The organism is Citrobacter sp. MNAZ 1397 (assembly GCF_023613995.1).
Classification (GTDB): domain Bacteria; phylum Pseudomonadota; class Gammaproteobacteria; order Enterobacterales; family Enterobacteriaceae; genus Phytobacter; species Phytobacter ursingii.
On the sequence record NZ_JAKIVH010000003.1, the window covers coordinates 1 to 57671 of the forward strand.

Here is a 57671-nt window from a genome sequence, read left to right on the forward strand (position 1 = left end):
GTGTCCCGGATGGCGGCGTAAACGCCTGATTCGGGCTACGTTCTGGTAGCCCCGGCAAGCGCCGCGCCGCCGGGGAGTGTCCCGGATGGCGGCGTAAACGCCTGATCCGGGATCTGGTCTGGTAGCCCCGGCAAGCGCCGCGCCGCCGGGGAGTGTCCCGGATGGCGGCGTAAACGCCTGATCCGGGCTACGTTCTGGTAGCCCCGGCAAGCGCCGCGCACGCAGTACGGTCCCCTCTCCCTTGAGGGAGAGGGTTAGGGTGAGGGGGAAATGCCGCAAACAGCACGCGTGCAGCATTTACCCTCAAATAAAGGTAAAAATCTCTTCACGCGGCAGACGGGATTTCGGCAGTGCGGCGTTGAAATCACCTTCGCTGCGGTAACCGAGCGACACCAGCACCACGCTGGTGAACCCTTTTTCACGCAGACCCAAAGAGAGGTCCAGCGCACGTTGATCAAACCCTTCCATCGGCGTTGCATCAATACCTAACATCGCCGCGCCCAGCAGCAGTCCGCCCAGCGCCAGATAAACTTGTTTCTCCATCCACTGCGGAATATCACGGGACTCATAGCGGTGCATATCGACATAAGAGCGACGGCTCTTATCCTGGCCTGCCTGCGCGCCTTCGGCGACGAAACGGCCATCTGCGTTCTCTTGTGCCAGCACTTTTTGCAGATGCTGATCATCCAGATCCGTACGCATGCAAAGTGCAATAACGTGCGAAGCGTTCAACACTTTAGGTTCGTTGTAAATGAACGCACCGGTGGTCGATTTTGCAATCGCGGCGCGGCCTTCGGCCGTCGATGCCACCACAAAATGCCACGGCTGGGAGTTCACCGAAGAGGGGCTGTTTTGTAGTACATTCAGCAGCGTTTCAATCTGCTCCTGCGGCAGCGTTTTACCCCCTTCAAAGGCTTTAACGGTATGGCGGGCAATCACGGCATCATCTAAAGTCATCGTCTCTCTCCGGGCAGGAAAATGAAATAAATTCGGGACTTGTCGCCCCGTCTGGTTGGTCGAGAATAAACACAAATGCTGACGAGATAAATCACCTCCGCTGTGCAGCACTTTCCCTCCGGAAGTGAAAATAATGCCCTGGCGCTTTGCGCCTGTGGGTTTTTCTGGCAAAAAGAGGGCAAACCGTAAGCCCGGCAGGAGAAATCATGATTCGCCTTGAAGATGTCACCTTATTTGTTCGCTCCGCCGCGCTGGGCAGTTTCTCCAGTGCAGCGCGGGAGGCAGGGCTATTGCCGGGGCAGGTCAGCGCCGCCGTACACCGCCTGGAGCGTGACCTCGACAAGCGCCTGTTTGCGCGCTCGACCCGCAGTCTGCGTTTGACCACAGAGGGAGAAAAATATCTCCCCTTCGCTCAGGAGATGCTGGCCGTGGTGCATGCGGGCGCGGAAAGCCTGCACAGCAGCGACAACGATATTCAGGGTGAACTGCGTGTGGCTGTACCGTCTGATATTGGCCGCAACGTGCTATTGCCGCTTATCACCCGCTTTTGCCAGCAGTACCCGAAAGTCTCGCTGCGCCTGTCGCTCTCTGATGAAGTCAGCGATGTCTTTCGCGACCCGGTGGACATTGCGATTCGCTATGGCGTGCTGGATAACAGTAGCTATGTCGCATTACCGCTGGCAGAAGATAACCGCCGCGTACTGGCCGCCTCCCCGGCTTACCTGCAACAACATGGCAGGCCGCAAGTTCTGGACGACATCGTCAATCACCACTGCCTGCTGTTTACCATGAACAGCCACGTCTATGACAAATGGAGCTTCCCGGAAGACGGCATGCGTCGCCAGTTGATCGTTAAAAGCCGAATGCTGTGCGACGATGCGGATGTTGCCCGCCGCTGGGCGCTGGAGGGGATGGGCATCGTCTACAAATCGTGGATTGATATCAGCGCGGATGTTCAGGCAGGCAGGCTGGAGGTGTTATTGCCACAGCACCCAGGCGAAGCGGCGCCCCTCAATCTGATTTGCCCACACCGCAAGCAATTTTCCCCGGCGATTCGCCAGTTGCACAGCGTGTTACGCGAGCCTCTGCGCGCTATCACTGCGTTGCTGCATACCCATCCGGCGTTTCATCCGCAGTCCTGATGCGCTCGTCTGAAAGCTAAGCGGGCCCTGTATATCGTCCGCCTGCGTCTATCGTCAGATAATATTCAGCTTTCAAAAAGCCACGTTTTGCTAACCCCTGAGGTGACGATAGGCGACTATTGTTGAAGCCATACAAGCAATCAGGGATCGCGTTCAGTGATGAAGGCGGCGAAAGGCGCAAATCAGCGCCCTATGTTGTCCGGGCTGGCGACGCAAGGAGTGCCGGGCTAGTCCGTCATCTAAAAGGTATGTGCGAATGGCTTTACGTTCATTAGGTACCACGGGTTTACAGATCCCCCGGCTGGTTTTTGGCGGTAACGTATTTGGCTGGACCGTGGATGAGAAGCAGAGTTTCAGTTTACTGGACGCGTTGCTGGAGCGTGGCTTTAGCGCTATCGACACCGCAGACGTTTACTCTGCGTGGGCGCCGGGAAACAAAGGCGGTGAATCGGAAACCATCATTGGCAAGTGGTTTGCCGCTCATCCTGGCGTGCGTGAAAAAGTCACCCTTTTTACCAAAGTCGGCGCCGATCTGGGGGAACCTGGCAAAAAAGGCCTTTCCGCGCGCTGGATTGAACACGCGGTCAACGACTCATTACGCCGTCTGCAAACCGACTATATCGACCTGTATTTCTCCCACTGGCCGGACAGCGAAACGCCGTATGACGAAACCCTGGGGGCATACCAGAAGCTGCTCAACGCCGGAAAAATCCGTGCTGTCGGGGCGTCAAATCTGAATGCAGAACAGTTACAGGCATCGCTGAGCGTGGCGGATGACAACGATTTGCCGCGCTACCAGGTGCTGCAACCGGAATATAACCTGTATGACCGTGACAGCTTTGAAGGAAAGCTGCAGGAGTTAACGGTTCGGGAAAATATCGGTGTAGTGACCTACTACAGCCTGGCCTCGGGTTTCCTGTCGGGCAAATACCGCAGCGAAAGCGATCTCAGCCAGAGCCAGCGCGGGCAGGGAATTAGCAAGTATCTGAATCCACGTGGCTTTGCCATTCTGGATGCGGTGGATAAAGTGGCGGCAAAACATAACGTCAAACCCGCTGAGATAGCGCTTGCCTGGCTTATCGCCCAGCCTGGCGTCACCGCGCCTATCGCCAGCGCCACAAAAATCGCCCATATAGAAAGCTTCGTGACCGCAGTGTCGCTGACCCTTTCCAGTGAGGATATCGCCGCACTGAACAACGCCGGTCAGTAAGGCGCAAACCGGATGGTCATGCGCCATCCGGTGCGCTTTTCCCACCTAAAAATTGTAGTTTTGCATGACCTGAGACAATTTTTCCCGTCGTTCGGTTGGAGTTTTTGTCGCCTCTGCCGTTAACCATGTTGATGAACGCCACGTATTACCGCACAAGTCTGGCAGGTGATTGCCGCCGCGTAAGCGCCTTCTGACTTGTCGTTCGGGACAGGGAACAATGAAGGAAAGTCACGCAAAGAAACACGATGTGCTGATTGAGCGACTGTGCGAAATTTTCTCGGTCCTTTATCAGGGAAATACCATCGATAAAGCATGGTTATGTACGAAATTCGGCATTACGGCGCGCACCGCGTATCGCGACCTGGCGCGGCTTGCCCACTTACTGGATCAGGTCTCGCCTGGTCGCTATCGCCTTAGCACGCATTTACTGCCGACGCTGCATACCGGGCACCTGGCGGAATTTGCCGATTTCGCGGGCGTTGCGCATCTGTTCCCTCGTCGGGATGGTCAGTCGCTACGTAACAGCATGAAAAACCGGGATAACATCGCCTTTCATGGTGCCAGTAGCCGGGAAAATTACACCATGGATGCCCTGATAGGCCAGCTCAACCAGGCCATTGCCGCCCGGCAGGAAGTCACGTACTGCTATCGGGAAAAAAACCGCTGTGTTCAGCCGTATCGCTTAATAAACCATTATGGTTTGTGGTATCTGGCGGCGGTGGATGCGGGCACGCTAAAGGCCTTCGAACTGGCGCTTATTTCCCGCTTTTCGCCGGGGACAAGCCGTTTCACGGCCGATCCGCAGGTGCTGGAGGAGCTTGAAGCAGGTTCGGGTATTCGCTTTGGCAAAAAGACAGAGGTGCAATTACGGATTTCGGCTCATGCGGCGAAGTTCGTCAGCCGACGCCCGCTTTTTCCTGCTCAGCGCGTGGTGGAACGGCACGACGACGGCGGCATGACGATTTCGTGTGATATTCGAGACCCGCACACGTTGTTCCGCTGGCTACGCTACTGGCTACCGGATGTCAGCATCCATTCGCCCGCTTCCCTGCGTGAGGCGTTTAAGCAAGATTTACAGCGGCGTTATGCCGAGGCTAGCGACGATATTGTTCATCCGATACCTGCTCAAGCCAGGTAACCGGGCTGCCGTTTTGTGATTCGGCGATAGCGATATGGGTCATCGCATTCTCTGGCGTTGCGCCGTGCCAGTGTTTCACATCCTGCGGGATCCAGATGATATCGCCCTGATTCATCTCCTGGATGGGTTCCCCTTCACACTGGATCCAGCCTTTACCGTGGGTGATGATCAGCGTCTGACCCAGCGGATGGGTGTGCCAGGCCGTGCGCGCCCCCGGTTCAAAGGTCACAATCGCTCCGCCGACGCGCGCCGGGGCATCGGTCTGGAACGGAGAGTCGAGGCGCACGCGGCCGGTAAAATAGGCCTCCGGGCCGGGTGCGGAAGGGACAGAACCACTACGGATAATTTTCATTTTCTTCTCCTGAAAAGGTAAAACCGCAGGATAAAGTTTACGCAGCATCGCCGGGATTGATTAGCCGTAGAAAGCGAAAAGGTGCTATGAGGCACATTCATGAGTGTCTGAGGCAAAGGCTTTCACCCCCTGTCCCGACAGCCCGCCACAGAGGAGCGGCGAGCCGGGATAATGTAACAGGGTGCGGGTGGGGATAACCCGGCAAAATCATAATGGGGCTATGAGGCTGGCTTACGTATGGCGTTCACTGACCGTCATGGTAAACCACACTTCCTCATCACCGTCGTTGGCATAGGCATGGGGTGCATCGGTTCGGGCGACGGCGGAGCTGCCCTGCGTGACGGCCATGACGGTTTCATTGACGGTGATAGTCAGTATGCCCTGCTCCACGTACAGAAGCTCAACGGTGCCAGTCGGATGGCCCGCAGAGGTAAAATGCTCGCCGGGAAACAGATGCCAGCGCCACATTTCCAGCATATCGGGCCCGCTGGTGCCAGCCAGTAAGCGGGCAGAACCGCCTTTATCACCGTTCCACAGTACCGGAATGTCCGCGGCGCCAATCAGGCGGATGGCGGGTTTACTCGCCACATCGACAATATCCGCCACGGAAACGCCCATCGCGGCGGCGATTTTACACAACATCGCGATGCTGGGGTTGGCCAGGCTCTTTTCGATCTCCACCAGCATGCCTTTGCTGACGCCTGCCCGGCGAGAGAGTTCGTCCAGCGACAATTTTTGCTGCTGGCGGAACGTTTTAATGCGTGCGGCCACTGCCTGGCTGACGGTTTCCAGGTCGGCGCCTGCATCGGTCGGTATATTGACTTTTTTGGTCATCGGTCGATAGTATGGGATAAATTGGTCACTAAAAGGATTATCCGATGCTTTCCGTTCAGCCGTCAATCGACGCCGGTCTTGCCCGTATTGCTCCCCAGTTTCGAGCCCTGAGTATGCTGGTGGAGGCCGCGCCGTTAGTGCATCCACAGGTGGGAGAAGCGGCGTTAACGCGCGCATGTGCTGAGGTGATGGCAGGCGGCCCGGTCTGGGCGCAGGCGCATCTGGATGCCTGGAGTGAGGTGTTTAAGCGCTTCGGCGCGAAGCCGAAACGCACGCCCTGTTCCGCCGACGCGCTGCGTAAACGGGTATTGCGCGACGGCGTAATGGCCGCGATTGATCCAGTGGTAGACCTCTATAACGCCATCAGTTTGCGCTATGCCATCCCGGTGGGGGGCGAGAACCTTGCTGCCTATGCAGGCGCGCCGAGGCTGGTCATTGCCGAGGGGACCGAGCGTTTTGACATGATGAAAGACGGACACGTGGCGGAAGAGTCGCCGGAACCGGGTGAAGTGGTGTGGCGTGACGATCTGGGGGTAACGTGTCGGCGCTGGAACTGGCGACAAGGGGTGCGGACCCGCCTGAGCGCCACGGATAGCCAGATGTGGTTTATCCTGGAAAGCCTGCCAGAGATGCCGCTTGATGCCCTGCATGCTGCAGGGGATGAACTGGCGGCCGGTTTGCAGGCAATGATGCCGGGCAGCATCATCCGTTCGTCGCTGTTGACGCTATGAAAGGGAATATCCCGGATGCGGCTTTACCTTATCCGGGATACGGGTTCAGTGCCCGATCGTAGAGGGGGAGGGATCCCCACAAAAAATGCGAGCACGACCAGGGCCCTCTCCCTTGAGGGAGAGGGCCCTGGTCAGCCGCCAACGCCTCATCGATTTTCAGCCGGACCCTGTCATCGCTGTCACTGTTTTATTCTTATTAAGCGGCGTTATCGCTGTAAATCGTAAGATTACTGGGGATTCCTCACCCCTGAGGGAGAGGGCCAGGGTGAGGGGGAAAATGCGGCTCGGAAGGTGGGTTCCGTTCACCGTATCTACAGTCCGTAGCCCCGGCAAGCGCAGCGCCGCCGGGGATGTCCCGGATGATCACTACAACCTCGTCAACGTCGCAAAATAGGCGGCGAGACTATCAATCAGGGCTCTGACCGCAGGCGGCAGCCCCTTACGCGTGGTAAATACCAGGTGAACAATCCCCGGCACGCTGCGCCACTGTGGGAACACTTGCACCAGCTCCCCTTTTTCTAATGCGCGATGGCAAAAATGTTCCGGTAAAAACGCCACGCCAAGTCCCTGGCTTGCCGCCGTACGCACCGCCGCAAAATCACTACAACTCATCATCGGTTCATGACGAAACATCATGCTTTGCTTGTCACGGTTTTCCAGCGGCCACTCCACTTCGGCGTCGCCATCATTGGTGCTGAGCGTGGGGAGGGTATTCAATATGGCTATATCCTCCCCCGTACGCCGCGCCAGTGCCGGGCTTGCCACCAGGATCCGATGCGAAATACCCAGCGTACGCATAATCAGTTCCGCGTCGCTATTAAGTTGCGTGCGCACGCGCAGGGCCACATCAATACGCTCATTAATCAAATCCACGGGCCTGTCGAGGGCCAGAATTTGCAGCCGGACCTTCGGATAGCGGTGCATATAGGCCATCAGCGTATCGGAAACCACTTCCACCATCCCGGTCGGGCAGCTAAAGCGCACCAGACCATGCGGCTCGGCATGGGCATTCACAATCAACGCTTCTGCCTGCTCTGCCTCTTGCAGAATGGCTCGACAACGCTGGTAAAACGCCTCGCCGACTTCCGTGACGCGAAAGCGGCGGCTGGTGCGCTCAATCAGCCGCACGCCGAGACGAGATTCCAGCTCGGCTATTCGGCGGCTGAGTTTTGATTTTGGTTCATGCAGTGCCCTGCCTGCGGCAGCAAATCCACCGTGGCGCACCACCTCGGCAAAATAGCGATAGTCATTCAGATCGGTACGCATTGTCGCCCCATCGTTCCTTTAATAGAACGATAGGTAGCATAATTGCTATCTTTTTGCACCATCGTTCCACTGGTATCTTCATCATCACTAACCCAACGGAATAAACCGGAGCTTAAAATGAACAGATACAGCAATAAAGTCGTGGTAGTGACTGGTGGTACCAGCGGTATTGGCCTGGCGACAGCAAAAGCGTTTGCCGCAGAAGGCGCGTATGTTTACATCACCGGGCGTCGCCAGGAAGCACTGGATAACGCGGTACAGGCCATCAGCGGCAGCGTGGTCGGCGTGCGTGGCGACATGGGGAAGCTGGCCGATATCGACCACCTCTATGATGTGATTCAGCAGCAGCACGGGCAGATTGATGTGCTGGTGGCGAATGCGGGCGGCGGGGATTTTGCCGCACTGGGTGAAATCACCGAACAGCATTACGAGCAGACCTTCAACACTAACGTTAAAGGCGTGCTGTTTACCGTACAGAAAGCCCTGCCGCTGCTGAAAGATGGCGCTTCCATCGTGATGACCGCCTCCACCACCAGCGTGAAAGGCACCCCGGCATTTAGCGTTTACTCGGCGACAAAAGCGGCGGTGCGTAACTTTGCCCGTAGCTGGATTCTGGATCTCAAACCGCGCCGCATTCGCGTTAATGCCGTCAGCCCTGGTCTGACGGACACCGCCGGTCTGAATGAACTCTTTGGCGGCGGCGACCAGGCGGAAGGCACTAAATCCTGGCTCTCCGAACAGGTACCGTCAGGCCGTATTGGTCAGCCTTCTGAGGTTGCCAGTGCCGTGCTGTTCCTGGCCTCGGACGACGCGAGCTATATCAACGGCGTCGAGCTGTTTGTCGACGGCGGCCTGGCACAGATTTAACGTATAAGCATTGCCCCGTGTCGTATCGACATATACGGCGCGGGGGAACGCACAATAAAATCCCTTCCTTTATGCATAATACGCAAAAGCATTTCCATAAATGGCAATTGTTAAAAGTAACTATCCATTCCTGGTTTATCTCGATACATCCGCAATTCCGCCGTGGTAGACTCGCCTTATAAAATATAGCTATGCCATTTAATTTATAACAACTGAAAATAATCATTTTCAGGGAAGGTGAAGTGTGCCTGATTGGTTATCATTAGCAGTCGATTCATTTTGGCCAATGCTGTATGCCGGGCTGACATTTACTATTCCATTAACATTGATTACCTTCGTCCTGGGATTAATTCTGGGATTTGTCGTGGCGTTAATTCGCTTATATGGTCCTGCACCGCTGAAAAGCGCGGTGCGCTTTTATGTCTGGATTATTCGCGGCACGCCGCTGCTGGTACAACTGTTTCTGATTTTCTATGCTCTGCCGAATGCGGGCATCACGCTGGATGCGTTTCCGTCGGCGGTGATTGGCTTTACGCTTAACATTGGCGCCTATACCTCGGAAGTGATCCGCGCGACATTGCTCTCGGTACCAAAAGGCCAGTGGGAGGCGGCGCACTCCATCAGCATGAGCTGGAGCCAGTCGCTGCGCCACATCATTCTGCCACAGGCGGCGCGCGTGGCGGTGCCGCCATTATCAAACACCTTTATTTCGCTGGTTAAGGATACTTCGCTGGCTTCGGTAATTACGGTTCCTGAGATGTTTCTCGCTGCGCAACGTATTGCCGCCGTCACCTATCAACCGCTTATCCTTTATACCGAAGCAGCACTTCTCTATCTGTTGATCAGTTCCGTCTTATCGTATTTACAGTCGCAGCTGGAAACCCGATTAGAAAGAAATACCGTGGCTAAGGAAAATAATAATGATAACGCTATCCGGACTTGAGAAAAGTTTTGGCTCGCAGAAAGTCCTGCACGATATTTCTCTAAACCTTCCGGAAGGGAGCGTCACGGCATTAATTGGCCCTTCCGGCAGTGGCAAAAGTACATTATTACGCTGTGTCAACCTTCTGGAAATTCCACAGGCTGGAACGCTGAAAATTGGCGGTGAAGATATTTCATTTAACGGACATACCAAACCGAAAAAAAAAGATATCCGGCGTATCTGCCAGCAGACCGGCATGGTCTTTCAGAACTTTCAGCTATTTCCGCACTTAACGGTGCTGGACAACATTATGCGCGGTTTGGTGGTGGTGCAGAAATGGCCTGTCGCCAAAGCCAAAGCGAGGGCGGAAGAGTTGCTCACCAAAGTTGGCATGCTGCACAAGCGCGACGCCTGGCCAGCCATGCTCTCCGGCGGCCAGCAGCAGCGCGTGGCAATTGCCCGTGCGCTGGCCCCGTCGCCCAAAGTCTTGCTCTGCGATGAACCCACCTCGGCGCTCGACCCTGAATTGTCCCTGGAGGTGGTGGCCGTGCTACGCCAGCTCGCCCAGGAGGGCACCACCATGCTGATGGCGACACACGATTTACGGCTGGCGGCCAATATTGCCAACCAGGTCGTCTTTCTGGAGTCAGGGCACATTGTGGAGAGCGGCACCTCGAAGGCCATCTTCACCCAGGCGAAGAAGACGCGAACCCAACTGTTTATTTCCACCCTGACCGACACCCTTCCCGATTCCTGGGAAATTTAAAACAACAACACGGCAACCCTTTAAGGAGCTAATGATGAAGGTATTAGTTACTGCACTGCTGGCCACCGCTATTCAACTGAGCGTTTCACATGCTGCTTTTGCGGCAAACGATCTGACCTCTATCAAATCTGCCGGGGTGTTGAAGATCGGCACCGAAGGCACCTATCCGCCATTCACTTACCATGACGCCTCCGGAAAACTGGTGGGGTTTGATGTGGAGATTGGGCGCGAAATCGCGAAACGTATTGGGGTAAAAGCTGAATTTGTTGAAGGCAAATGGGATGGCCTGATTGCCGGGCTGGACGCTAAACGCTACGACGCGGTAATTAACCAGGTTTCTATCACCCCTGAGCGTCAGGCGAAATTTGCTTTCTCCGAGCCGTACATCTCCTCCAAAGCGGTACTGATCGTGAACAGCAACAATACGGCGATCAAGAGCTTTGATGACCTCAAAGGCAAGAAATCCGCCCACACCCTGACCAGTAACTATGCCCAACTGGCGCGTAAATACGGTGCGGAAGTGGTGGGTACCGATGGCTTTGACCAGTCGGTGTCGCTGGTGGCTCAGGGACGTGCGGATGCCACCATCAACGACAACCTGTCGTTCCTCGACTTCAAAAAACACAAGCCGGACGCACCGGTGAAAATTGTGGCGGCGCAAAATGATGCCGAGCAGGTGGGTGTGCTGATTCGTAAGAATGATGCGGAACTGCAACAAGCGATCAATAAAGCCCTCGACGGGATTAAATCCGACGGAACATACCAGAAGATATCCACTACCTACTTCGGGACAGATGTGTCGAAATAATAAACGGGCCGCAGCGGTTATTACCGCTGTAGGTTTCGCTAAAAAGGGCAGCAGTTGCACGGGAGAGCCAGGGACAATCTGCTGCCAAAAGTACAACCGTTACTGCGTTTTTTCTTTTATTAACATGGCAAGGATAAAGAACACGGCGACGAAGGCGATGATGAAATTAAAGCCAGTCGAGATACCGTAGCTGTCGGAGACCTGACCAATGACCGACCCGGCCAGCGCACCGCCGAAGCCAGAAGCAACATAAATCAGCCCCATCACTGAGCCGCTTTTACTGGTCAAGCGCGTGGCAATGGCAGCCGCCGTCGGGAACAGTACGGACATGGCGAAACCGAACAGCATGAACAGGTAGACGAACTCCACCACCAGCATGCGGCTGACGATGATGGAAACCAGCGACAGTATCGAGAACCAAATCAGCGTCCGACGCTCGCCCAGTTTCAGAGTGATAAAACCGCCAATCACACGGCCAATAGTAAACAACCCGGCAAACGAGGAGATCACATAAGCGGCTTTGGCGGCTTTACCGGCGGCGTCGAGATCGGCGATATCGAGTGCAGCGTAGAAAATCGGGAAGAAGTTCAGGAACGCCGCTTCGGCCGCCACATAGAACAGCAGAAAGGCAATCACAATCATGATGTGCTTCTGGGTCAGCAGCTCGATAAAATCACTCAGCTTCATGCTTGACTGGGCGTTACTCTCTATCTTCAACGTACACAGAACCAACACCAGCACGGCGACGATAACGGCGATGCCGACATAGAAGGCGCGCCAGGAGACGCTGTTGGCAAACAACTGGTGCAGGATTAGCGGGGTGACAATCATCCCAACGCCAAACATGGCGTTGGAAATATTAAACATCATCCCGGCTTTGTCTTTATAGAAGGTCGGGATCACGGTCACGATGGAAACCATCATCGAGCCAATGCCCAGACCGATCACCAGATAGAAGCCAAAGAACAGCGCTACGGTGTAGGCCAGGCTGGTGCCCATCAGGCCGACAATCATCAGCAGCGAGCCGACCAGCATCATGATTTTCAGACCTTTTTTGTCGGTCAGATAGCCGGTCAACAGGCTGGAAACCAGAAAACCAATCTGAAACAGGGTAATCAACGTCCCCACCTGACCCATATTGAGGTCAATACTGTGCTGCACCTGTTCGAGAATCAGCCCTTTCGTGTTCTGAATCCCGCCCAGCAAAAACATCGTCATAAACAGCAGGAAAAAGACTTTCCATTTTTGCGCATTTGTCATTTTTCAGTTCCCTTGTGTTGTTCGTATTCTCCAATGGCGTCAAATAGCGCCTGGTCTGCCCATCCGTAGCAGTAATAGAGCAGGTCATCGCAGGCGCTGGCCTCTGCGGCGCGTACCGCTTCCAGCAGCTGCTCTGGCGGGAGGTTCCACATCTGTATGCCGCTGAAAATAAAGGTCCCTTCCTGGGAAAGCTGGCGTACCCGGTCATTTTGTTCCTTGACGAAATCGATCGGGAAGCCGGAGGCTTTAAAGTCCTCGTAGCTGAGCGAGTAAGGCAGGTTGAACAGTGCTTTAAACGCTTCAAAAGCGGATTCGTGTGCGGCTTCATCGCTGGCAAAAAAGTTCACCAGCCCCTGCACGTCCGCGCCGCCACCGAGTTTGTGGTAAGGGAAATGTTTCAGCGTGCCGGAAAGACGCGTCAGTTCGCGGTAATCCTGCCCGAGGATCCAGCTATAGGCGGGGGGCCAGAGATCGAGCCAGAAATGGATATCGCCAATGTTTTCCTTCGCACTTTTCAGGATACGTTCGACCAGCCCGGTAACGCTTTGCTGACGAAACGCAATCCAGCGGGCAATGACGGGGTTATCGCGAAAAGCCTCGACGGGATAAGCAAAATTCCCCTCGGCAAGCGCGGCGGCAATCTTATCCAGCTCGTCTTTGACCACCTCTGGCGCGAGCCCCTGCGCTTTCATGGCCTGCTGGCAGTGCGGGCAGAAACAGGTGAACAGCCCGGCGGGATTGACCTCTTTTCCGGCCCAGTCCGGAAAACGGATACGGTCAATCAGGAAGGTGTCATACCCGTAAAGGGTCTTAATGCGGCTGAACGTTTTTTGCCAGTAATCCGCTACATCCGGCGCGTTAGGGCACAGCCAGTACTTGATGACCCGGCCACGATAATCAATGACCTGGTTGTTGGCGATATCGCCACTGAAATCCCCGTTCAGGATGTTCACCCAGGGAATCACTTTATAGCGACTGCCTTCGGTCGCCTGTTGAACCCGGCGCAAAGGATCGTTGCCCGCCAGTACGCCGGGGTCTATTTTTTGTTGCAGACGCGTATCGGAATTATCAATATTGACGTGCAGCATGCCGTTGCCCATCACCGATTTATGCACCGGGTTATGCGGTAATACGCCAACCGGATACGGGTTACGTTCAAAAATAGTATTTAACTCAACAAATAAATGTTCAACGTTCTGCATGCCGTCTATCCGTTGCAGAATATCGTCCATTCCTTCGTCCAAAATATCATGCGGATGCAAATGGATTCCTGCCATTATGTTCTCCTTGTCGTCAGGTGACGGGCACTAATTAATTTGTGCGTCTGGCATAAATTGAATTGCGGGATATATAGAAGAAAGCGCCAGAATGGCGATGCCATAGAGGGGGGCTTTCTCGCGTAATTCTGATAATTCCACGGTGACGTGGGTATTGGTGAAAAGCTGCCTGTCGAGAATCGCCTGCACGCGGGGCAGGAAATATTCCGCAGCGTGGGTAACGCCACCGGTTAATATGACTTTTTGCAGGTTCGCCACCGCGACCAGATTAATAATCCCCATGGCTAAATAATCGGCCATCTCATCAAGCAGCGCGCAGGCCAGTGGATCGCCCTCACGCACATGCGTCATCATCTTTTCCAGCGAGAGCGTCTGGTTTGTCAGCTCTTTCAGGCGATCGCTGATGCCTGAGCCGGAGCAGTAGCTTTCAAAGCAGCCTTTATCACGCCAGTTTTTATAGAGCTGATCACGGTTAAAGATCATGTAGCCAATCTCGCCCGCCGCGTTCCTTGTGCCGCGAATGATCTTGCCGTCCATCAGCAGCGCTGACCCTAAACCTGTGCCAATGCCAATCAGCGCGGCGCTGTTGCTGTCCCGGCATTTGCCGCACCACATCTCGCCAACCAGCGCGGCGCGAATGTCATTTTCCAGGATGACCGGCAGAGAAAGCCGCTTTGTTAGCTCCGCTGCGAGGGGAAGGCTTGACCAGTCAGGTAGGTTTGGCGAGCCCTCCAGCACCACGCCATGACTGATATCGATAATGCCTGGCGTCGCAAGACCAATCACGCCGATACGGCGATATTCAATGCCACTTTCCACGATAAAGCTGGCGATGCTGTTGGATAAAAGGTCTATAAAGGCATGGCGGTCGTCGGTCTGGTAAGTCTCTTCGCGTTTTTCATACAAAATTGCGGCATCCAGATTAAACAGCGAAAAGGTAATTTTCGTTCCGCCCAGATCGATGCCAATGCCCAGCCTGGCGTGCGGATCAAAATTAATCAGAATGCCTTTTCTTCCCTGCCCGGTTTGCTCGCTTACGCCCCCTTCGAAAATAATTTTCTCCCGCAGTAAATCATTAATAATTTCCGAGACGGTCGCTTTGGTGAGTCCGCTGATTTTGGCGATTTGCGCGCGTGATAATGGCCCCTGCTCGCGAATAATATTGAGCACGAGCGTTGCGTTCATCTGGCGTAAGGTATTGGGAACCACAGGCGTCATAATGAATACCCTTTAGTTTGCTTTCCATACTTAATCGTCAGTATTAACTGACTTCGATGTCCTTTTTTGCGTATTTATTGCCGGGAAAGGGATTGGTGTAAAGCATTTTTACGTATTTAGTTTGTATTCCATACTAATTTGGTGAATTCCGTCACAGGTTTATTTTTGCTTTTATTTTGTTATTTCATTTGTGAATGATTGGCAGGTTTGGGTTTTATTTTTTAAATATTATCATGGATTATTTAAGATTGTGTCATATATGTATTATGAATATACTTGAGACTATTGATTTGCTATTTCATTCCTTTTTCTCTGCTTTTTTTGCAATCTACCGAGAGGTTTTTTCAGGCGCGTATTGTCATCCGTGGCAGGTTGCAAATCTATCCTGGTAGTGGCATAGCTATTTAAAAAAGGCGTGCAAAATGACGCCAGTCATAATAGTTTTCGGTGCCACGACGTCGGGTTGATTAAGGGTGGGGAGCGATCCTGATGAGTAAAGGTAAAATTATTGTTGCGTCAATGATGTTATTTTGTGTCCTGTGCTTTGCCGCAGTCGCTTTTTATTTCCTGGGCAACAATACGCAACCGTCAAACCAGCAACAAACCGCCGCCATACTCCAGGTTGCCGGACTGGCAACGCCAGGGAAAAGCGATGCGGTGGCGATGCAGACGCTTTTTGAACGTCGGGTTATTGCCCGTCAGGTGAATCTGGACACTGGTACGTTATTGACTGCATCGTCCAGTCAGGATGCACAACAATCCTGCGTAAACCTGGCGGCGGACCAGGATCCTGCGCAGGTGCGTCAGCGCTGTAACATCGCCGATGTTTACCTGGTGCAAAATAATGAGCATCAAATTCAACAGGTTATTATTCCTGTTTCCGGTAAAGGCGCAAAGTCGATGATGCATGCGTTCATCGCGCTGGAGACAGATGGCCGCACGGTGAAAAACCTGCTGTTTTACGAACAGAACGAAACGCCGATGCTCGGCGCGAAGGTTGAAGACCCGGACTGGCTGCGTCAGTGGCCGGGAAAAAAAGTGCTGAATGACAACGCCGAGCCCGCGCTGAAGGTGGTTCAGCAGCGTAGTGGCGATGCCGATGAATACACCGTGGACGGTATTAGCGGCGCGACCATGACGTCAGCAGGCGTAGAGAAAAGTATTAATTTCTGGCTGGGCTCCCGCGGTTACGGACATTTCCTGCAGCGGCTGGCGAAAGATAAGCAAATATTATTGAATTAACCCGATAATTTGAATCAGGCGACATTACGCCAGCAATATTGATATTGCTGGTTTTTTATTTGCCTTTATCACAATTATTTCCCCGCTACCGTTCAACAGCATCGATTAATGCCCTTGCCGTTGCCAGGCAATAAACCTGACTTACTCGTCAGGAATACAGGGTTATTTCCGGGCCATCTTCGTTATTAATTTACACAACTTGCGGCTGTTTGACAGTTTCATGATCCTGGTCATGTACAAACGACAAAAAAGACCCATGATAATCATTATCATTTGTATTTTAAACGGTATGCAAGGTGGCTATTTCCCGTTCCTTTCTGATGTTTCTGTTTGGTCTGCTCTTTAGCGCCTGCGTGTGGGCGGCAACCAACTATGCGCCGTTTATTGAAGATATTGAGCAACGCCTTGATAAAACGGCGGAACTTTATCAACAGCAAAAAGATAACGAAGCCCGGCGCGAAGTGCAGATGGCCTATTTCGAGGTATTCGAAAATCTGGAAGGCCCCATTCGTATCAACTTCTCTGCCAGCAAAAGCTATGAGATGGAAAGCACCTTCGGCGACATCCGCAAGATGATCGGTGACGGCAAACCCTTGAGCGACGTGCAGGCCAAAATCGACGGGCTGAAAAAAGCGCTGCGTGAGGTCGAGCCGGTGCTGGATGGTGGGCACAAGCTGGTTGCCGAAGAGCAGCACACGGCGCTCTCCCGTGATGATATCGCCGTCCACTGGCAGGATAGCTTCCGCACCATTGACGATTTACTGGCCCAGGCCGTTAGCGAATACCAGGCGGGCAATTTCACGGTCGCCAGTCAGCACGTCCAGCAGGCTCACTATCAGGGCTTCAAAAATTCAGAAATGGAGATGTCGGTACGGCAAAACCGCTCGGCAAAAGACGCGGCCTCCATCAACCAGCAGTTCACCGCGCTGATTGCGCTAACCGCAGAGCCTGACCATCTGAACGATGTCTCTTACCAGACCACCGCGCTGTTGCAGGACATTGAAGACCTGTTACCGGGCCTGCCGACGACCCGTGACGATCAGCCCGTTAGTGCGCCAAAACCGGCGGCCGATAATCTCCCGGCGGCAAGCGATGCGTCAGCCAATGCCGACTGGACAAGCATAGCGTCCGGCATTAATCAGAGCATCAGTGACGCCATTGTGCGCTACAAAGACGGCAATGCGCAGGATGCCATCATCGATGTCCAGGATACCTATTTCGACCGTTTTGAAGCGACCGGCATGGAGAACAAAATCGGTTCCCGTGATTCCGCGTTCAAAACCACGCTCGAAAACCATTTTACCCGCCTGGTCAGCCTGATGAAGGCCGGACAGCCGGTTGAGGCGCTAACCGCCGAAGCCACTGCGCTGCAAAACGATTTGCAAAGCGCCATCACCATGTTGGGCGAAGGGGAAGAGACCCAGTGGAGTCTGCTGATTTACAGCCTGATGATCATCGTGCGTGAGGGGCTGGAAGCGTTGCTGATTGTGGCGGCCATCGTCGCTTACATGGTGAAAAACAACCATCAGGACAAGATGCCGCTGATTCGTCAGTCGGTACTGGTGGCGCTGGCTGCCAGCGTCGTGACGGCGGTCATCTTCCAGATGCTGTTCACCAACTCCGGAGCCAGCCGCGAGCTGCTCGAAGGTTTCACCATGCTGATTGCCGTGGTGATGCTCTTCTCCATGAGCTACTGGCTGCTCTCAAAAGTGGAAGCGCGCCACTGGAAAGCCTGGCTGGAGGGCAAGTTATCTCATTCGTTAACGCGCGGTTCTCTGGTCGGCCTGTGGCTGACCTGCTTCCTGGCGGTGTATCGCGAGGGCGCGGAAACCGTGCTGTTCTACTTCGCCCTGATTGGCGATGCGAAGAATGTGGCGGGCCATATGGCCATTGGCGGCGGTTTCGTCATTGGCTGCGTGGTGCTGCTGGTGGCCTGGCTGGTGATGCGTTACACGGTCGTCAGGCTGCCGCTCAAACCCTTTTTCATGTTCACCGGCAGTTTTATGTACCTGATGGCATTCGTCTTTGCCGGGAAAGGGGTGCTGGAACTGGTGGAAGGCAAGTTGTTCCAGCCAACGTTAATTAATGGGATGCCGGAATTCGGCTGGCTGGGCATTTATCCCTATGTGGAAACGCTGTTGCCGCAGGCGGTGTTGTTGCTTGCTGCCGTGGTGGCGCTGTGGGTCATGCGCCGTCGCAACTACGTTTCGGGGGAGACAATTAAAAATAACCCGTAGCCAATTTTTAAGACGAGAGGATGAGTCATGACCATCAAGAAGACCTTGATTGCCGGTGCCGTAATGGCCGGAATTTTCACTGCACCAGCAGCGTTGGCGTTTCAGGAACACCCGGCGGGCGAGCCTGTCAAAATGAACGAAATGGAGCTGGCTGCCGTTTACCTGCAGCCTATCGACATGGAACCGCGTGGCATGGGTCTGCCGGCGGCGAAATCCGATATCCATCTGGAAGCGGACATTCACGCGACTGAGGGTAACAAAAACGGCTTCGGCGCGGGCGAATGGGTGCCGTACCTGACCATCAGCTACACCCTGGTGAATACCGATACCGGTGAAAAACAAGAAGGCACCTTCATGCCGATGGTGGCGAGCGATGGCCCGCACTACGGTGCGAACATCAAAATGATGGGCGTGGGTAACTACAAAGTGACCTACCACATTGAGCCGCCAGCAAAAGCCGGTATGCACCGTCACACCGACACCGAAACCGGAGTCGGCCGCTGGTGGAAACCGTTCGACGTTAGCTACGACTTCAAATACGTCGGCCTGAACTGATAAGGCGCAGGCGTTTGTGTCGTTTACGCGGGGTGGGCATGTGATCATCCCGCGATCTGTGTTTCCGGCGCGGCACCTTTTTGTTTCCGCCACACCCGAGTCGAAGCTATGAGTTACTTTTTCGTCACCACGCTACAGGTTTTTTTCTGCGTAGCCCTGCTATCAGGCCTGCTCTGGAGCCGTAGTCCGCTGCCCACCGTGCGTTCACTGGTGTGGACGACGCTGCCTGGGCTGATTGCCGGGCTGCTCTTCGGCCTGCTTTTTCGCGGTTCTCAGCAAATCCAACTGCTGCTGGTCTGCGGCGAAATCCTCGTGTCGTTCCTGTTTCTGCTCAGTTTCTGGTGGACACCGCATCGCCTGCGTTACCTGTGGCAGGCGGTTCTGGTACTGGGCGCGGCGCGTCACTGGGGGCTGGACCCGAACCTTGGCGGCCTCACCAGTACCCACGTGCTGAACACCGATCTGCTGCTGAACCTTACCTCGCTGGTGCTGGCGTTTGCGGTGCTGAGCCTGGTGGCGGTGCTGTGCGGCATGCTGGTCAGCCGGATGCGCTGGCTGTACTGGCCGCTGACGGTCATCGTGATGATCATGCTCTGGCTGCCGCTCAGCGGTAACCTGCTGTTGCTGCTGATGAAGCTGCAGGTGATGCCGCTGCTGAAACCGCTGTTGAGCTTCGTGGCGCGGGTGACGAACAACGCGCAAATGTATAACTGGGTCGGCGCGGGTTTACTCCTGCTGCTCGGCCTGTGCTGGTTGCCCCGCTTACGTCGCTATTTCCGCGATGTCTGGTCCACCCGCGACCCGATTGCACACCGTCTGGCCCGTGCTCAGCGTCGTAACGCGCTACGCCTGTTAATGACCACGGTCGGCTGTGCCGCCGTGGTTATGGGTAGCCAGCTGTGGTGGGACCTGGTGGCTTCGCAGCCGCCGCAACTCTCAGAAGCTCAGCCGGTGACGCTGGCCAGCGACGGCATGGTGCATCTGCCGGTTGAACAACTGCGTGACGGCAAACTGCACCGTTTCGTGTGGGTGGCGGATGACGGCAAAGCGGTGCGCTTTTTCATCATCAACCGTTATCCGGACAAATTGCGCTTCGGCGTGGTCTTCGACGCCTGCCTGCTGTGCGGCGATCAGGGCTATGTGATGGAAGGCAATCAGGTGATCTGCGTGGCCTGTGGGGTACACATTTTCATTCCCTCGATTGGCAAAGCGGGCGGCTGTAACCCGGTGCCGATCGACAACTGGCGCAACGATGAGAAAGAGCTGACCATCCCCGGCGACGCGCTGGCGGCAGGGGTGAACTACTTCTCTACGGTCATGACCATCAAGGTGACCGACCCGGTGGACAAAACGACGCTGACCAACACATCCGCCGAGTACAAATACAGCTGGGGCGGCAAAACCTGGTTCTTCGCGTCCGAAGCGAACTATAACCGCTTCCGCAATGCGCCCGAGCAGTACGCTCCCGGCGTGGCGAAGGAGGAATAGTCATGTTATGGCGAATGCTACGGCAATCCTGGGGACGTAATCTCCGGCGCAAGATGCTGGCGATCCTCACCGTTTTCCTGGCCTCCAGCCTGATTTCGGCGCTGCTGGCGGTGTCGATTGATATCGGCGACAAAATGTCGCGCGAGCTGAAATCCTACGGCGCGAACATTCTGATTGAGCCTGCCGGACAGGCGGCGCTGCCCGCGATGTTCAGCGAAAAGAGCAACCCGCTCTCCGGCCAGGATTTCCTCGACGAAGCCGAATTACCGAACATCAAAGATATCTTCTGGCGGAACAACATAGTCGGCTTTGCCCCGATGCTCGGCGGCGAGGTGACGGTCAACGGGCGTGATATTCAGGTGTCAGGAACCTTCTTTAGCCAGCCGGTGGATATCCCGGATGAAGAGGGGTACCAGACCGGGCAGCGTACGGTGAGTCCGTTCTGGCAGGTGAGCGGCGAGTGGCCGCAGGAGCCGACAGGCGACGTACCGCAAACCCTGGTGGGCCACGCGCTGGCGCGCAACAGCGGCTGGAAAGTGGGCGATACACTCACGCTGAGTGCCGGAAATCACACGCAAACCGTGGTGGTGAGCGGCATTTTATCCAGCGGCGGTGAAGAAGATAACCAACTGGTGATGCCGCTGAATGTCGTCCAGCAACTGCTGAATTTACAGGGCAAAGTGCAGGCGATTCGCGTCTCGGCCTTGACGGTGCCGGAAAACGAACTGTCGCGCCGCGCCCGTGAAAACCTCGATGCGCTGAATGCCGAAGAGTATGACCTTTGGTATTGCACCGCCTATGTCTCGTCCATCGCCCACCAACTGGAAGAGGCGATTTCCGGCGCGGAAGTGCGCCCGGTCTGGCAGGTTGCGGCCTCGGAAGGGGTGGTGATCGACAAAATCCAGCTGCTGATGGGGGTGGTGACCCTTGCCGCGCTGGCGGCTGCGGCGATGGGCATAGCCTCGCTGATGACCAGTACCATCATGGAACGCGCCAAAGAGATTGGCCTGATGAAAGCGCTGGGTGCGCGCCAGTGGCAAATCTTACTGCTGTTCTACCTGGAGGCGGCCTCCAGCGGCCTGGCGGGTGGCGCCGTGGGCTGTATTGCGGGGTGGGGGCTGGCGAAGGCCATCGGGCTGATGCTGTTTGATGCGCCGCTCAATTTCGCCTGGGTGGTGATCCCTTGCGTGCTGGTGATTGCGGTACTGATTTCACTGATTGGCACCTGGTTCCCGGCCCGGCGCATTGCCCGTCTTTATCCTGTGGAGGTGCTGTATGGCCGCTAAGCGCGACATGCTGTGGTTACTGGTGTGGCGAGCGTTGCGCCTGCGTTTGCAGCGTGTCAGCGTGGTGTTTGCCGCCCTCACCGTGGGGGCGACCATTGTCACCGCGCTCTCCGCCGTGTGGTTCGACATTAACACCAAAATGAGTGAAGAGCTGCGCACCTTCGGGGCGAACTTTTATATCGGCCCATCGCATGGCTCCAGCGTGCCGCAGCCGGAACTGCAGGCCATACTCGATAAGGCGCCGAAAGGGTTAATCCACGGCGCCAGCCCCTGGCTATACGGCATGGCGCGCACCGAGCTGGAAAAAGTGGTGATGGTCGGGGTGTGGTTTGAATCGATGCAGAAACTGGCGCCGTACTGGCAGGTTACCGGCAACTGGATTGGCGTGAGTTTTGATGACCGGAACGCGATGGTCGGCGTCAAACTGGCCGAACGCCTCAACGTGCGACCGGGCGACAGCATTACGCTGGTCGACCATAAAGAGCGCAAAAAACTGCTAGTGAAGGGCATTGTCGAGGCGGGTGACGCCACCGATAACATGCTGATTGTCAGCCTCGACGTAGCGCAAAGCTGGCTGCATCAGCCGGATAAAATCAGCCACGCGTTGTTGAGCGTCAGCAACGACGTTGGGCAGGTGGAGAGCTACGCGCAGACCTTACAGCAGCAATATCCGGATCTTGAGATTCGCCCGGTGCGTAAAGTCTCGGCCTCCGAAGGGCAGGTGCTCGATAAAATCAAAGGGCTGATGGGGCTGGTTTCCATCGTCATTCTGGCGCTTTCATCGCTGTGCGTGAACACCACGCTGATGGCGATTGTTGGCGAACGTTCCCGTGAGTTCGCGCTGCAAAAAGCCCTTGGCTCAAGCAATGGCGACATCATGCGCCAGATGGTGCTGGAAACCGGCATTATCGCGCTGGCGGCGGTGGTGACGGGCTGGATTCTGGGGTATCTGCTGGCGCAACTGCTCGGCATGACGGTATTTAATGCCGCCATTTCCCTGCGTCTGCCGGTACTACCGATCACCCTGGTGCTGTCTTTGCTGGTCGCGGTGCTCGCGGCCATTGTTCCGGTACGACGCGCAGTGAGCGTTGAACCTGCAAAAGTATTGAAAGGAGAGTAACGCCATGTCTGTCACGCATATTCCGCAGATGGCGATTGAAACCCGCCATTTATACAAGCGTTTCGGTGATATCACCGCGCTGGATGACATTAATCTGCGCATCGCCCGGGGTGAATTTGTGGCGATCATGGGCGCGTCCGGCTCCGGTAAAACCACGCTGATGAACATCCTGACCTGTCTGGATACCGCCACCGAAGGGCAGGTGATCCTTGACGGCACCGACGCCGCCGCACTGGATGAAGAGGGTCGTCGCCGTTTTCGCGCCGAGAAAATCGGCCTGGTGTTCCAGCAGTTCCACCTGATCCCGTTTCTGACGGCGCTGGAGAACGTCATGCTGGCCCAGCACTACCATAGCGTGGTGGATGAAGCCGCTGCCCGCGCCGTGCTGGCGCAGGTGGGGCTGGAGCACCGCGTGACCCACTTGCCGAGCCAGCTTTCCGGTGGTGAGCAGCAGAGGGTGTGTATTGCCCGCGCGCTGGTCAATGAGCCACCGGTGATTTTCGCCGATGAGCCGACCGGTAACCTCGATGAAGAGAACGAGCAGCGCGTGCTGGACCTGCTGACCGACCTGCACCGCCAGGGCCGCACCATCGTGATGGTGACGCACAACCCGGCGCTGGGGCAGTTTGCTGACCGCATTTTGCGTTTGCAGCACGGGAAATATCTGGGCGAGGAGAGGACACAACATGCGCTGGCTTAATGGGTTTGTTTTGCTACTGCTGGTGCTGTTGAGCGGCTGCAAAGAAGAAAAACTGGCACAGGGCGCACCCGCACCTGCGCTGGCGGCGTTTGATTTGCACGGTAAAGACGCCAGCCTCGACAGCTGGAAAGGCAAGGGGATTTACCTCAATTTCTGGTCAGCAAGCTGTGGCGGTTGTCTGGCTGAAATGGACACCCTGCAGGCGCTCAGCAAACAGTATGGCGACAACGTGGTGGTGGTGGCGGTGAACACCGACCCGGATTCCGTGGATATCCGAGCGCTGCTGGCAAAACACCAGATCACCTATCCGGTGCTGCGCGACCAGCTCAACATCACCCAGGAACGCTATCAGGTGATCGGCACGCCGACGTCGGTGATGATCGATCGCCAGGGCCGGGTACTCGACCTGCATCAGGGTGCGCGCAAGCCAGCAGCATTACAGGAAACATTTGTACAGCTGGCACGCCAGTAAGACAACGGAGATTTAGAGAACGGTTTATGGCATTTATCTGGACGGACAAAAAGTTAGGTTTTCTGCGAAAGAGCGCAGGCATCCTCACGACGAGACAAATAGCAGAGAAACTGGATACCAATATCACCGTCGTACGCAACATGGCCTATCGGCTGAACCTGCATCTGCGGGTGCCGAAATACAACGAGAAAGACCTTGAGCAAGTGCAGGCGCTGTACGACTCCCCGGAAAACCTCAGCCTGAAAGAGATCGCCAAAAAGACCGGGCTGACGCTCAGCACGCTGCACTACATTCTCTATGTCAAAAGCAACCACGCGCTCTACAACAAAACGGAGTATGTGCTGTTTGATACCGAGGACGCGGTACAGTACCGCGTACCAAAAGATGTGCTGGATCTGGAAAGCTCCAGCCTGGATAACATCGCCAGTGAGAACGATGTCCGTGAGATTTACCTTATGGACGGCACCTGTTTTTCCGCCCGCAATATCAAGCAAGAAGTGGTGATTAGCCGCACCAGGGCGTGACGGCTGGAAACAGACCCCTCTGGTTGAATACTTATTTTTCGTTTATTTTGATTATTGTTGGTTTCGATTATTTCGATTAAACTTCTTCCCATTGCAGAAGGAGGATAACTACATGACAAAATCGACCCCATTAAATCTTCCCGATACGCGTGAGAGTGAACTGGCACAACGCGGACAAAAAGAACTCGCAGCATGGCTGTCTACCCGGCTGGAAACACAGCGCATCTCAATTATTGGGGATGATGAAAAGACCCACACAATTGAATTGCCCACCAGTGCGATGACGTTGCTGATGGATATTCTTGGCGAGCTGGCATCCGGTAATGCCGTGCAGATTGTTCCCGTCCAGGCCGAGCTCACCACGCAGGAAGCGGCAAACATTCTTAATGTCTCTCGTCCCCATATGGTCAAACTGCTTGAAGAAGGGCAATTACCTTTTCACAAAACAGGTCGCCATCGCAGAGTTTTGTTTGCAGATTTAATGAACTATAAAAACAAACGGGAACATGAAAGCCTGGATGCCATGCAGGCGCTGGCCGATCAGGCGCAGGACTTAGGGATGTACTAATGAAACACTCACCTTACCCGGTGATGCTGGATGCATGTGTTTTATACCCTGCGAGGCTAAGGGATTTGCTGATGCATTTAGGGATTGCTGGTCTGTATCAACCAAAGTGGAGTCACCGTATCCATGAAGAGTGGTGCCGAAATCTATTGCAGAATCGCATCGATATCGCTCCCGCATCACTTGAACGAACGGTTGAGTTAATGAATATTGCGTTACCCGATGCCAATGTCACCGGGTACGAGTCATTGATTGCAGGTCTTGAATTGCCAGATGAAGATGACAGGCATGTTCTGGCTGCTGCGATTCGTGCCAAAGCTGAAATCATTGTCACGCTGAATCACAAAGATTTTCCTCAGGCGGTGCTCAATACCTTTGATATCGAAGCGCTCCATCCTGATGATTTCATCTCCGATCTATTCGATCTCAACCATGCTTTGGCACTCGAAGCAGTGAGACGACAACGTCAATCCCTCAGGCACCCGCCGCTCACAGTTGATGAATTTCTGGCAATGCTGCTTAAACAGGGCTTGCCCATGACGGTGAAAGCACTGGAAGGCTATCGCTACGCCATTTAAAGGCAGTGGCGGGATGCCCGCGTGATTTACTCCCTTTTCTGAGGGGGGAGGGATCCCCACAAAAAATGCGAGCACGATCGGTTCCCTCTCCCTGAGGGAGAGGGCCAGGGTGAGGGGGAGATGCCCGCGAGGCACGAAGCCTAACGGTGACGCCTCTCCCCGGATTACCGCGCGGCTTACATCACCACGCTGGCCAGCAAAATAAACAGCAGCCCGCAGATGGAGAGCAATGTCGACATTAACGTCCAGGACAATAACGTCTCCTTGGTGGTCAGGCCGAAGAAATCCTTAATCATCCAGAAGCTTGCATCATTCACGTGCGAACAGATGCAGGAACCCGCACCCGTCGCCAGGGTAATCAGCGCCAGATTGGTATGAGGATGCGCTGCCAGCAGGGGAATCACTAACCCGGCGGTGGAAATAGCGGCAACCGTGGCCGACCCCAGACAAATCCGCAGGAATGCCGCGACACCCCAGGCCATCAGAATCGGGTTAATGTCCATCCCTGACACTAGCGTGGAAATATACTGGCCCACCCCGGAATCAATCAGCACCTGCTTAAATGCACCGCCGCCGCCGATAATCAACAGCAGGCCGGCAATCCCGGCAATCGCTTTGCCACAGGAGTCCATCAGCTCCGAAATGGTTTTCCCACGACCCACACCCATGGTGTAAATCGCGAACAACAGCGAAATCAGCATGGCGATAGTGGAGTTCCCCAAAAACAGGAAGATGTTATACAGCATGCCAGGGTCACCCGCGTCTTTCGGGCGAGCCATCTGCATAATGGTCACCAGCGCCATCAAAATAACCGGTAGCATGGCGGTCAAAAAGCTAATGCCAAACCCTGGCATTTCGCTCTCGGTAAAACTCTTTGTGGCGCCGAGAGAGGCAATATTGCCCTCTTTTTTAAAGGCATCCGGAATCAATCGCTGACACACTTTATTCAGCAGCGGACCACAGAGAATAAAGGTTGGAATGCCCACGATAATGCCGTAAATCAACACAAGGCCGACATCTGCGCCATATTCACGGGCGATCACAGTCGGTCCCGGGTGCGGCGGCAGAAAACCGTGCGCAACCAGTAAACCGGACAGCATCGGCACGCACATATACATCGGCGATATTTTCGCTTCGCGGGCGATGGCGAAGATAATCGGCACCAGCAGAATCAGGCCGACTTCGAAAAAGAGCGCAATCCCGACGATAAACGCCGAACAGACTACCGCCCAGTCGAGTTTTTTCGCACCGAAATATTTCAGCATGGTCAGCGCGATACGCTGTGCGCCGCCGGCATCAGATAATAAACGCCCGAGCATCACGCCGAAGCCAAATATCAAACCTATATGGCCCAGCGTACCGCCAAGGCCGGATTCGACCGAGGTAACAACTTTATTCAGGTTCATTCCACTGGCGATGGCGACCCCGATTGAGACGATAATTAACGAAACAAAAGTATTTAATTTTATTCTTATAGTTAAAAGCAGGAGTACAGCAATACCTGCCACGACGATAAATAGTGGCATAACGTCCTCTCTTTCCAGGATACAGATGTGAGCTACCAGACTGCCTGAGCCAGGCAGTCGAATAATAAAAACTTAATAATGGGTATGACTTAACTCAGGGCTTATTAATATAGTCCTGTAGTGCTTCACTTATTTTATTAACGTCATAAATACAGCCGCGCCATGTACCGCCGCTCACGGCCTGCAACATTGCCCAGAGGCGGGTATCGTCCGGTAATTCCGGGTCAGGCATTAAATCCGGATGCGTATTCCGGGCATTTAATAAGGCAGCCGCTTCCTCACGCGATGGCAGAATACTCTCTATATCGGTTCCTAAGAAATTCACCTCCCCATGCAGTTGTTTGCAGTCAATTTTAATTTCAATAATATCTCCGGTACGTAACTTACCAATCGGCCCACCCGCCAGGGCTTCTGGCCCGACGTGACCAATACAGGCACCGGTTGAAACACCGGAGAAACGGGCATCGGTAATTAACGAGACATGTTTACCGTATGACAGATGTTTCAGCGCGCTGGTGACCTGATAGGTCTCTTCCATTCCCGTACCGGAGGGGCCCGCGCCAATAATCACCAGAATATCGCCCGCTTTAATTTTGTCGTGCTTAATATCGTAAATAGCGGCTTTTTCCGAGAGATAGACCTTCGCCGCGCCTTTATGGTAATAAACGCCCTCTTCATTAATCACCGATGCATCAATGGCCGTGGACTTAATGACCGATCCTTCCGGCGCGATATTGCCCACCGGGAAGGTAATGGTGGACGTCAGTCCGCGTTTAGCGGCCTGCTGCGGCGACATAATGACATCATCCGCTGCGACCTGTTCTTGCTTAAATAACAGCTCCTTGAAAATCTGCCGACGTTCGGACTGCTCCCACCAGTCGAGGTTTTCCTTGAGGGTATTACCGGTGACGGTCATGACATCTTCATGCAGTAAACCGAGGCTGCGCAGATGCAACATCACCTCCGGTACGCCGCCCGCCATAAAGGCATTGACCGTCGGGTGATAGACCGGGCCGTTCGGCAGTACGCTCACTAAGCGCGGCACTCGCTTGTTAATGCGGATCCAGTCTTCAACGGTGGGAATATGACAGCCCGCCTGATGGGCAATCGCCGGGATATGCAGCAGCAGGTTGGTGGAGCCGCCAAAGGCCGCGTGAACCATCATGGCATTCTCAAAGGCTTTATCGGTAAGGATATCCTTCGTGGTGATGCCCTTGTGGGTCAGTTGCAGCGCCGCGCGGGCAGAGGCTCGGGCGATTTCCTGCCACACCGGCTCGCCTGATGGCGCCAGCGCGGAGTGGGGGATAGCCAGCCCTAAGCCTTCGGCCACCACCTGAGAGGTGCCCGCCGTGCCCAGGAACTGACAGCCGCCGCCGGATGACGCGCAGGCCTGGCAACCGGCCCGGCGAGCGCCCTGTAACGACAATTCGCCATTGGCAAAACGCGCGCCGATGGTCTGCACTTTGCCGTTATCTTCGCCATGCAGCGCAGGCAGCGTCGCTCCGCCTGGGATCAGCACCGTGGCTTTATCGTGCTGAGAGGCGAGCGCCATCATGGTGGCGGGCAGTCCTTTGTCGCAGGTCGCCACGCCAATCACTGCTTTGGCATCCGGCAGGGAGCGAATCAGGCGGCGCATCACCATCGAGGCGTCGTTGCGGTAGGGTAATGAGTCGAACATGCCGGTTGTGCCCTGCGTGCGGCCATCGCACGGGTCGGAGACATAGACCGCGTAAGGCAGGGCGTTATTGTGTTTGATAACGTCAGCCGCCGCTTTCATCTGGATATCCAGCTCATAGTGGCCCTGGTGAAGCGCCAGCGCGACAGGTTTTCCGTCTGGCCCGCGAAGCCCGCCCAGCGTACTCAGTAGCAGAATGCCATCACGGTTAAGCTCGTCTGGCGACCAGCCCATCCCGGCATTCATCGTCATACCAAAAATATCGCCACTGGGTCGGTTAACAAGCATATCCGGGGTCAGAGGCAGCTCGCCTTGCGGGCCAGCGGCGTGCGTCCTGACGTGGTAAATCTCCCGGTTGTCGTTATCAAATATTTCGCGAACAGACATGGTGTTCCCCTTATTGTTTTAAAATTCCCTGAGAGGACAGGAGCGCTCTCACTTTTTCTTTTGCTTCCGTCGACGCTTCCAGGATCGGCGGCAGGCAATACGTGTTCACCGGGAGCCCCACGCACTGCATGGCATATTTGATGAGTGAGACAAACGGGGTTTCCAGCGCATAAATTGACGGCAACTGGAGCAATTTTTTGTTAAGTGTGGCGGCTGTGGCGAGGTCGTTTTCCTGCCAGGCGCGATAGATGCCGATGGATAATTCCGGCGCGAAGTTGGCGCTGGCGGTAATCGACCCGTCCCCGCCCAGCAGCAACGTGTTGAGTAAATGGTCGTCGTAGCCGCAGAAAACGGAGAAATCCGGGCGCACCGCTTTGACGGTGTTGATCATTGTGCGCAGGTGGCCGACGCTGTCGATGGTGTCTTTAATGCCAACGATGTTGTCGTTTTGCAGCACCAGGCGTTTGACGGTCTCAGGCGTTAAGTCCTGACCGGTCAGGTCGGGGAAGTTATAGATGATCACCGGCAGATTTACGCTGCGCGCGATACGGTGGTAATAATCGTCCAGGTTGCGCGGGGCGACTTTCCAGTAGTAAGGGTTAATAGCAACAATGCCATCAGCACCGCAAACTTCGGCATGCTGTGCCAGCTTCACCGCTTCGTCGGTGGAGGGAGAACCCACGCCAATCAATACCGGAACGCGCTTGTCGGCTGTGGCAACCGCCGCTTCGGCGAGCGCCATCCGCTGGCTGGTGTTCATCTGGCTGAATTCCCCGCCGGTCCCCAGATAAAACAGTCCGTCGACCCCTTTCTCAATCAGAAAATCAGCGACCGCTTTCATGGCCGTTTTATCGATATTTCCGTCGTTATCAAAGGTGCTGGAGACCGGCGGAATAATTCCCCTGAACTTTTTCATTACATCAGTTTCCTTTTCTTAGGTTTTCACTTTCACTTCGGTACCCCAGCCCATATGATATTTGCCCGGCGCACTGACGGAGCAATTCGAGATAACCATCGATCTTATTTCCTGAATACACCACCGGATCGCCCGACAGTGAGATCGCATAATTAACCCGGTTATACATATTGAATACCGGCATACTCAGACATACTGCGCCATAGGTTGATTCTTCATTGTCTATGGCCCATCCGCGTAGACGCGTTTTCTGCAATTCTTCCCAAAATAATTTTTTATCCGTAAAGGTATTTCGGGTATGGGGTGTCAGCGTGAGTGCATTTAAAAAATAATCCATCTCCTCACGGGGCTTCCAGGCGAGTAATGCCTTACCCAACGCCGTGATGTGTAATTCTAACTTCTTGCCAATCCAGCTTTTTTTCGTTGGTACGGTGTCTGGCCCTTCCACTTTATCGAGATAAATGGCGTAGCAGTCCTCGATAGCCCCTAAATGACAGACCAGCCCACTTTTTTGCGAGAGTTCCTGCATCGGGCGTTTAGTGACCTCAAAAATATTTTTTCGGTGTAACGCCTGGCAGCCAAGTTCATAGTTTTTAATGCCGAGTGAATATTGGTTGCGCTCGCTTTTGGTTAAAAAGCCGCAATCGACCATCACATTTAATAAATTCAGCAGGCTGCTCTTGGGATATTGAAATTCCCGCAGGAGCTCCATAAAACTCGCTGCACCGACATACGCTATATAGGTCAGTATTTTCTCAGCCCGAATAAGTGAATTACATCCTTTACCGCCCATAACGGCTCCTGTGTTGATGGAGAAAAGTTTATCTGTCCAGTAAAGCGGAAAATACGTCTGGTTCAACAGGCTGAACCGAGTTAGGGGCGGGAAACGTGATCTGTGACGAGGTTTTGAATAATGGATTTATTCCGCCATCCAGGGGCATTGTGCCGCTATTAAGGAGAAAACCATCACGCCACAACGGGCCATCCTCCTTTGCGAAAAATCGCGCATGGTTTTAAGTAAGAGCACCTATGCGCCTCAATGAAATGCTGAACAAAATAAGCTTGTCCTGCGGATAAACGGATGCGTTATCCGCACATAAACGCCATTTAGCTCGTTATCGTTTAGGTAAACCCTGGCACTATGACCTCCGGACCTGATGAGACTGCGGCAATCCATTGGGTAATACATCATATGCGAGGAAAAATGCGGAGCGAGGCGCGCAGGGAAAAGAAGCGCAGAACCAAATCCAGACATACGGTTTTGCCGTATCGGCATGATGTTCCGCAGATTATTGACGGTCTGGAGCAGCTCTCACAGCAGTTAAGCTATACCTTACCTGAAAGCATCATCAGTCAGATGCTTATTTCCACTGACAGCTTTCTGGCTTACGCATGGAGCCGACATCTCTTTATCGGCAAGCGGACCGCCGTATTCCCGTCGCTGGATGCTGCCCGTTATCGTCTGGGTGACAGCAGTCTCTCTTCATTGATTGTCGATATGGAAAGCCTCACCAGCAGCCGTTTTGCTGTGCTTGAGGCGCTGCGTGGGCATTGCCTGGCAAAAGACGGGCTGCGTACCTATCTGCTGGTCTCCCATCCGGACCCTCCCATGTGTGCGTTTTTCTGTGCTGCGGGGCCGTTTGAGCTACTCAAACGCAATCAGCCTGTACGTCAACTCAGAGAAGCCCTGTTAGCGCCACCTTTGCCGGAAACCCCGCCGCGTTTCTCACCCACAGAATGGCAACTCCTCACCCGGCTGGCCCAGGGGCACACATTAAAAGAAACGGCGCGTCAGCTTGGGATGCCTTATCATCGCGCGGTTTACCGAGTCACCACACTCTTACAGCGTCTTGGGCTATCCACCCGCCTGCATTTGACACAGTTGCTCCATCGATTAACGCTTGATGTAAATCATTAAGGCGGGTCAGGGGAGTTGTTACTCTCCGTGTCGACCTAAGAAACTACTTATTTCTGCGCATTTCTAGGAAATTGATTTACATTTGATTAACAATTGCAACTATTCCTGGACAGGATTTGTCTCTGAAGGTCATCCGTTTTTTTAATGTAAAAACAGGCTGTTGGTAAATAATACGTATAAAAAAAGAACGGATCCGATTAACGAACGCCAAACATTCGGGTTACAGCGTTGTTTTCCCTGTTAAAAACAAAACGGAAATCTTAAAAATGCATTTTCGTTAGGGTTTCGTTTCGAAATCAGACGGTATACTCCCCGATTTGCAGGATTTAATTTTTTTGAAAAAAGCTTTTATTTTTATAAGGCTTTTCGAATGAAGCGTCCCAGGTATAATCATCTCAACTTATTAACAAATAAGACTTATCTCAACTGCAGTACGACAAGACTATTTCCCATCTTCGCAGTCTGCGAGTGGAAATAAATCAGTCAGCATGGATGCTCACGGTTTTCCCCTGGAAGGCCCCGGCATTGAATTCTTGATTTTACATTAACCCATTCACCGCTAATGTGAATTATTGGCGTTTCGTTAAGAAAAAAGTCAGAGGCACAATATGAAACCGGCTTCCGTTATCATTCTGGATGAGCACCCTATTGTCAGAATGTCGATAGATGTGCTGCTCGCAAAAAACAAAGACGTACAGGTAGTGCTTAAAACCGACGATAGTCGTACCGCACTTGATTATATTCGTGCTAATCCCGTTGATTTGGTGATTCTGGATATTGAATTACCAAAGACAGACGGCTTTAGCCTGCTTCGCAGGATGAAAGCGATAAATGAGAAAATCAATGTTCTGTTTCTCTCTGCGAAGTCAGAATCATTTTATGCCGGGCGGGCAATCAGAGCCGGTGCGAATGGTTTTGTCAGTAAACGAAAAGATTTATGTGATATTTATAATGCTGTCGAAATGATCCTTGCGGGCTATTCTTTTTTCCCGTCCGACACCATCAACTTGATTAATCACCCGGCACGGCGAAAAGGCGAGCAGTGGGATATGCCATTGTCTAATCGGGAAGTCACGGTGTTGCGTTATCTGGCGAATGGTTTGTCGAATAAGGAAATAGCAGATCATTTGCTGCTGAGTAATAAAACGATCAGTGCACATAAATCCAATATATTTTCTAAGCTTGGCGTGCAAACGATTGTCGAGTTGATTGATTACGCGAAATCACACGAGCTTCTCTAGAAAACACGCCCGGGAGACAAGCTTCCGGGCGTGTTGTCATGCAACGGCGGTCAGTAATAATTGATCGTAAAGGTCGCCTCGGCGTTCGCCTGACCCGGCTGGGGGGTATCGGCAAGGGCGATGTAATTGGCATAAAAATGGAGCGTCGCATTCCCCTCGTCATCAATGGGCACCGGTGGGCTGGCGCTTTGCAAAGGGAGACGCTTGCGATCGCTGTCGCGCAATTCAATGGCTACTTTTTTCGCCATTTCGCTGTCGCTCAGCGCCAGGAGTGCGTTATCCGTTGCCGGCGCGCCGGAAAAAGTAATCGACGCGCTGCCCGGCGGGCAGTCGACTAGATGCAGCGTGAAAGGGACCGGCTGCGTGGTGCTCCCGGCGGTACGCAATTGCTTTGTTGGCCAGGTACCGAGCGCAACCGTTTTGTTACTGTCAGCTGCCTCGACAGCGCAGGTGAAATCCACCACATTGCCCCGAAGCTCAATATTGATTTCCCCCAGCGGCGTGATCGCCAGCGCGGCGGGGCTCAATACAAAAGGCAACAGCATCAGATAACGTTGCAGGTTTACCATCTTGCACCTCAGTCAAAATCCACGCGTAAATAGCCGCGTGCGCTGAATGGCCCTTCCGCAGGTTTGTTGCCCGTGACGCTCACCGGCCAGGCGCGAATCCCCACACTGGCCTGCGCGTTGTCATCCAGTTGAAACCTGATTTTACTGGCCAGCGTATTTGGCGTGAGTATGTTTCCACCTTCTTCAGCAATCATAAAGCCGACATCTTTGTTATCCGAAATCATCATATTATCCTGGTGATCTTCTGCCTCCAGACGCATGGAGAGGTAAGCCTGCGCGTCGATATTGGTGCACTTGATGGCCACACGCCGGGTTTGCGGTCTGGCCGTTTCCGGACGCCCGCCGGGGCCGGCGCGGCTAAACAGCGATGCGCCGATATTGCCGAAATCGAACTCCACCACCTGACCTGCGTTAATCTCACAATTTTGCGGCACTTCAATTTTACCGCTGTAACTGATGGTATAGACCGGCGTGGTCAGCGCATCGGCGGTGGTCGTTGTCACGTAAACCGTCAGCATGGTCTGGCGCGGAATCGGCACCATACTGATGAACGGTCGGGTCACTTTCAGCTTTAAAATCAGCTTCGAGTCATTCACCTGAAATGGCTTTTGGTTACTGACATTTCCATCCACCCCCATGCGGATATAATTCTGGGGAGGGTAAAAAACACCGGCGGCGGAATCGGTGATTTGCATCGCGCCCTGTAAATAGTCATTTATTCTTAGGTATTTATATCCTCCTTCGATACTTTCCGGGTCCCGTTCGCTCACGTAACTGCGGTAGGTGTAATTAACGGTGGTTCCCGCCGGACAGATGGCTTCAACGCCCACCCAGCCGGATTTGTCGGGGAGCGTAACGATTTGTCCTGGTTTATTGTTCGAACTGTTAAACGTATTCGACAAGTCATAATAAATATCGGTAGCGGCGCCTTGCCTGTTGTAGCAAATGGTGGCACTGGCGCTGCCTGATATCGCCAGCGCGGCGGCACCTATAGCCAGCATAGCGTTTCTGTTCATCGCATTATCCTTTTTGCTCACAGGTGAGGGTAGCCTGCGCCACGGCCTGCCTGAGGCTCTGTTCAGGCAATGTATAACGGGCCGTGCAGCGTGACCGGGCATCGTCGCCCCATTGCACCAGCAGTTCGCCTGCTAACGGCAAACCACTGAGGTAAATTTGCCCGTCCTCGCCCACCATACTGGTGAGGCCACTGCCTGTTTCACGCACGATGGCACCAAACGGCACCGGGCGGTCGCCCCGTTTGACGGTGAGCAGCGCGCGCACGCCAATTCGCGTATCGAAACTGGCGCGTACCAGCGCGCCCTGGGTCGGCACCACACGGCTGACGTTGTTTTCCACGTCGGTGTGGTTATCCATCGAGAGGGTATCCAGCGCGATACGGTTATAGCGATAAACGGTGGCATACGGTATTACCGCGTAGCCGCGCCAGTCGGTTTTGACGCCGGTCTGATTTTCAATGCGCACACCCCGGGCGCCGGGCGCTTTAATCAACACATTGGTCTCGCCAGGCGGTTGGCTAAAGGTCACGCCGTCCGCATGTCCGATGATGCCGCCCGCCAGTTGCCAGTTGTAATCGTGTTGATCCCGGTCGTAGTTGTAACCGAGCCCCAGCGTGCCATAAGCCGCCTGCCAGTTCGCGCTGGCACTGCCGCTGTAACCATTGATATTACTGCGCCCCTGGTTGACGCTGTAGCTGAGGTTGCGCTCTTCCAGTAACGTGCCGCCCACCCCTGTGCGCCAGTTGTTTTGCCCGTTGCTATTGCGGTTAGCACTCACGCTTGCCCAGGCGCGATCGAGCGCGCTGTCACGGTTAAAGCGCTGGCCGCTGAACACGCTAAAGGGCACGGTGAGGTTGAAGGCGACGATTTTGTCTTTGCCGCCCGTCGCCTGCGATTTATTCCAGGACCCGGTGAAGGAATAGCTCATCCCGCGCCAGCTACTGGCGTAGCCCAGTTGATACCACGTGTCGGCGTCGTGGGTGTTCCAGTAGGTTTGCTGACTGCCAGAGAGATATACCGAGCCGTAATTGCCCAGGTTTTGGGAAATGTTGGCCTGAAAGCGCCCCTTTTTGCTGTTGTAAAGGTTGTGCCAGCTCTTGAGGACCGGGGTCTTATGCCACTCGCCATCGCTGTCTTCTTCGTATTCATAACTTTCCATATTGCGATACGCGACATCGCTGAGGGTATAAAAGCCGCGTGTGGAGTAGCGATAGCCCAACAGCTGGAAGTTGGTGCCAAAACGGTTAAGGGATTTCGCATACAGAAAGCGCAAAGACTGCCCTTCGTGGGTGCTGCTGTCGGCCAGCGTGCTGCGCGCGTGGGTGACATCAAAGGAGACCGCGCCCCAGTCGCCGAGGTTTTTCCCGGCGCCCAGCACGAACGCGCTATAGCGTGATGCCAGCTGAGTGCCGGTATAGGCGGTGTAATTACCGGGCAGGCCAGCGACCAGCGTTGCCTGCCCAAAAGAAGGCTGAGATTGCTGAGTGTTGCCACTGCGGTATTTCCCTACCACTACGTCATATTTCATGCGCCCTTCACGTTGTAACAGCGGTACGGTGGAATAGGGCACGGTGTAGCGCTGCTGGCTGCCGTCTTTCTCTTCTATGGTAACGTCAAGGTCGCCGCTGGAAGAGGTGGGGCTCAGATCATTGATGGTGAAGGCCCCCGCAGAGATAAAGCTCTGATAAATAACGTATCCGTTCTGGCGAATCACCAGTTTGGCGGGGGTGCGGGCGATACCCCGTACGGTGGGGGCATAACCTTGCAGGCTATCCGGATACATGCTGTCTGATGAGGACAAGCGGGCGCCACGAAAGCCGAGGCTATCGAAGACGGTGTTATTGGTGTTGCTGTCACCCATCACCAGCTCGCTTTTCAGCGGGACGATGGCCCGTTGTACCCAGGTGCCAATGTTGCTCCAGCTTCGGGCAACGTCACCGTTGCTGTGGGAGTAACGCCATGCGCTGTCGTTGCGCAGCCGCCATGGGCCATAGTTGAGGCCACTTTGCAGGCTTAAAAAGTAGTTGTCGCTGTCGGTACCCCGGCTGCCGGTGAAGTTGTAATTGAGCAGCGCCGCGGTGATGCCCTCGTCCCACTCTTCGGGAGGAATGTAGCCGCGCGCACTGTTGTGCATCGCCGCCTGTGGGATGTTGACGTCGAGTCGCTGTGAGGCAAAGTGGTAAGTCAACGTTGCCCCCGGAATGGTCGCCGGGATATCAAGACAGTCATCCTTTGATGTCGCCAGTGCAGGGAAAGCCTGCAGGTTTACGCCTATGCGCGACAGCCATTCGCTGTTAAAGCACGGCGTGAGTCCACCGGATGCATCGGCACCGGTATGATCAGGCTTCACGACGAAACGCACATCCTGGCTGCTAAAGAACTCGTCATTACGCCAGACATCCACGCGATAAACGCCGGGGGGCTGATTGTTGCCTTTCTCAAAGCGAGACAGATCCGCGACGTTGGCGGCGTCGCTGGATAAGAAAGCCGGGTTGAAATAGCTTCCGGCGCTGCCAACTGTCGGGTACAGCGCGGCCAGTACAACCCATCGGGCACGGCATAATGAAAAGGACGCGAGCGTATTCATCATGATTCCTGTGAGGACTTAGTGCAGGCTGGCAGTGAGGTGGGGCGTGACTGCTCCATAGTCATTGACGGTCTGGAACGTGACGCCCCCCGAAAGGTTGGCGGGAAGGGCAACCTGGGCACGGTTTTTCGGCGCGACCATCACGTTGTCCAGCTTCTGGGTTCCCATTCGTACGTTGACCAGCGTGACGTAGTAAGGCGAGGGATTGGTAATAACCAGATTGTTTCCCGCGCGTGAGAACGCCAACTGTGCGGGTGCCGTTTCCGGTGACCCGGGTAATTTGGCCGGGCGCACGAACAGTTTGATGCGTGATAGCACCGCTAACTGGAGAACGTTTTTCCCCTCAAGACTGTCTTTATCTACCGACGGAATCGCTTTGACGTTCATCCAGAAAATAGATTCCCGATCGGCAGGCAGGGGCTGCCCGGCATAAATAATACGCAGGGTATGTTCGCTTTTCGGTTCGCTGACGAATAAAGGGGGCGTCACGATAAACGCTTTCTCTTTTTCGCCCTTATTATTTTCTACCCATGAGTTCACCAGGAAGCGTTCTTTTTCGCCACTGTTGGTAATTGCCAGTGATGTTTGTTGCGCGCTTGCAGGATAAATAATCCTGGTGGCTCCCAGTGAAATACCGCCGTCTGCGTAAACAGGCAATGACAGCATGGCGAAAAATAAAGCGCCAAAGGTGTTTTTTAAATAATGATTCATAGCACAAGGACTCGTTGTGGACATAAATTTGCCCCATCCCTGGGGCCGGTATTCTCCTTACGCCAACTGCCTTATTCGTATTTCATGATGAATGTGGCATCAGCATTTGCCTGACCTGGTGAAGTCGTTGCTGCAGTCGCTTTATAGCGCGCAGAAAAGTTCAGGGTGTTGGTGCCTTCGAACAGCGTGTGTGCTACGGAGGTGACAACGCCGTCAGGTTTGAGCGGGTTAGAGGCTTCGTCGAGGATCTCAATACCCACACCTTTTGCGGTAGAGGTATTCTCCGAAGAGGCAATGGCCAGCAACGAGTTGTTAACGGCATCGGCCTGGCCAGAGAAAGAAACGGCAGCGGTTTGCGCCACGCTCGGGTCACAGTCATTCAGCACGATGGTGAAGGGGATCAGTGCGGAGGTATCACCCACTTTGGTGAACATCGCGGTGCGATACTGTCCGAGTTGTACCGTCTGGTTAGCAGACTTGGTGCTGACGGAACAGGCCGCATTGATCAGCTTACCTTCAAAATGCACAGTACCACCGTTCACGGTAACCACATCGGCCTGTGCCGCACCTGCTAATAACATAAGACCTGTTGCAACGGACGCAGACATTAATTTCATATTCATCGCTTTTCCTTGAAAAAATATATAACGCCAGCACTAAGCCGGATCCATTTAAGTGATAACGACATTGCATGTATTAAAACCTTTGTCAGTAACCGGGGCTTTCTCTCTCTCCTGAGATAGTCGGTTAAGGACGGCTTATACATCGCGTTTGTGCCGTGGTTATAAATTAATCTGTCGAAAGGGCGAATAATATTCGAAATAGCTTTGAACGGACTAAGGTGTTTCTTAATTGGATATAAGAATGAACGTAGTTGATATGATTTGTGAGCGATTGTTTAGGCTGATCAAAATGACGAAGGTTAACAATTTTTAATGTTTATTATATTAGGTTGAATGAAACGATTTAATGATGGAGCCTTCGGCGCGGAGCCGCTTTTCTTCCTCATCCGGAGGGGGGCGGCGTGAGGGGGAGCATTCGGATCAACTCTCCCCGCTAAATCAGCCACCTTTCAGCAGCGACAGCACGATCTCTGGCGTCATATTTGCCTTTGCCAGCACCTGCATACTGGATTGTTGCAGGATTTGCGCCCTTGTCATCGCCGATACCTCAGCAGCGTAATCCGCATCTTCAATTCTGGAGCGGGTCGCTGCCGTGGTGGCTGCCGCATTGCCCTGCGCATTTTTTACGGACGTCAATCTGTTGGCGACGCCACCCAACTCGGTGCGGCGCGAATCAACCTGACTAATCGCGTTATCAATGGCGGCCAGCGGATTTTCCGGGTGGCGTAAGCGGATCTCTGCCCCTGTTTCCCACACGCTAAGTGTAGTGAAATTAGTGGACGCATCGGTACTGGAGCCCAGCGCTGTTCTGTAATAAATCTGCACCGCGCCAACGCCGTTAAGCGTTTTCAAATAAAATGTGTTCGTCAGATCATTTTGCAGCGCCAGTGTGGCGGTCTTTGCACCATAGGTGGTGCTGGCGGGCAGGTCCATATAGTACTTGCCGTCGCTATCCAGGCGAAGTGCGTCATTAAATGTGTTTCCATCCGCATCGGTATATGTCACGTCCACTTTCGCGGGGTCCAGAGTCACATGCGAACGCCCGCTGACACTGGTCACAGCGGTAAAACCATTTTGACTGGTGCTGCTGGTGGCTATGACGTGTAATGCGGTAGTGGTCCCGTCCGTCGTGGCGTTTACCGTGGCCGGGTAGTAACGAAAACTCCCGCTGCCATCGCTCATTTCCATCATGTACTGGCTGCCTGATTTCACCAGCCTGCCTGACACCGTGCTGCCATTGGCATCGGTAAACGTGGTTGCCGTCGTGCTGGTGTCTATGGCTGGCGTGGTGGTGACCTGCGCTGGCAGCGTCGCAAAGTCAGTATCCAGCAGGCCGCTGGTGCTGGTCATGGTTGCGGTTACCGCGCCGGATGTGCCAAAACTCAAGGTCGCTGGATAATAAAAATCATCCTGCTCAATGTAGTACTGCCCGTTGGCGTGAGTCAGTGTGGTGCCGCTTAACGTTGTGCCAGTAGTATCTACCATCGTGAGGGGCGTTATAGCGCGGGCAGGTATCTGGCTGACATCGCTATAGAGCTTGGTTGCGCTGCTTGCCGAAACAGACACGGTGCCGGTGCCGGTCTGCGTATACCAGTCCGCCGACACGCTCGCCGGAAGAAATACGGCGTTGCCGTTGGTATCCGTTCCCTGAATATAATACTGGCTGTTGGCCGTGCTTCTGACCAACTGAGGCGACGTTATGCCCGCAGCGGTATAGCTCACCGTGACCGAGCTGCTGTTAAGAGAAATATTATAGGCCGTGCTGGTATAGCCGTTTGTATCCACAACATTATTGCTGATGCCGCTGATCACGAGGTCTTTCAGGCCAATTTCAGCAACGCTCATGCCCGGCGCAGAGAGATTAAGGTCGATTTTCTGGTTGTCGTTCGCACCCACCTGAAAGCCGACTTTACCCGCGCTGCCGTTTAAAAGTGAAATACCATTAAATTGAGACGTGCGATTAATTTCGTCGATGGCCTTCAGGTTGAGGTTGATTTCCGCCTGAATAGCATCGGAATCCGTTTGTGAGTAAGTACCATTCAGCCCCTGCACCGTTAATTCACGGATGCGCTGCAACCGGTTATTCACTTCATTCAACGCGCTTTCAGCGGTATCAATCATCGATAAAGCATCGCCGGCATTGTCACTGGCACTGTTAATGCGCATCCCTGAGGAGAGACGACGAATGGCCGTTTCCAGCGCGGATGAGCTTTTGGCGGACTGCTTTTGGACATTTAGCGCTGAGACGTTAGTTTTTAGACTAATCATTACCTTGCTCACAAATATTCCCTGGCATTCATTATCGGCATGGCCGCATTTTCTTTAGGGAGATAATTTCCGTTAAGTCAGCTTGATGTGAAAGGTAAGGTGTTTTTGACTGGTGCAGGCGTCGCAGACGTTTATATGTGAAATATTGTGCTGTAAAATTTTTTTAAACTGGAATTTAAATCGATAAAATTCCGCAGACTACGAAATAAGGTAGGTTGGGGAAGTTATTGATTGATGAGGTTGTGCCTCAGGACGATTAACACCGATTAGCGACCCGGAGTTTACCCAATCACAAACGCAAAAAAGCCCCCGAAGGGGCCTGAAGGGTTGTCTTTGAGGGCGAAACCGGCCGCCTTGCGGCGACCTGTCCGGCAGCTCCCTCTGCGACCATCCGGTCTTATTTGCTCAGTTCAGCGGTCATGTGAACAACGTTGTTCACGGTCGCTTCGGTAATTTTGTAAGACGCGCCTTCCTGCTGTGCCTGTGCGGCGATTTTTGCTTCTGCGCCGTCAATGGTGGAGGCGCTGGCGCTCACGCTCTGGGCGAAAGCACCGAAGGACATCATGGAGAGAGCGGCAACTGCAACGAAAGTTTTGATGGATTTCATGGTCGTATTCCTTAAGTTATTTGTTCAGGATAGGGCGTGTTGCCCTGATGTGATGAATAATAGATCGACCATCGGGTGATGAAAATCTAAACTATTTGCCGATAACGTTCAAAAAAATAGAACATAATTTGAACGTGTTTGTGGGGGATGAATGCGGGGTGTTTGTAGCCCGGATAAGGCGTTTTACGCCGCATCCGGGAAGGAACCTGGCGGCGCGGTACTTGCCGGGTTAAATGCTATTTCCCGGCCTTTGTTTCCCATTTGACCAATCCCGTAATATCTTTTTCACCCTCAGCCTCTTTCAGGCGACGTTGCTGCTCGGCAAATTGAACATATTCAGCCTGTGCTTTTTCGTCAGCGGCCTTCTTACTGACAGAACCCGCATCCTTTAACACCTCACGGTCGTTAAATTGCAGAAACTGATCCAACTTTATCTGCCAGTCATGCAGGAAAACCTGTTTGCGTCGGCGGGCCTGGTCTTCGGCAAAATCCAGCCACATATTGACCACACGATTGAGTTCGCCGATCTCTTCAGGACTGAGATAATTTTTGGCTACCGTAACATCGCTTTTGCGCACTTCTTCACTTTTGTAACTGGTCAACCCCATATGCGGTTTACTGGCGTTAGCGCGTTGGTTGATGAGTTCCGCCGCAGTACGGCCGGTGCAGGCAAAATGCAGTTTGTTCTGGATGGTTTGAAAAAAAAGCGTGGTCTCTTTGAGCGAAGGTTGGTAGTCAGCGGCAAGGGCAAAGATCTCACGAACCCGTAAATAAACCCTGCGTTCACTGGCGCGGATATCGCGGATGCGTTCGAGCATCTCATCGAAATAATCAGGAACAGCTGAAGAACCCACGGGTGGATTTTTCAAACGCTCATCATCCATCACGAAACCTTTCACAAGGTATTCCTGAAGCGTTTGCGTTGCCCACTGGCGGAATTGCGTGCCTCGAATGGAACGGACGCGGTAGCCGACGGCGAGAATTAGCGGCAAACTAAAGAATTGAACATTATATGTTTTTCCATCGACGGCAGTTGTTCGGTAAAACCGAACAACTGAATTTTCGTCCAACTCTGCGTCGTCGAAGATATTCTTTATATGCCCACTGATAGTGGATTTGGCTTTGCCATACAGGTCGCAAATCATTGCCTGAGAAAGCCAAAGAGTATCGTTCTCGAAGCGACATTCAATACGCACTTTCCCGTCGCCGCTGGTAAACATTAAGAATTCACCTGCGGGGGATTGGGTTAATTCTCCATTTGTCATGCCACCTCCGAATCGCGAGCCGAATCTATCAAGTATGCCAGAAACACAGCCTGCGGTTCATTAGGTGAACAACTGATATGGGCATAACACCTATTGGCCGACAAGATACCAGCGCCGCCATCCGGGAACCCAGCGGCGTAATATTTACCGGATTACAAACGCAAAAAAGCCCCCGAAACGCGTAGCCCGGATAAGGCGTTTACGCCGCATCCGGGAACCCGACGGTGCAATATTTACCGAATTACAAACGCAAAAAAGCCCCCGAAGGGGCCTGAAGGGTTGTCTTTGAGGGCGAAACCGGCCGCCTTGCGGCGACCTTTCCGGCAGCTCCCTCTGCGACCATCCGGTCTTATTTGCTCAGTTCAGCGGTCATATGAACAACGTTGTTCACGGTCGCTTCGGTAATTTTGTAAGACGCGCCTTCCTGATGGGCCTGTGCGGCGATTTTTGCTTCTGCACCGTCAATGGTGGAGGCGCTGGCGGTCACGCTCTGGGCGAAAGCACCGAAGGACATCATGGAGAGAGCGGCAACTGCAACGAAAGTTTTGATGGATTTCATGGTCGTATTCCTTAAGTTATTTTGTTCGGGATAGGGCGTGTTGCCCTGATGTGATAAATAATAGACCGACCATCGGGTGATGAAAATCTAAACTATTTGCCGATAATATTCAAAAAAATAGAATATGATTTGAACGGTATTTGCGGGCGCTGGATGCAGGGGAAAGGGGGAAAACCACGTCGCTCCTCTCGGGCACTGAAACCCCGGTGTCGCTGCGCTTACCGGGGCTACGCACACACTTTCACTCTGCCAGCGGGCCCATTTCCCAGCCTTGATGCACCGACGAACGCGATGCGCACCACCCCAGCGGCAGGGCGGCGAGTTGCTCTATCGTCGGGTCGTGCTCAACAATACTCTGCAAACTCACCAGGCAGGCATCATTGATATCCACGGCTTCTGGCTGGGCGGTGTGAAACTGCCAGCATCCATCATCGCTATCGTGCGTGACATAGACGATGGCATCACCGTGGGTGAAAATACTCTTTCTGGCAATCACTGCAACATTCGGCGGATCGTTAAATTTCCATGCGGGAGTGTTTGTATTGCTCATCGCGCTTTTCCTTTCTTATCTGGAAATCTTCCCGAACATGTACGTTCGCCTTACAGGTTGGGGCACACCATGCGTCTCTCGCGTGCGCCGCATCCGGGAACCCGGCGGTGCAATATTTACGGGATTACAAACGCAAAAAAGCCCCCGAAGGGGCCTGAAGGGTTGTCTTTGAGGGCGAAACCGGCCGCCTTGCGGCGACCTGTCCGGCAGCTCCCTCTGCGACCATCCGGTCTTATTTGCTCAGTTCAGCGGTCATGTGAACAACGTTGTTCACGGTCGCTTCGGTAATTTTGTAAGACGCGCCTTCCTGCTGTGCCTGTGCGGCGATTTTTGCTTCTGCGCCGTCAATGGTGGAGGCGCTGGCGCTCACGCTCTGTGCGAAAGCACCGAAGGACATCATGGAAAGAGCGGCAACTGCAACGAAAGTTTTGATGGATTTCATGGTCGTATTCCTTAAGTTATTTTGTTCGGAGTAGGGCGTTCTGCCCTGATGTGATAAATAATAGACCGACCATCGGGTGATGAAAATCTAAACTATTTGCCGATAATATTCAAAAAAATAGAATATGATTTGAACGGTATTTGCGGGCGCTGGATGCAGGGGAAAGGGGGAAAACCACGTCGCTCCTCTCGGGCACTGAAACCCCGGTGTCGCTGCGCTTACCGGGGCTACGGTGTAGCCCGGATAAGGCGTTTTACGCCGCATCCGGGAATTCAGCGGCGCGATGCTTTTGTTACTGCTTACCCACAGATGCACTGCCAGTGTTATGGGTTTGCGTATTCGAGGATTTCTTCGCCCATCAGCGTGCAGTCATTAAGGAAGATAAACCGCATCCGATATTTGCCTTTATAGATATTTCCCCATACCTGCAATACATCGAAATATTGTGATGTGTTTTGCGGGTTTTGGCGTTTTGCCAGCGGGATGACATGGTCATCAATTTCCGCCCTGTCATCATTATCACGATAAAAGGCCAGCAGTTTTTTGGCTTCTGAAATGGCCTGTGGCTTACAGGTCTCGGCAGACTTTTTCTCAGCGGCGAATGACTGGAAAGATATTGCGAATAATAAAGATGCGACGAGGGCGATAACTGGTTTCATTCTGAAGCGACCTTTTAACACATAAATGAGGGGAGCTTGTCGTCAGCCACACAGGGTTAATAAGGTTACTCTATTTATAGACGTAAAAAAGCAGGCGTAGCCCGGATAAGGCGCGTGCGCCGCATCCGGGAACCCGGCGGTGCAATATTTACGGGATTACAAACGCAAAAAAGCCCCCGAAGGGGCCTGAAGGGTTGTCTTTGAGGGCGAAACCGGCCGCCTTACGGCGACCTGTCCGGCAGCTCCCTCTGCGACCATCCGGTCTTATTTGCTCAGTTCAGCGGTCATGTGAACAACGTTGTTCACGGTCGCTTCGGTAATTTTGTAAGACGCGCCTTCCTGCTGTGCCTGTGCGGCGATTTTGGCTTCTGCACCGTCAATGGTGGAGGCGCTGGCGCTCACGCTCTGGGCGAAAGCACCGAAGGACATCATGGAGAGAGCGGCAACTGCAACGAAAGTTTTGATGGATTTCATGGTCGTATTCCTTAAGTTATTTTGTTCGTGATAGGGCGTGTTGCCCTGATGTGATGAATAATAGACCGACCATCGGGTGATGAAAATCTAAACTATTTGCCGATAACGTTCAAAAAAATAGAACATGTTTTGAGCATGTTTGTGGGCGCGGATGCAGAGATAGGGAGAAAGGTGTGCCGCCTCTATTGGGCACTGAAACCCCGGTGTCGCTGCGCTAACCGGGGCTACGGTGTAGCCCGGATAAGGCGTTTTACGCCGCATCCGGGGTGATTCGACTTCACGCTGCCGCAAGCGCGCCTTTAATTTCCTTCAACGCTCGCTTCGCCTGCTTTAACTCTTCTGACAGCATTTGTTCTTTGTCGCTATCGGTCATCAGCACAATACAACCGTCCATCACCTTTACGCTCACCTGACGTCCGGTGTCGAACCCCGCTTCACGCAGCCACTTGCCGGAAAGCGTTAAACTCGGCGTGCTGGTGTCGCCATGATGCGGGCGATATCCCACAATTAACTGGCGTTCGGTTCCAGCAGGCGTAAAGTCCAGGTTAGAATGCAAATCAGCCATAATCAACTCCTTGATAGTTGGTGAGGTTAGACGCTCCGGTGGTGTTGCTGCACCGTTGGAGCGTTGATTGAATAGGTGGTTAGGTGGCCTCCTATGTGAACCAGATTAAATAAATAGGTGGCCTCATGTCAATCATATCGCGCGAAAAAAAACCAAAAGGCGGCGGTCAGTCACCGCAGTTCAAAATGCGTATTGATCCGGCATTGAAGGCGCAGTTGGATGCCGCAGCGGCAGAAGAAGGGGTAAGCCTCGCCAGTTGGTTAAAAGAACTGGCGAGGGAGGCATTGCGGGGTAGGGGAGTGGAGCCAAAGGGATAAATTGATTTGATGATTTTTATTTTTTAAGGATATTTTTGATAAAATCACGAGCAGTCTGAGCTTGCAAATTATTAGGTTCAACTTGTAACCAAAAGTTTACCTTACCTAAGAGTGAGTGAAGATAGTTCGGATCCCGAATCTTTATTTGATTGATATGCGAAATATATCCATATTTCATAATGAAATGGATTTCATTCTTTAGTTTTCTTTTGAATTCTCTGGGGACTTTAATATGCTCACTGCTAACTGATATACCGGTAACAATTTTCTTATTAGAGTTGATTAGTAAAGCTGTTTTTTCTGGATTAATTTTTAAACCATAGCTATCAATTATTTCTTTAACTAAATCTGAAAAATCACTAGGAATGTAATCTCCAGAGAGTGTTAAGTCATCTGCATAACGAGTATATCTCAAATGATATTTTTCACAAAGCCTTGATATTCTTTCATCTAATTTAACTAATAGCAAATTAGATAGGTAAGGACTAGTCGCTGCACCTTGTGCCAAAAATCCGTCATAGCAACAAATAGTGGCAAGATAAAATGAGACGTTATTGGCATATCCTAATTGTTGGAAGAATTTTATTACCCAATTTATTGGTATTGACGGAAAGAAATTGGCAAGATCCATTTTAAGCAAACATTTTTGATTAGTATGAATTCGAGCATTTGTAATAATAGATCTTTGAGAGGTAAACCCATGACATGCTTCATGTACAGCATTGCATTTCAGAATGTTATTATAAATCCACTTCTGACATTGTAATAATGATGGATAAGGTGCTACTATTTCTCGAATTCCACCTCTTTTCTTAAGGATGGAAAATTTTCTGTAAAAACTATGCGTTGAATTTATTATTTTGTCGAGAGTAATTTCATCTATGCCTATTAAATGCGCTAGATGTTGTTTTTCAAATATGATAGGGGAATTGGTTTTTTTTAGCTTGAGAATATAAGGGATGTATGCAGATATTAAACTTTCAGAAATCCCTCTATCACGAAAAAAAACTAACCATGAGGATATATCGTCTTGCCTTAATGATTTTTTCATAAGAGATGGCTTACAGAAGATACCTTCAATACTTTAGCCAGTGGATAGGAGCAGCAAAATTTTGCGGGAACGCGAAAATTTGCTGATTCTATCCGAATAACAAAATCGAGCAGCGAAAGACTTCGCTGTGAGATTTTATTATTGCCCCCGCAACAATTGCTAAACCTAGCAATTGTTGTGGACTGGGTTAACCCGGACCTAATCATGAGAGCGACTCCACTCTATCATACTAGCTTCTGTAAGCCACAATTTAATTTCCCACTATTGATATTATTTGTCAATGCCATTTTTTAAATTTATGTCTAAAAGCCTAACGCTTGGGACATATTTATAGTCTTTTTCAAGTTTGAATCCTAACATTGATTCAGGTACTGAACGCCATTTTTTACACTTACTATAAATCAAGTTGTGATTTTTAAGTATAAAGTCATGGCCATCAGGTGTCAGTATTATAAGCATTCCATCAAATCGAATTAGTTGTTTTTTTTCGAGGTTTTTGGTAATGGAGTTAAATTCTTGAAAAGAAATTCGGATCCTGCGATAAACCGAGAAGCCGTCAAGTTTATTTTGGCTGGCTGAAAAAAGCGTGCTTAGGATTTCCATTTCAATATTATCGTGCTCATTGTTTTTCATGCATCCCCCATCGCTCTCAGTAATAATGTTTTGCGGATTTTTTTTGTTTTGTACTCAGCCCACCAAAATATTGGGAAAACACTGTTTGGTAAGTTTGTGTTTGATCTATAATATAAAGACTCTGCTTTTCCGTAACCCAAGCTTGGCATTTCTCTGTTATTGTAATCACGCGATAATATATCTTCAAGTTTAAGCATTAAATCAATTTTTGATTGAACCTCTACTTCGTCATAATGTTGTGATATACCTTTTTTTAATATTAATTTTGAAGTGACATCCACCCCTGCTTCTAGGATGTTATTTAATCCGAATTCTGTTGAGGCTAACACCTTAATTTTAATTGTATAATCAGATATAGATGCGTTTGCAAACTGCTCCCTAATGGTTTTTACGCGACCCAACACAGTTTGGCCAGTGCCAATAAATTCATCAACAATAATTATATCTTTAAGTGGGGCATGTTTTTTAAAAGTCTTAAGTGCATGCAAGGCGTCATTAACAAATTTATGTTTTGTCCAATTTTGTTCTTGAAGCAATAACTTCAAAGAATAAATAATTGCCTGTCCACTATCAGCATCTGAACCTACGCTCATTGCTGAAATTAACGTAGATTGCTCAAATAAGTTAGGCTCTGTCACTATTTCGAGAGCAATTTCACGCATTAACAATTGATATCTATCATTGTCTAAGTATTCGAACCGATTAATAAGCTCAATTACTAACTCCCGAGTTAAATCATCATCACATTCATCAAATAGAAGATGTTCAACCAAATCGGTTTTATTGCTGAGCCAAGGCTGTTTTTGAATTAACGACATTATTATGTTGAATGATTTTCTGTTCATTATAATAAAATTGTCTTATAAACAACACATTAAGGTAGTTTATATAATAAGTTTATATTTGTACATTTTTTTATCGTTTAACTGGAATGTTTTACTGTCTTTTGGGGGGTAGTAAATTCTCATACTAAATAGAACGGGAGGTTTTGTACTGGCGGAAGATCACAGGAGTCGAACCTGCCCGGGATCGCTGGCGACCCCATCTGGATTTGAAGTCCAGCCGCCTCACCGGAGACGACGATCTTCCGCGCCTCGATTGCTACATGGAGGCGGGGCGCATTATAGCCACTTTCAACCATTTACCACATCCCCCATCACACTTTTTTCTCGGTCTGCTGTCCGCATTTCAGTACGTTTCAGTTAAATCCTAATTTATTCCGTGACTTAGTAATAATCCCCTCTTTAGCGCAACCGCGATCACAGAAAAGAAGAAACGTAATTTGATAACCAGAAAACGCAATTCCGGCGCAAAAGGCGATGGTTTACAACCACTGTAACCGGTCTCAGTGCAACTTTTGAGCGCTAAGGAATCAACATGAACTCGCATATCATTTCCGTGAAAGAAAAAATTGGCTACGGCATGGGCGATGCCGCCAGCCATATTATCTTCGACAACGTCATGCTCTATATGATGTTCTTCTATACTGACATCTTCGGCATTCCCGCCGGGTTTGTCGGCACCATGTTCCTGCTGGCGCGCGCCCTCGACGCCATCTCCGACCCCTGCATGGGCCTGATTGCCGACCGAACGCGCAGCCGCTGGGGGAAATTCCGCCCGTGGATTTTGTTCGGTGCCATCCCGTTTGGCCTCGTCTGCGTCCTGGCCTACAGCACGCCGGACCTCAGCCACAGCGGCAAACTGATTTATGCCGCCGTCACCTACACACTGCTCACTTTGCTTTACACCGTGGTCAATATTCCTTACTGCGCGCTGGGCGGCGTCATCACCGACGACCCGAAACAGCGCATCTCCCTGCAATCCTGGCGCTTCGTGCTGGCGACGGCGGGCGGCATGCTCTCCACCGTGCTGATGATGCCACTGGTCAACCTGATTGGCGGCGACGACAAAGCGTTTGGCTTCCAGGGCGGCATTGCGGTGCTCTCGGTAGTTGCCTTTATGATGCTGGCGTTCTGCTTTTTTACCACCAAAGAGCGCATCCAGGTGCCGCCGAGCACCACGCCGATGCGTGAAGATCTGCGCGACATCTGGCAAAACGACCAGTGGCGTATCGTCGGGTTACTCACCATCCTCAATATCCTCGCCGTCTGCGTACGTGGCGGCGCGATGATGTACTACTGCACCTGGATTATGGGTTCCGCGGGCATCTTCACTCTGTTCCTCACCACCTACTGCGTGGGCAACCTGATTGGCTCCGCGCTGGCCAAACCGCTTACCGACTGGAAATGCAAAGTCAGCGTCTTCTGGTGGACCAACGCCGCGCTGGCGGTGGTCAGCCTGGCGATGTTCTTCGTGCCGGTGGCCGCCAACATCACCATGTTCATCTTTATCTTCGTGATTGGCGTACTGCACCAGCTGGTGACGCCAATCCAGTGGGTGATGATGTCCGACACCGTCGACTACGGCGAATGGCGCAACGGTAAACGCCTCACCGGTATCAGCTTTGCGGGCACGCTGTTCGTACTCAAACTGGGCCTTGCACTGGGTGGTGCGCTGATCGGCTGGATGCTGGCAGGCGGCGGTTATAACGCGGCGGCCAGCAGCCAGAACAGCGCCACCATCAGCATCATCATTGCCCTGTTCACCATCGTACCGGCCATCTGCTACCTGCTGAGCGCCATTATCGCCAAACGCTTTTACACCCTGAAAACCCCGTTCCTCGTCAAGATGATGGCGGAACTGGCGCAGGGTGCGCGTCGCAACGAGCAGGAGTTTGAAGGCCTGTCAGCGAACAAAGAATTTCAAAACTAAGAGGACGTTGTTATGAAAATCAGTGATGGAAACTGGCTTATTCAGCCTGGGCTGAACCTCATCCACCCCATTCAGGTGTTCGACGTGGAACAACAGGGGAACGAGATGGTGGTTTATGCTGCGCCGCGCGATGTGCGTGAGCGCACCTGGCAGCTGGACACGCCGCTTTTCACTCTGCGTTTCTTCTCGCCGCAGGAAGGTGTGGTGGGCGTGCGCATTGAGCACTTCCAGGGGGCGCTGGATAACGGCCCGCACTATCCGCTCAACGTCCTGAGCGATGTAAAAGTTGAGATGCAAAACACCACTGAATTTGCCGAACTGAAAAGCGGCAACCTGAGCGTGCGGGTGACGAAAGGTGAATTCTGGTCGCTGGACTTCCTGCGCAACGGCGTGCGCATTACCGGTAGCCAGGTGAAAAACAACGGCTACGTGCAGGATGGCAACACCGCGCGCAACTATATGTTCGAGCGCCTGGACCTCGGCGTCGGCGAAACGGTGTATGGCCTGGGCGAGCGCTTTACCGCGCTGGTGCGTAACGGCCAGACGGTGGACACCTGGAACCGCGACGGCGGCACCAGCACCGAGCAGTCGTACAAAAACATCCCGTTCTACCTGACCAACCGCGGCTATGGCGTGCTGGTGAACCACCCGGAAAACGTGTCGTTTGAGGTGGGGTCCGAGAAGGTCTCCAAAGTGCAGTTCAGCGTGGAGGGCGAGTACCTGGAGTACTTCGTGATCGACGGCCCGACGCCGAAAGAGGTGCTCAACCGCTATACGCAGTTTACCGGGCGTCCGGCGCTGCCGCCTGCGTGGTCGTTCGGGTTGTGGCTCACTACGTCATTTACCACCAACTACGACGAAGCGACGGTGAACAGCTTTATCGACGGCATGGCGGAACGCAACCTGCCGCTGCACGTCTTCCACTTCGACTGCTTCTGGATGAAGGCCTTCCAGTGGTGTGATTTTGAATGGGATCCAGTCACCTTCCCGGACCCGGAAGGGATGATCCGCCGCCTGAAAGCCAAAGGGCTGAAAGTCTGCGTCTGGATTAACCCCTATATCGGCCAGAAATCGCCGGTGTTTAAAGAGCTGAAAGAGAAGGGCTATCTGCTCAAACGCCCGGATGGCTCCCTGTGGCAGTGGGATAAATGGCAGCCGGGGCTGGCGATTTACGACTTCACCAACCCGGACGCCTGTAAATGGTATGCCGACAAGCTGAAAGGGCTGGTAGATATCGGCGTCGACTGCTTTAAAACCGACTTCGGCGAGCGCATCCCGACTGATGTGGTGTGGCATGATGGTGCCTGCCCGCAGAAAATGCACAACCATTATGCGTACATCTACAACGAACTGGTGTGGAACGTGCTCAAAGAAACGGTGGGGGAGAAAGAGGCGGTGCTGTTTGCCCGTTCGGCCTCCGTTGGCGCGCAGCAGTTCCCGGTGCACTGGGGGGGCGACTGCTACGCCAACTACGAATCGATGGCGGAAAGCCTGCGCGGCGGGCTGTCGATTGGCCTGTCCGGGTTCGGTTTCTGGAGCCACGATATTGGCGGCTTCGAAAATACCGCGCCTGCGCATGTGTATAAACGCTGGTGCGCGTTCGGGCTGCTCTCCAGCCACAGCCGCCTGCACGGCAGCAAATCCTACCGCGTGCCGTGGGCGTACGATGACGAGTCCTGCGACGTGGTGCGCCATTTCACCGAACTGAAATGCCGGATGATGCCGTATCTCTATCGCCAGGCGGCGCTGGCCAACGAGTGCGGCACGCCGATGCTGCGCGCCATGATGCTGGAGTTCCCGGATGACCCGGCCTGCGACTATCTCGACAGGCAGTATATGTTGGGCGATAGCGTGATGGTGGCGCCGGTATTCAGTGAGTCAGGCGATGTGCAGTTTTATCTGCCGGAAGGGCGCTGGACGCATCTGTGGCATAACGAAGAAATACAGGGCAGCCGCTGGCATAAGCAGGTTCACGATATGCAAAGCCTGCCGGTGTATGTGCGTGGCAATACGCTGCTGGCGCTGGGCAATAACAGCCAGAGGCCGGATTACGCGTGGCATGTGGGCACCGCCTTCCAGCTGTTTGCGCTCGACGACAGGCAGCGCGCCGTTTGTCAGTTGCCTGCGACCGATGGCTCGGTGGTCTTTACGCTGACGGCGACGCGTTCTGACAACGTTATTACCGTGAAGGGGCACGGCGAGGCCCGTAACTGGACGCTGTGTCTGCGCAATGTACCGCAGGTGCATGGGGTAGAGGGGGGGTCACAGGCCGGTAGCGAAGGGGGCGTGGTAGTGACGCCAGCGGGCGGTGAGCTGGTGATTACGTTGTAGGGTGGTCTTGGGTTAGGGAGCGGCTATGTCCCCCTCACCCTAACCCTCTCCCTCAAGGGAGAGGGGACCGATCGAGCAGGTCGGGACACTGTGCCCTTCCCCCTCACCCTTTTAGGGAGGGGCCGGGGTGAGGGTCATTGGCCGCGCCGCTGCTGAACTCCCGGCAGCGGCGCAAACGCCTTTTCCGGGCTACGGTTCGTGCGTTGGGGGGCTGGCCGGTAGCCCTGGTAAGCGCAGCGCCACCGGGGTTTTTGTACCTGACACGAGCAACGCCAGACATCCACAAAAGAATTATCCGATTTAAAATTTTTATCCTCCCCATATTTGCGAGCGCTATCACGTTAATTATCGCGAAAAGTGTGATCTGCGCTGTAAATATCTCTGAGATCCCGCTTGTTGTCTTATTTTTTGTCCGGAAGGCAGGACACGATTTAGTATTGTCGTTATTTCAATGCCCTTTTATATTTATCATCACGGATTGCAAGCGGAGCTTACCTGTTTTAGAGCTTCATCATTATTTTTAATCTGTGTAAGGGTAAATAATGCAAATGATTACCTCGCGACAAAACAGATTATTGAAATTCCTTCTCCCGCGAAGGGAATTTATCACTTTATTAAAAATTGCTGAATATTTAAATGTTTCGGAAAAAACCATTCAGCGGGATTTACGCATCCTCGAACCGTGGCTGGCAGAATGGAATATTGGCATCAATAAACGTGCCGGTGCTGGGGTCATGCTCAGTGCAGATAATATTACAGACCTGTTGCACCTCGACCAGTTGCTTGGTACCGAAGCCGATGATACCGATGGCATGATGAACAATTCCCGGCGCGTGAAAATCGCGTCGCAATTATTAAGCGAAACGCCACATGAAACGTCCATCAGTAAATTATCGGAACGCTATTTTATTAGCAGCGCTTCGATTGTGAATGACCTGAAGGTGATTGAGTCGTGGATTGCCCCGCTGGGATTGACATTAATACGCAGCCAGAGCGGAACGCATATTGAAGGCAGCGAAAGCAGCGTGCGTCAGGCAATGGCTTCGTTAATTAATGGCGTTATTAATCATAACGAACCTGGCAGCGTGATCTATTCCCGCCTCGATCCGGGCAGTTATAACGCACTGGTTCATTACTTTGGTGAAGAAGACGTTTTATTCGTTCAGTCCTTATTACAAGAGATGGAAAACGATCTCTGCTGGTCATTGGGTGAACCTTATTACGTTAATATTTTCACCCATATTTTAATCATGATGTACCGCATTACGCGGGGCAATGCGTTGCCAAAAAAAGACGACAACGCCAGTGCCTTTGATGAAAACATCTTTGCTGTTGCCAGCCGTATGATCCAGCGGATTGAGCAACGCATCGTCCACCCGCTACCGGAAGACGAAGTCTGGTTTATTTATCAGTACATTATCTCTTCCGGCGTGGTCATTGAAGAGCATAACGACGTCAGCGTGATTGGCCATATGCACTCCAGCGACGAGGCCCGGTTGCTTACCCACCGGCTTATCGCCACCTTCGCCGATATGGTCGACAGCGACTTTAGTCAGGACATCGCGCTGTACGACGGATTGCTGATTCATATTAAACCATTGATTAACAGGCTCAATTACCAGATTCGTATCCGCAATCCGCTGCTCGATGATATCAAAGGCGAATTGCAGGACGTCTGGCGGCTGACCCAGTGTGCGGTGAACCGGGTGTTCAGCGGCTGGGGCGATCAGGCGGTATCGGAAGATGAAATCGGTTATCTGACCGTGCATTTCCAGGCGGCGATGGAACGACAGATTGCTCGCAAGCGCGTACTGCTGGTCTGTTCGACGGGTATCGGCACCTCGCATCTGTTGAAAAGCCGCATTCTGCGCGCCTTCCCGGACTGGACCATCGTTGGCGTGGTCTCTGCGGGGAGCCTGCCGTTCGTACTGACGGACGATATTGAACTGGTTGTCTCGACGATCAATCTGCCGGCCATTGCTCTGCCAGTGGTATACGTCACCGCCTTTTTTAATGATGCCGATATTAAGCGCGTGACGGAAACGGTGATTACGGAAAAATTGCATCGTGCGACGTCTTTGGTCGTCGAACATTAATATCTGAATCCATGAGGTATGTTTAATGGACATAACAAAAATCCTGAATACGAATCGCGTTATTTTAGATATGAAAGCTACGAACAAAACGGAGGCGATTGAGGAATTAACCGACCTTTTGCAAAAAGATGGCGCAATTAGTTGCCGGGAAACATTTATTCAGGATGTCTGGCAACGTGAATCAGAAGGGTCGACCGGTTTCGAAAATCATATCGCGATACCTCATGGTAAATCCTCGGCGGTGGTCAATACCACCCTGGCGATTGGACGCACACGTCACGATATTCCCTGGGAAACCCTGGATGGCAGTAATGTGCGCTGCATTATTTTATTTGCTGTACGGCTTGAAGATCAAAACACGACGCATATTCGTCTGCTTTCTCAGGTGGCGGGTGCGCTGGCGGATGAAGAGATCATCGAGCAATTACTGGAAGAGAGCAGTCCACAAAAGATTATTGACTTGTTTAGTCAATATGCCGAATCCGATGTTTGCTAAATAAAAAGTGGAGCATGTTATGAATATTGTTTGTGTTGCTGCCTGTACGGCGGGTATTGCACATACGTATATTGCCCGCGAGAAGTTAATTAAAGGCGCGAAAGCGCTTGGGCATAATATTAAAGTTGAAACTCAGGGCACTATCGGTACTGAAAATGAGTTACTGGCGGAAGATATTTCCGCAGCCGACGTCGTTATTCTTGCGGTCGATGTCAAAATAAAAGGAGAAGAGCGCTTCATTAATAAACGCATCGTGCGAGTTAAAACCGAGATTGTCATTAAATCACCCGTTCAGTTTCTTGAAAAGGTCGAAAAATCATTAGCTAATGCGTGATCCTTATCTGGAGGTCACATGAGTGAAAATAAAGTTCCTGTTTCGCAGGAAATAAAAAAACATCTTTTGACGGGCATCTCGTGGATGATTCCGTTAATTGTGGCCGCAGGGATTTGTATTGCCCTCGGCCAGGTACTCGGCGGCACAAACGTTGGAGAAAAAACGGGCACCATCCCCTGGATGCTCAATCAGATTGGCGGCTGGGGAATGGGGTTGATTGTCCCTCTGATCAGCGCCGCTATTGCTTACTCCATTGCTGACCGTCCCGGATTCGCGCCGGGCCTGATTGTTGGCTTTGTCTGTGGGCAAATTCATACCGGGTTTATCGGCGGGATGCTGGGTGGGTTCCTGGTGGGCTACACCGTTCTGCTGCTTAAACACTACATTCGCCTGCCGAAATCCATGCAGGGTCTGATGCCCATCATGGTGCTACCTGTCCTGAGCACCATTATCGGCGGCCTGCTGATGATGACGCTGATCGGCAAACCTATCGCCTGGTTGCAGGAAGCGCTGATCCACATGCTGGAGTCGATGCAGGGCGGCTCGCGTTTCCTGATGGGGGCGATTCTTGGCGCGATGGCAACGTTCGACTTCGGCGGCCCGGTGAACAAAACCATGTCGCTGTTTGCCGATGGTCTGCTGGTCAGCGGCGTCTACGGGCCGGAAGCGGTGAAGTTTGTTGGCTCCATCATTCCCCCGTTCGGCATCACCCTCTCTTTCCTGCTGACGCGTCACAAATACACCCGCGCTGAACGCGAAGCGCTGAAAGCGGCTTTCCCGATGGGGATCTGCATGATTACCGAAGGGGTTATCCCGATTGCGGCGCGTGACCTGCTGCGTGTGGTCGGCTCCTGCGTGGTGGCCTCGGCGGTTGCCGGCGGCCTGATCATGGTGTGGGGTGTGGAAAGTCCTGTTCCGCACGGTGGCATGTTTGTGGTTCCGCTGTTTACCCATCCGCTGCTGTTCTGCCTGGCGTTGGGGATCGGCACGGTTATCTGCGGTGTGATGCTGTCGCTGTGGAAGAAACCGGTGACCGAACGTGATGAAGAGTTTGACGAGCTCAGTGATAAGAAACTGAAAGACGAAGAGATCACCTTCACCCTGGAATAAACGGAGACCCTATGTTTGCCGATATGAAAAGCATGGTGACCAAAGCCTGGCGTGAACACTATGCGCTGCTGGCCATCAACTGTATGAACCTCGAAAGCGCCCGCGCAGCGGTGCGGGTTGCCGAGAAACACCGCGCGCCAATTATCCTGAACCTGTATCAGGGGCATCTGGCGCATTTCCCGCCATCGGTTGCCGTGGCGGTGGTGAAAGCGCTGGCTGACGAAGCCACGGTGCCGGTCACGCTGGCCCTCGACCACGGGAAAGATCCGGTGCGTATTCGCCAGGCATTTCGCGCCGGGTTCAGTGGGCTGATGATTGACGCCTCTGCCTTCCCGCTGGAAGAGAACGTCCGCCAGACCCGCGCGGTGGTTGAACTGGCCGCCAGTGCCGGGCTGTGTGTGGAAGGGGAGCTGGGCCATCTGGCCGATGCGCCGCGCTATGACCACGCCACCAATGCG

General features: G+C 52.9%; 59 protein-coding genes and 1 tRNA gene (1 of these 60 running past the window's edge). 30 read left to right on the forward strand and 30 right to left on the reverse strand.

What is annotated here, in order from left to right; translation table 11 throughout:
* Positions 1-279 (reverse strand): hypothetical protein (locus L2097_RS17220; RefSeq protein ID WP_250353362.1); only part of this gene is annotated, 279 nt, incomplete at its 3' end.
* A gap of 24 nt (positions 280-303) precedes the next feature.
* The gene (gene nfsB / locus L2097_RS17225; RefSeq protein WP_047372507.1) at positions 304-957 is read right to left on the reverse strand and encodes an oxygen-insensitive NAD(P)H nitroreductase; all 654 of its coding nucleotides are present in this window, start codon (positions 955-957) and stop codon (positions 304-306) included.
* 206 nt (positions 958-1163) lie between these two features.
* Between nfsB and L2097_RS17230 the strand changes: the two genes are divergently transcribed.
* From L2097_RS17230 to L2097_RS17240, 3 genes are all read left to right on the forward strand, one after another.
* The gene (locus L2097_RS17230; protein WP_047372508.1) at positions 1164-2099 is read left to right on the forward strand and encodes a LysR family transcriptional regulator; all 936 of its coding nucleotides are present in this window, start codon (positions 1164-1166) and stop codon (positions 2097-2099) included.
* Positions 2100-2355: 256 nt separating this feature from the next.
* Entirely contained in the window at positions 2356-3309 is a 954-nt protein-coding gene (locus tag L2097_RS17235; protein ID WP_047372509.1) for an aldo/keto reductase, read from the forward strand.
* A 217-nt stretch (positions 3310-3526) separates the two neighbouring features.
* A complete protein-coding gene (locus tag L2097_RS17240; RefSeq protein ID WP_085005128.1) occupies positions 3527-4447 on the forward strand; it encodes a WYL domain-containing protein in 921 nt (306 codons plus the stop codon).
* Here L2097_RS17240 and L2097_RS17245 read toward each other — a convergent pair.
* Both L2097_RS17245 and L2097_RS17250 read right to left on the reverse strand, forming a co-directional pair.
* Positions 4404-4799 (reverse strand): (R)-mandelonitrile lyase, encoded by a 396-nt coding sequence (locus L2097_RS17245; protein WP_047372511.1) that lies wholly within the window; start codon positions 4797-4799, stop codon positions 4404-4406. The genes L2097_RS17240 and L2097_RS17245 overlap by 44 nt on opposite strands.
* Before the next feature lie 231 nt (positions 4800-5030).
* The gene (locus L2097_RS17250) at positions 5031-5633 is read right to left on the reverse strand and encodes a helix-turn-helix domain-containing protein (RefSeq protein ID WP_085005127.1); all 603 of its coding nucleotides are present in this window, start codon (positions 5631-5633) and stop codon (positions 5031-5033) included.
* Positions 5634-5677: 44 nt separating this feature from the next.
* On the opposite strand from L2097_RS17250, the gene L2097_RS17255 reads away from it, so the two are divergent.
* Complete coding sequence (locus L2097_RS17255; protein ID WP_047372513.1) at positions 5678-6364, forward strand: B3/B4 domain-containing protein; 687 nt, start codon at positions 5678-5680, stop codon at positions 6362-6364.
* A gap of 366 nt (positions 6365-6730) precedes the next feature.
* Here L2097_RS17255 and L2097_RS17260 read toward each other — a convergent pair whose 3' ends face one another.
* Positions 6731-7630: a LysR family transcriptional regulator gene (locus L2097_RS17260; protein WP_085005125.1), complete on the reverse strand. Its 900-nt coding sequence runs from the start codon at positions 7628-7630 to the stop codon at positions 6731-6733.
* A 117-nt stretch (positions 7631-7747) separates the two neighbouring features.
* Here L2097_RS17260 and L2097_RS17265 point away from each other — a divergent pair, with 117 nt between their 5' ends.
* The 4 genes from L2097_RS17265 (at position 7748) to L2097_RS17280 (ending at position 10993) form a co-directional block, all read left to right on the forward strand.
* Positions 7748-8497: an SDR family NAD(P)-dependent oxidoreductase gene (locus tag L2097_RS17265; RefSeq protein WP_085005124.1), complete on the forward strand. Its 750-nt coding sequence runs from the start codon at positions 7748-7750 to the stop codon at positions 8495-8497.
* 244 nt (positions 8498-8741) lie between these two features.
* Entirely contained in the window at positions 8742-9440 is a 699-nt protein-coding gene (locus L2097_RS17270; RefSeq protein WP_250353363.1) for an amino acid ABC transporter permease, read from the forward strand.
* Positions 9418-10185 carry an amino acid ABC transporter ATP-binding protein gene (locus L2097_RS17275; RefSeq protein ID WP_250353364.1) on the forward strand — a complete coding sequence of 256 codons (768 nt, stop codon included), beginning with the start codon at positions 9418-9420 and terminating at the stop codon, positions 10183-10185. Before L2097_RS17270 ends, L2097_RS17275 begins: the two co-directional genes overlap by 23 nt.
* Before the next feature lie 34 nt (positions 10186-10219).
* Positions 10220-10993 carry an amino acid ABC transporter substrate-binding protein gene (locus tag L2097_RS17280; RefSeq protein ID WP_047372525.1) on the forward strand — a complete coding sequence of 258 codons (774 nt, stop codon included), beginning with the start codon at positions 10220-10222 and terminating at the stop codon, positions 10991-10993.
* 99 nt (positions 10994-11092) lie between these two features.
* Here L2097_RS17280 and L2097_RS17285 read toward each other — a convergent pair whose 3' ends face one another.
* The 3 genes from L2097_RS17285 to L2097_RS17295 are packed head-to-tail and all read right to left on the reverse strand — an operon-like array spanning position 11093 to position 14748.
* Entirely contained in the window at positions 11093-12253 is a 1161-nt protein-coding gene (locus L2097_RS17285; protein WP_250353365.1) for an MFS transporter, read from the reverse strand.
* Entirely contained in the window at positions 12250-13530 is a 1281-nt protein-coding gene (locus tag L2097_RS17290) for a hypothetical protein (RefSeq protein ID WP_250353366.1), read from the reverse strand. Before L2097_RS17290 ends, L2097_RS17285 begins: the two co-directional genes overlap by 4 nt.
* A 30-nt stretch (positions 13531-13560) precedes the next feature.
* The gene (locus L2097_RS17295) at positions 13561-14748 is read right to left on the reverse strand and encodes an ROK family transcriptional regulator (RefSeq protein WP_047372528.1); all 1188 of its coding nucleotides are present in this window, start codon (positions 14746-14748) and stop codon (positions 13561-13563) included.
* 489 nt (positions 14749-15237) lie between these two features.
* Between L2097_RS17295 and nqrC the strand changes: the two genes are divergently transcribed.
* The 11 genes from nqrC (at position 15238) to L2097_RS17350 (ending at position 25515) form a co-directional block, all read left to right on the forward strand.
* On the forward strand, positions 15238-15990 hold the full coding sequence (nqrC, locus tag L2097_RS17300; protein ID WP_085005117.1) for an NADH:ubiquinone reductase (Na(+)-transporting) subunit C: 753 nt from the start codon (positions 15238-15240) through the stop codon (positions 15988-15990).
* A 320-nt stretch (positions 15991-16310) separates the two neighbouring features.
* On the forward strand, positions 16311-18227 hold the full coding sequence (locus tag L2097_RS17305) for an FTR1 family iron permease (protein WP_250353517.1): 1917 nt from the start codon (positions 16311-16313) through the stop codon (positions 18225-18227).
* A 27-nt stretch (positions 18228-18254) separates the two neighbouring features.
* Positions 18255-18782, forward strand: a complete 528-nt coding sequence (locus L2097_RS17310) for an iron transporter (RefSeq protein ID WP_085005115.1) — start codon at positions 18255-18257, stop codon at positions 18780-18782.
* A gap of 108 nt (positions 18783-18890) precedes the next feature.
* Entirely contained in the window at positions 18891-20270 is a 1380-nt protein-coding gene (locus L2097_RS17315) for a Fe-S-containing protein (RefSeq protein ID WP_250353367.1), read from the forward strand.
* Between the two features lie 2 nt (positions 20271-20272).
* The gene (locus L2097_RS17320; protein WP_085005113.1) at positions 20273-21556 is read left to right on the forward strand and encodes an ABC transporter permease; all 1284 of its coding nucleotides are present in this window, start codon (positions 20273-20275) and stop codon (positions 21554-21556) included.
* The gene (locus L2097_RS17325; protein ID WP_250353368.1) at positions 21546-22676 is read left to right on the forward strand and encodes an ABC transporter permease; all 1131 of its coding nucleotides are present in this window, start codon (positions 21546-21548) and stop codon (positions 22674-22676) included. Before L2097_RS17320 ends, L2097_RS17325 begins: the two co-directional genes overlap by 11 nt.
* A gap of 4 nt (positions 22677-22680) precedes the next feature.
* Positions 22681-23376 carry an ABC transporter ATP-binding protein gene (locus tag L2097_RS17330; RefSeq protein WP_085005111.1) on the forward strand — a complete coding sequence of 232 codons (696 nt, stop codon included), beginning with the start codon at positions 22681-22683 and terminating at the stop codon, positions 23374-23376.
* Positions 23363-23848: a TlpA family protein disulfide reductase gene (locus tag L2097_RS17335; RefSeq protein WP_085005110.1), complete on the forward strand. Its 486-nt coding sequence runs from the start codon at positions 23363-23365 to the stop codon at positions 23846-23848. Before L2097_RS17330 ends, L2097_RS17335 begins: the two co-directional genes overlap by 14 nt.
* Before the next feature lie 26 nt (positions 23849-23874).
* Positions 23875-24372 carry a helix-turn-helix domain-containing protein gene (locus L2097_RS17340; RefSeq protein WP_250353369.1) on the forward strand — a complete coding sequence of 166 codons (498 nt, stop codon included), beginning with the start codon at positions 23875-23877 and terminating at the stop codon, positions 24370-24372.
* 112 nt (positions 24373-24484) lie between these two features.
* Positions 24485-24940, forward strand: coding sequence for a helix-turn-helix domain-containing protein (locus tag L2097_RS17345; RefSeq protein ID WP_047372530.1), 456 nt, complete (start codon positions 24485-24487; stop codon positions 24938-24940).
* A complete protein-coding gene (locus L2097_RS17350) occupies positions 24940-25515 on the forward strand; it encodes a PIN domain-containing protein (protein ID WP_047372531.1) in 576 nt (191 codons plus the stop codon). Before L2097_RS17345 ends, L2097_RS17350 begins: the two co-directional genes overlap by 1 nt.
* A 176-nt stretch (positions 25516-25691) precedes the next feature.
* Here L2097_RS17350 and L2097_RS17355 read toward each other — a convergent pair whose 3' ends face one another.
* From L2097_RS17355 to L2097_RS17370, 4 genes are all read right to left on the reverse strand, one after another.
* Positions 25692-27041 (reverse strand): GntP family permease, encoded by a 1350-nt coding sequence (locus tag L2097_RS17355; protein ID WP_047372532.1) that lies wholly within the window; start codon positions 27039-27041, stop codon positions 25692-25694.
* A 94-nt stretch (positions 27042-27135) separates the two neighbouring features.
* Positions 27136-29103 (reverse strand): YjhG/YagF family D-xylonate dehydratase, encoded by a 1968-nt coding sequence (locus tag L2097_RS17360; protein ID WP_250353370.1) that lies wholly within the window; start codon positions 29101-29103, stop codon positions 27136-27138.
* 10 nt (positions 29104-29113) lie between these two features.
* Positions 29114-30019, reverse strand: a complete 906-nt coding sequence (locus L2097_RS17365) for a dihydrodipicolinate synthase family protein (protein ID WP_250353371.1) — start codon at positions 30017-30019, stop codon at positions 29114-29116.
* A gap of 4 nt (positions 30020-30023) precedes the next feature.
* Positions 30024-30812, reverse strand: a complete 789-nt coding sequence (locus tag L2097_RS17370; protein ID WP_047372535.1) for an IclR family transcriptional regulator — start codon at positions 30810-30812, stop codon at positions 30024-30026.
* A gap of 411 nt (positions 30813-31223) precedes the next feature.
* Here L2097_RS17370 and fimY point away from each other — a divergent pair, with 411 nt between their 5' ends.
* Positions 31224-31937: a fimbria biosynthesis regulator FimY gene (fimY, locus tag L2097_RS17375; protein ID WP_047372536.1), complete on the forward strand. Its 714-nt coding sequence runs from the start codon at positions 31224-31226 to the stop codon at positions 31935-31937.
* Positions 31938-32545: 608 nt separating this feature from the next.
* Complete coding sequence (fimZ, locus tag L2097_RS17380; RefSeq protein ID WP_047372537.1) at positions 32546-33178, forward strand: fimbria biosynthesis transcriptional regulator FimZ; 633 nt, start codon at positions 32546-32548, stop codon at positions 33176-33178.
* Between the two features lie 50 nt (positions 33179-33228).
* Here fimZ and sfmF read toward each other — a convergent pair whose 3' ends face one another.
* The 14 genes from sfmF to L2097_RS17450 all read right to left on the reverse strand — a co-directional run bounded on the left by sfmF (position 33229) and on the right by L2097_RS17450 (position 46073).
* Entirely contained in the window at positions 33229-33747 is a 519-nt protein-coding gene (sfmF, locus tag L2097_RS17385; protein WP_047372538.1) for a fimbria assembly protein, read from the reverse strand.
* Positions 33748-33755: 8 nt separating this feature from the next.
* Positions 33756-34763, reverse strand: coding sequence for a type 1 fimbria D-mannose specific adhesin FimH (fimH, locus tag L2097_RS17390; protein WP_047372539.1), 1008 nt, complete (start codon positions 34761-34763; stop codon positions 33756-33758).
* 4 nt (positions 34764-34767) lie between these two features.
* Positions 34768-37350 (reverse strand): fimbrial biogenesis usher protein, encoded by a 2583-nt coding sequence (locus tag L2097_RS17395; RefSeq protein ID WP_502799313.1) that lies wholly within the window; start codon positions 37348-37350, stop codon positions 34768-34770.
* Positions 37351-37368: 18 nt separating this feature from the next.
* Positions 37369-38061 carry a type 1 fimbria chaperone FimC gene (fimC, locus tag L2097_RS17400; RefSeq protein WP_047372541.1) on the reverse strand — a complete coding sequence of 231 codons (693 nt, stop codon included), beginning with the start codon at positions 38059-38061 and terminating at the stop codon, positions 37369-37371.
* A gap of 71 nt (positions 38062-38132) precedes the next feature.
* A complete protein-coding gene (fimA, locus tag L2097_RS17405; RefSeq protein WP_047372542.1) occupies positions 38133-38684 on the reverse strand; it encodes a type 1 fimbrial major subunit FimA in 552 nt (183 codons plus the stop codon).
* A 438-nt stretch (positions 38685-39122) separates the two neighbouring features.
* Entirely contained in the window at positions 39123-40964 is a 1842-nt protein-coding gene (locus L2097_RS17410) for a flagellin N-terminal helical domain-containing protein (RefSeq protein WP_250353373.1), read from the reverse strand.
* 385 nt (positions 40965-41349) lie between these two features.
* Positions 41350-41559: a YdgH/BhsA/McbA family protein gene (locus tag L2097_RS17415; protein WP_047372544.1), complete on the reverse strand. Its 210-nt coding sequence runs from the start codon at positions 41557-41559 to the stop codon at positions 41350-41352.
* Positions 41560-41795: 236 nt separating this feature from the next.
* Positions 41796-42824 (reverse strand): virulence RhuM family protein, encoded by a 1029-nt coding sequence (locus tag L2097_RS17420; RefSeq protein WP_250353374.1) that lies wholly within the window; start codon positions 42822-42824, stop codon positions 41796-41798.
* 349 nt (positions 42825-43173) lie between these two features.
* Complete coding sequence (locus tag L2097_RS17425; protein WP_229223204.1) at positions 43174-43383, reverse strand: YdgH/BhsA/McbA family protein; 210 nt, start codon at positions 43381-43383, stop codon at positions 43174-43176.
* A gap of 241 nt (positions 43384-43624) precedes the next feature.
* Positions 43625-43933 carry a hypothetical protein gene (locus L2097_RS17430; protein ID WP_250353375.1) on the reverse strand — a complete coding sequence of 103 codons (309 nt, stop codon included), beginning with the start codon at positions 43931-43933 and terminating at the stop codon, positions 43625-43627.
* A 232-nt stretch (positions 43934-44165) separates the two neighbouring features.
* On the reverse strand, positions 44166-44375 hold the full coding sequence (locus L2097_RS17435; RefSeq protein ID WP_047372544.1) for a YdgH/BhsA/McbA family protein: 210 nt from the start codon (positions 44373-44375) through the stop codon (positions 44166-44168).
* 323 nt (positions 44376-44698) lie between these two features.
* Positions 44699-45034 (reverse strand): hypothetical protein, encoded by a 336-nt coding sequence (locus L2097_RS17440; RefSeq protein ID WP_250353376.1) that lies wholly within the window; start codon positions 45032-45034, stop codon positions 44699-44701.
* 264 nt (positions 45035-45298) lie between these two features.
* Positions 45299-45508, reverse strand: coding sequence for a YdgH/BhsA/McbA family protein (locus L2097_RS17445; RefSeq protein WP_047372544.1), 210 nt, complete (start codon positions 45506-45508; stop codon positions 45299-45301).
* 277 nt (positions 45509-45785) lie between these two features.
* Positions 45786-46073, reverse strand: a complete 288-nt coding sequence (locus L2097_RS17450; RefSeq protein WP_047372547.1) for a SymE family type I addiction module toxin — start codon at positions 46071-46073, stop codon at positions 45786-45788.
* Between the two features lie 125 nt (positions 46074-46198).
* Here L2097_RS17450 and L2097_RS17455 point away from each other — a divergent pair, with 125 nt between their 5' ends.
* The gene (locus L2097_RS17455; RefSeq protein ID WP_250353377.1) at positions 46199-46390 is read left to right on the forward strand and encodes a toxin-antitoxin system HicB family antitoxin; all 192 of its coding nucleotides are present in this window, start codon (positions 46199-46201) and stop codon (positions 46388-46390) included.
* Positions 46391-46406: 16 nt separating this feature from the next.
* Here L2097_RS17455 and L2097_RS17460 read toward each other — a convergent pair whose 3' ends face one another.
* From L2097_RS17460 to L2097_RS17475, 4 genes are all read right to left on the reverse strand, one after another.
* Entirely contained in the window at positions 46407-47441 is a 1035-nt protein-coding gene (locus L2097_RS17460) for a reverse transcriptase family protein (protein ID WP_250353378.1), read from the reverse strand.
* 270 nt (positions 47442-47711) lie between these two features.
* Positions 47712-48074, reverse strand: a complete 363-nt coding sequence (locus L2097_RS17465) for a hypothetical protein (protein ID WP_250353379.1) — start codon at positions 48072-48074, stop codon at positions 47712-47714.
* Entirely contained in the window at positions 48071-48919 is an 849-nt protein-coding gene (locus L2097_RS17470) for a phosphoribosyltransferase-like protein (RefSeq protein WP_250353380.1), read from the reverse strand. The genes L2097_RS17465 and L2097_RS17470 overlap by 4 nt, the downstream gene beginning before the upstream one ends.
* Positions 48920-49068: 149 nt before the next feature.
* A tRNA-Sec gene (locus L2097_RS17475) sits at positions 49069-49163 on the reverse strand.
* A gap of 288 nt (positions 49164-49451) precedes the next feature.
* On the opposite strand from L2097_RS17475, the gene L2097_RS17480 reads away from it, so the two are divergent.
* From L2097_RS17480 to L2097_RS17515, 8 genes are all read left to right on the forward strand, one after another.
* Positions 49452-50846 carry a glycoside-pentoside-hexuronide family transporter gene (locus L2097_RS17480; protein WP_250353381.1) on the forward strand — a complete coding sequence of 465 codons (1395 nt, stop codon included), beginning with the start codon at positions 49452-49454 and terminating at the stop codon, positions 50844-50846.
* A 12-nt stretch (positions 50847-50858) separates the two neighbouring features.
* Positions 50859-53177, forward strand: coding sequence for an alpha-xylosidase (yicI, locus tag L2097_RS17485; RefSeq protein WP_250353382.1), 2319 nt, complete (start codon positions 50859-50861; stop codon positions 53175-53177).
* A 127-nt stretch (positions 53178-53304) separates the two neighbouring features.
* Complete coding sequence (locus tag L2097_RS17490; RefSeq protein ID WP_250353383.1) at positions 53305-53481, forward strand: hypothetical protein; 177 nt, start codon at positions 53305-53307, stop codon at positions 53479-53481.
* A gap of 238 nt (positions 53482-53719) precedes the next feature.
* Positions 53720-55273, forward strand: a complete 1554-nt coding sequence (locus L2097_RS17495; protein WP_250353384.1) for a BglG family transcription antiterminator — start codon at positions 53720-53722, stop codon at positions 55271-55273.
* A gap of 25 nt (positions 55274-55298) precedes the next feature.
* Complete coding sequence (locus L2097_RS17500) at positions 55299-55769, forward strand: PTS sugar transporter subunit IIA (protein WP_047372558.1); 471 nt, start codon at positions 55299-55301, stop codon at positions 55767-55769.
* 19 nt (positions 55770-55788) lie between these two features.
* Positions 55789-56103, forward strand: a complete 315-nt coding sequence (locus tag L2097_RS17505; RefSeq protein ID WP_039080096.1) for a PTS fructose transporter subunit IIB — start codon at positions 55789-55791, stop codon at positions 56101-56103.
* A gap of 18 nt (positions 56104-56121) precedes the next feature.
* Positions 56122-57213 (forward strand): PTS fructose transporter subunit IIC, encoded by a 1092-nt coding sequence (locus L2097_RS17510; RefSeq protein ID WP_250353385.1) that lies wholly within the window; start codon positions 56122-56124, stop codon positions 57211-57213.
* 11 nt (positions 57214-57224) lie between these two features.
* A protein-coding gene (locus L2097_RS17515) for a class II fructose-bisphosphate aldolase (protein ID WP_250353386.1) crosses the window boundary here: on the forward strand, positions 57225-57671 show its 5' portion. 405 nt of this gene lie beyond the right edge of the window; only the first 447 of its 852 coding nucleotides appear in the window; the start codon lies at positions 57225-57227; its stop codon lies off the right edge, out of view.

Coding starts and splice junctions, on each gene's coding strand:
- nfsB (WP_047372507.1), bottom strand. CDS start 957: ATGACTTTAGATGATGCCGTGATTGCCCGCCATACCGTTAAAGCCTTT.
- L2097_RS17230 (WP_047372508.1), top strand. CDS start 1,164: ATGATTCGCCTTGAAGATGTCACCTTATTTGTTCGCTCCGCCGCGCTG.
- L2097_RS17235 (WP_047372509.1), top strand. CDS start 2,356: ATGGCTTTACGTTCATTAGGTACCACGGGTTTACAGATCCCCCGGCTG.
- L2097_RS17240 (WP_085005128.1), top strand. CDS start 3,527: ATGAAGGAAAGTCACGCAAAGAAACACGATGTGCTGATTGAGCGACTG.
- L2097_RS17245 (WP_047372511.1), bottom strand. CDS start 4,799: ATGAAAATTATCCGTAGTGGTTCTGTCCCTTCCGCACCCGGCCCGGAG.
- L2097_RS17250 (WP_085005127.1), bottom strand. CDS start 5,633: ATGACCAAAAAAGTCAATATACCGACCGATGCAGGCGCCGACCTGGAA.
- L2097_RS17255 (WP_047372513.1), top strand. CDS start 5,678: ATGCTTTCCGTTCAGCCGTCAATCGACGCCGGTCTTGCCCGTATTGCT.
- L2097_RS17260 (WP_085005125.1), bottom strand. CDS start 7,630: ATGCGTACCGATCTGAATGACTATCGCTATTTTGCCGAGGTGGTGCGC.
- L2097_RS17265 (WP_085005124.1), top strand. CDS start 7,748: ATGAACAGATACAGCAATAAAGTCGTGGTAGTGACTGGTGGTACCAGC.
- L2097_RS17275 (WP_250353364.1), top strand. CDS start 9,418: ATGATAACGCTATCCGGACTTGAGAAAAGTTTTGGCTCGCAGAAAGTC.
- L2097_RS17280 (WP_047372525.1), top strand. CDS start 10,220: ATGAAGGTATTAGTTACTGCACTGCTGGCCACCGCTATTCAACTGAGC.
- L2097_RS17285 (WP_250353365.1), bottom strand. CDS start 12,253: ATGACAAATGCGCAAAAATGGAAAGTCTTTTTCCTGCTGTTTATGACG.
- L2097_RS17290 (WP_250353366.1), bottom strand. CDS start 13,530: ATGGCAGGAATCCATTTGCATCCGCATGATATTTTGGACGAAGGAATG.
- L2097_RS17295 (WP_047372528.1), bottom strand. CDS start 14,748: ATGACGCCTGTGGTTCCCAATACCTTACGCCAGATGAACGCAACGCTC.
- nqrC (WP_085005117.1), top strand. CDS start 15,238: ATGAGTAAAGGTAAAATTATTGTTGCGTCAATGATGTTATTTTGTGTC.
- L2097_RS17305 (WP_250353517.1), top strand. CDS start 16,311: ATGTTTCTGTTTGGTCTGCTCTTTAGCGCCTGCGTGTGGGCGGCAACC.
- L2097_RS17310 (WP_085005115.1), top strand. CDS start 18,255: ATGACCATCAAGAAGACCTTGATTGCCGGTGCCGTAATGGCCGGAATT.
- L2097_RS17315 (WP_250353367.1), top strand. CDS start 18,891: ATGAGTTACTTTTTCGTCACCACGCTACAGGTTTTTTTCTGCGTAGCC.
- L2097_RS17320 (WP_085005113.1), top strand. CDS start 20,273: ATGTTATGGCGAATGCTACGGCAATCCTGGGGACGTAATCTCCGGCGC.
- L2097_RS17325 (WP_250353368.1), top strand. CDS start 21,546: ATGGCCGCTAAGCGCGACATGCTGTGGTTACTGGTGTGGCGAGCGTTG.
- L2097_RS17330 (WP_085005111.1), top strand. CDS start 22,681: ATGTCTGTCACGCATATTCCGCAGATGGCGATTGAAACCCGCCATTTA.
- L2097_RS17335 (WP_085005110.1), top strand. CDS start 23,363: ATGCGCTGGCTTAATGGGTTTGTTTTGCTACTGCTGGTGCTGTTGAGC.
- L2097_RS17340 (WP_250353369.1), top strand. CDS start 23,875: ATGGCATTTATCTGGACGGACAAAAAGTTAGGTTTTCTGCGAAAGAGC.
- L2097_RS17345 (WP_047372530.1), top strand. CDS start 24,485: ATGACAAAATCGACCCCATTAAATCTTCCCGATACGCGTGAGAGTGAA.
- L2097_RS17350 (WP_047372531.1), top strand. CDS start 24,940: ATGAAACACTCACCTTACCCGGTGATGCTGGATGCATGTGTTTTATAC.
- L2097_RS17355 (WP_047372532.1), bottom strand. CDS start 27,041: ATGCCACTATTTATCGTCGTGGCAGGTATTGCTGTACTCCTGCTTTTA.
- L2097_RS17360 (WP_250353370.1), bottom strand. CDS start 29,103: ATGTCTGTTCGCGAAATATTTGATAACGACAACCGGGAGATTTACCAC.
- L2097_RS17365 (WP_250353371.1), bottom strand. CDS start 30,019: ATGAAAAAGTTCAGGGGAATTATTCCGCCGGTCTCCAGCACCTTTGAT.
- L2097_RS17370 (WP_047372535.1), bottom strand. CDS start 30,812: ATGGGCGGTAAAGGATGTAATTCACTTATTCGGGCTGAGAAAATACTG.
- fimY (WP_047372536.1), top strand. CDS start 31,224: ATGCGGAGCGAGGCGCGCAGGGAAAAGAAGCGCAGAACCAAATCCAGA.
- fimZ (WP_047372537.1), top strand. CDS start 32,546: ATGAAACCGGCTTCCGTTATCATTCTGGATGAGCACCCTATTGTCAGA.
- sfmF (WP_047372538.1), bottom strand. CDS start 33,747: ATGGTAAACCTGCAACGTTATCTGATGCTGTTGCCTTTTGTATTGAGC.
- fimH (WP_047372539.1), bottom strand. CDS start 34,763: ATGAACAGAAACGCTATGCTGGCTATAGGTGCCGCCGCGCTGGCGATA.
- L2097_RS17395 (WP_502799313.1), bottom strand. CDS start 37,350: ATGAATACGCTCGCGTCCTTTTCATTATGCCGTGCCCGATGGGTTGTA.
- fimC (WP_047372541.1), bottom strand. CDS start 38,061: ATGAATCATTATTTAAAAAACACCTTTGGCGCTTTATTTTTCGCCATG.
- fimA (WP_047372542.1), bottom strand. CDS start 38,684: ATGAATATGAAATTAATGTCTGCGTCCGTTGCAACAGGTCTTATGTTA.
- L2097_RS17415 (WP_047372544.1), bottom strand. CDS start 41,559: ATGAAATCCATCAAAACTTTCGTTGCAGTTGCCGCTCTCTCCATGATG.
- L2097_RS17420 (WP_250353374.1), bottom strand. CDS start 42,824: ATGACAAATGGAGAATTAACCCAATCCCCCGCAGGTGAATTCTTAATG.
- L2097_RS17425 (WP_229223204.1), bottom strand. CDS start 43,383: ATGAAATCCATCAAAACTTTCGTTGCAGTTGCCGCTCTCTCCATGATG.
- L2097_RS17430 (WP_250353375.1), bottom strand. CDS start 43,933: ATGAGCAATACAAACACTCCCGCATGGAAATTTAACGATCCGCCGAAT.
- L2097_RS17435 (WP_047372544.1), bottom strand. CDS start 44,375: ATGAAATCCATCAAAACTTTCGTTGCAGTTGCCGCTCTTTCCATGATG.
- L2097_RS17440 (WP_250353376.1), bottom strand. CDS start 45,034: ATGAAACCAGTTATCGCCCTCGTCGCATCTTTATTATTCGCAATATCT.
- L2097_RS17445 (WP_047372544.1), bottom strand. CDS start 45,508: ATGAAATCCATCAAAACTTTCGTTGCAGTTGCCGCTCTCTCCATGATG.
- L2097_RS17450 (WP_047372547.1), bottom strand. CDS start 46,073: ATGGCTGATTTGCATTCTAACCTGGACTTTACGCCTGCTGGAACCGAA.
- L2097_RS17455 (WP_250353377.1), top strand. CDS start 46,199: ATGTCAATCATATCGCGCGAAAAAAAACCAAAAGGCGGCGGTCAGTCA.
- L2097_RS17460 (WP_250353378.1), bottom strand. CDS start 47,441: ATGAAAAAATCATTAAGGCAAGACGATATATCCTCATGGTTAGTTTTT.
- L2097_RS17465 (WP_250353379.1), bottom strand. CDS start 48,074: ATGAAAAACAATGAGCACGATAATATTGAAATGGAAATCCTAAGCACG.
- L2097_RS17470 (WP_250353380.1), bottom strand. CDS start 48,919: ATGAACAGAAAATCATTCAACATAATAATGTCGTTAATTCAAAAACAG.
- L2097_RS17480 (WP_250353381.1), top strand. CDS start 49,452: ATGAACTCGCATATCATTTCCGTGAAAGAAAAAATTGGCTACGGCATG.
- yicI (WP_250353382.1), top strand. CDS start 50,859: ATGAAAATCAGTGATGGAAACTGGCTTATTCAGCCTGGGCTGAACCTC.
- L2097_RS17495 (WP_250353384.1), top strand. CDS start 53,720: ATGCAAATGATTACCTCGCGACAAAACAGATTATTGAAATTCCTTCTC.
- L2097_RS17500 (WP_047372558.1), top strand. CDS start 55,299: ATGGACATAACAAAAATCCTGAATACGAATCGCGTTATTTTAGATATG.
- L2097_RS17505 (WP_039080096.1), top strand. CDS start 55,789: ATGAATATTGTTTGTGTTGCTGCCTGTACGGCGGGTATTGCACATACG.
- L2097_RS17510 (WP_250353385.1), top strand. CDS start 56,122: ATGAGTGAAAATAAAGTTCCTGTTTCGCAGGAAATAAAAAAACATCTT.